Origin of the sequence: Streptomyces sp. NPDC127119 (assembly GCF_042677425.1) — a bacterium.
Classification (GTDB): domain Bacteria; phylum Actinomycetota; class Actinomycetes; order Streptomycetales; family Streptomycetaceae; genus Streptomyces.
Map to the genome: position 1 here is coordinate 1 of NZ_JBHXTO010000061.1, position 49,964 is coordinate 49,964.

The following is a 49,964-nucleotide window of genomic DNA, read 5'->3' on the forward strand; positions in this document are numbered from 1 at the left end:
GTTTTGGAACCCCCCCCCCTCCGCTCGTGGGTTGCCCCTCAAAACCAATCCCCCCGGGGCGGTTCCCTCACCCCCCCCCCCCCCCCCCCCGGCTCGTGACAGGGTGTTCACCCCCTGGAGGACTCCTCAGCCGCCTGCCCCGTCCTGCGGGGCATACGCAGCGAGCGAGTGTAGCTGCCACGCCAGTAGCCCAGCGGGAACCGCTCGGGCATCACCTCACCCCCGGTGATCCGGCCGATGACAATCACATGGTCGCCGGCCTCCCGCACCTCGTGGACCACACACTCGGCGTGCGCCACGACGTCGGCAAGCACCGGCATCCCGGTGACCTCGCCCGGCAGCCAGTCGACCACATCGAACTTGTCCGCGGTACGGCTCGCGAACAGGTCGGAGACGGTGTCCGCGCCGACGTCCAGGAAATTGACGACGAACCGATTCTTGTCCGTGATGGCGTCCAGCGTGGCGCTCGGTGTGTTGACACAGGCCAGGAGAAGCGGCGGGTCCGCGGAGACGCTGCACACCGCGGAGCAGGTCATGCCGACCGGGCTGTCGTCCGCGCGGCGACTGGTCAGGATGGACACGCCGCTCATGAAGGAGCCCATCAGCGAGCGGAAGCCGGCACGATCCACCGAGGGCAGTCCGTCCTCGTCGGTGCCCGGTACGCGCGGCGGGGCGGAAACAGTCGTCATCGTGCGCTCCCTTCGATGGCCGCGGCCATGGCCGCGCGGTCCTTCTTGCCGTTGGACGTGAGCGTCAGTGCGTCCACGATGTGCAGGGCGTCGACGATCATGTAGGTCGGCAGGCTCTCGGCGCACTGGCGTTTGAGGTCGACGAGCCGCACGGAGGCCCACGGAGCAGGTGTCACGACGGCGTGAAGTCGAGCGTCGAGGCCCTCGCCGACCACCACCACCGCGACATCGGTGACATGGGGATGCGCGCTGATCGCGGCCTCGATCTCGCCCAGCTCGATCCGGTGACCGCGCACTTTGACCATATGGTCGACCCGCCCGGCATAGAGCAGGTTGCCCTGCGTGTCGAGCTGCCCGATGTCGCCGGTGTGGTACGGGCCGGACTGCGGCTCGCGGCCCCAGTAGCCCAGCATCACCGTAGGACCGCTCACCACGATCTCGCCCTGTGGATCCGCCGGGTACAGGTGGACGACATCTCCGGAGCATGCCGTACCAATGGGCAGCGTTCCGGTGCGGCCGAGGTCCGCGTCGGTCACCTCGTAGGAGGTACAGACGTTGGTCTCGGTGGGCCCGTACCAGTTCAGCAGTCGTATCCCCGGCCACGCCTTGCGCAGCGCCTTGACCTGGTTGACGGGGAACGGTTCGCCGGCGAAGACACAGGCCCGCAGGGCGGCCGTCGGCTCGGCTGCGAGGAGGCCCCCCTCGCGCATCATCAGGCTCAGCGCGGACGGCACCGAGTACCAGATGCTGATGTCCTGTTCGCGCATGAAGCGTACGAGTTCGGCGGGCGCGTAGGCGAGTTCGGGGGGGATCAGGTGCACGGAGGCACCGGCCCTGAAGGCGGCGTAGAGATCGAAGACGGACAGGTCGAAATTCAACGGCGCGTGGTTGGACAGCCGGTCGGCGGGGTTCACATCCAGCAGGTCGACCGCCCAGTCGACGAATGCCAGCGCATTGCGGTGGCTGAGGCAGACGCCCTTGGGTTCGCCTGTGGACCCTGAGGTGTAGAGAATGTAGGCGGGGTCGTCGGGTCGGCCGGCATGCGGCGCGAACGCCCCCCGCATCGCGGTCTCGTCGAGCAGCGTGGTCGAGGTCACCACGGGGACGCCGATGACCTGACTCAACGCCGGGGCCCGCTCCGCCATATCGGCGTCGGCCACGATCAGCGCGGCGCCGCAGTCGGTGGCCACGCGGGCCACTCGCCTGACCGGGTTCGTGGAGGTGACCGGCGCGTAGATCACGCCGGCCCGCAGCGCGCCCTGCATGACGGCGACGGCGTGCACACTCTTCCCGGTCCACAGCACCACGCGATCGCCCGCTGAGAGACCCCGGGCGCGCAGCGCGTGGGCGTAGCGGTCGGCGAGCGTGTCCAACCGTCCGTAGTCGAGGATTCCGTCCGGCCCAGCGACGGCAAGTGCGTCGGGCGCCGCCCGGGCGGAGTCGATGACGAGTTCATGCAGCCTCATAGTCCCAACTCCCTTGCGATGATCACCCGTTGAATGTCAGAGGTACCGGAGAAGATGGTCGCGGGGACGGTGTCCCGCAGCAGGGTCTCGATTCCGGCGTCTCTCAGATAACCCCGCGCGCCGTAGATCCTGACCGTGTCCAGAGCGCCGGCGAGCGCCGCCTCGGAGACGGCCAGCTTGGACAGCGCGACGTTGAGTGGGGACTGCGCCCCGGCATCCATCTCCCAGCAGGCACGGTAGAGCAGTAGACGGGCGCTCTCCAGCCGCACCTTCATGTCCGCCAACGTGTGCGACACCGCCTGGTTGGCGCCGATCGGGGCGCCGAACTGACGTCGGGTTCGGGCGTGTTCGACGGCCCGCTCCTGCACGCGCTCCAGGAGGCCGAGGTAGCCGGCGAACAGACAGGCCCGCTCCCACCCCATGGAGTGCTGAAAGATCACACCGCCCTGCCCGGGTGCGCCCAGGACGTGCTCGTCGGGGACGAAGCAGTCCTCGAAGGTGACAGTGCCTGCCGGTACGGAGGTGAGACCCATCTTGACGAAGGGCTCCCCGACCCGCACGCCCTGGGACGTACGGGGCACCACAAAGCCGGTCACGCCCAGATGGCCGGCGTGCGGGTCGGTAGTCGCGTAGGTGACGTAGACGTCGGAGATCGGCCCGTTGGTGACGAAACTCTTGGTGCCGTTGAGGACGAAGCCGCCGGTCGTCGCAGTCGCGGTGACGGCCAGCCGGGAGACGTCGGAGCCCGCGTCCTCCTCGGTCATGGCGTTGCCGGCGATCAGCTCTCCGGAGGCCATTCCAGGCAGGAAGTGCCGCTTGGCCTGCTCGGTGGCGAACGTCACCAAGGGCATGGCGCAGGCGAAGAGGTGCGCGCTCGACGCGAAGACGATGCCGGTGTCCGCGCAGCCCCGGCCGAGCGCCTCCACCTGGTGGGCCGTGTCGAGGGCACCGAGACCGCCGCCGCCGTAGGCGACGGGGATACTCAGCCCCAGCAGGCCGAGGTCACCCAGGGTCCGCCATTCCTTCCGGTCGAAGTTGCGGTCGTGAATCGGTTCGGGGAACCGATCCCGCGCCGCGGCGAGTGTGTCGTCGTAGGCTGTCTGCTGCTCGTAGGACCACTCGAAGCGCACATGTCCTCCTTTGACGTTTCGACGTTTCGACGTTTCGACGTGCCGGGGTCGGCCCGCTCAGAGTTGGACGGGTTCTCTGTGATCTGCGGGAAATTACCGGCGTCGGCCTTCCCGGCTCGGCGGTCGGCGGGAGCGCTGTGGGGTCAGCGTGATCCGGTGGAGGGGGCGGCCGTCGCCGGTCGCGCCTTCTGCGACTCGGACACCGAGTTCGCGGTCGCGCGGCGGCGAAGGGTGTGGGACAGCAGCGGAGAGGTCATGGCGGTGGTGACCAGCGCCATCATCACCATCGCGCTGAAGAGTTCGGTGCCGAGCAGGCCGATACCGAGACCGACGTTCAGAATGACCAGTTCGGTCAGGCCACGGGTGTTCAACAGCAGGCCGAGTGTGTAGGACTCGTGCCAGCCCATGCCGTTGAGGCGGGAACAGAGCAACACGCCGCCCAGCTTTCCCACACAGGCCACCACGATGATCAGCACCATGTACATGGCACCGGTCGCGGTGAGCGAGGTCAGGTCCACGGAGAGCCCCGTGACCACGAAGAAGACGGGCAGCAGCAGCTTGCTGGCGTGCTCGATGGGGATCAGCGCGGACTGACGCAGCAGCTCCTGCTGATCGGAGCGGGGCATGACCAGGCCGAAGAAGAATGCTCCGAAAATGGCGTGCAGGCCGATGTTCGAGGTGACGTAGGCCGAGGTGAGGGCACCGGTGGCGGCCAGCATCGGGAGCACGGGTGCGGCGGCGGTGCCGGCCCGTGCCGCCAGGAAGGCCAGGACGGGGCGGACCATGCCCAGCATCACGACGATGTAGACGACGCCCCAGCCGATGACGGCAAGGAAGGTGCCCGCGCCGGACGCGGAGACCATGGCGACCACAACGGCCAGCAGGCACCAGGCGAGGATGTCGTCCAGCGCGGCGAGTGCGAGTGCGAAGTTCCCGATGCGGGAGTGGTACAGCTGCTTGTCCGTGATGATGCGCGCGAGGACCGGGAAGGCGGCGATCGATATGGCCGTGCCGATGAAGAGTCCGAAGTGCAGAAAGGCGATCTCCTCGCCGTTCACCGTTCGGTAGGAGCCGTACAGCACGGCGGCCAGGCCGAAACCGAGGGCCATCGGCAGCGCGGCGGCTCCCAGCCAGATGGTACCGGTGGCCCGCCCGCGACCCCGCAGGGTGGTCTGGTCGAAGTGCCACCCGATGGTGAACATGAAGAGGAGCAGGCCCACTTGGGCGACCACGTTCAGATAGGGCCGGACCTCCATGGGGAAGAAGTGCTCGGGCAGGTTGCCCGGCAGCACCCCCAGCAGACTCGGTCCGAGACAGATGCCGGCGGTGATCTCACCGATGACCGTCGGCTGGCGCAGGCGGCGCGCGAGGAGAGCGAAGGCCGCCCCGATCACGAGTACCAGAGCGATACCACCGAGGGTGGTGATGGTTGTCCACTCCGTGTGTTCAGCGCTCTTCATGCAGAATCTCCGCTGGGCAGGGGAACCGGAAGGAAACCGATATACGAACGACGGAGTGCTCCTGGACATGACCCATGCCGAGCCCCCGTGGGACGGACGATGTTCTTGAGCCGAGCGGGCTGCGGTGATCGCGGCGATCGGGATCCGCAGCCCGCCGTGCCTCAGACTTCGGTCTGGGCGCGTCCGGCGGTCACCGGTGGGGCGTCGTCCCGGCGGCCGGTGACGTTGTCCTGGGTCAGCAGGCGTCGGAAGTCGGCGGGCGCGACGGTCTTGGCCCACAGGAGCATGAGCATGCGGCGCCGGAGCGTGAACGTGTAGACGCGGTCGCGGGGTTCGGCGAAACGGTACAGCGGCGGCACGAACCGTTCCCCGCGCAGCCAGGAGAAGATGCCGCGGGCCGCTCCGACTGCGGTGCTACGGCCGGCGCGGACGGCGTCCATCTGGTCGAACAGATGGCGCAGCGCGCGCGGCAAGCCCTCCGGGGTACGGAACCACAGCTCGGAATCGAACCGCTCGACCGCGGACCAGGAGTCCTCCGGGACATGCTCGCAGTCCAGACGGGCCCGCTTCAGTGACAGGTCGGCGAGGATCTGCCACAGCAGCCAGATGCGCAGGTAGGCGTTGAGGAGTTGGAAGTGATTCCCGGCGGTGCGCAGCCCCATCTGGAGCCGATCGTTGAAGTCGATCAGGTGGTCCTGGAAGTCGGCGACACGGGTGAACTCCGCGTCCTCCTGCTCCGGGTCGACCACCACCCGCAGCAGCGCTGCGGCAGTGGAGTGCACCATCTCCATGCCGACCGTCACGTCTCTCGCCAGCACCTCCTCGGCGCGACAGGCGGCCCGGCCGATGGCGAGCCACCGAGGTCCGGTGGTCCGCTCGGCGCGCCACTGCCATTGCTTCTCGTGCGCCCAGGGGGTGGTGGTCCGCGCGGAGACGAACTGGCCGGCAATGCTGGGATAGCGACCGATGAGGGCACGGAAGGCGTCCTCGGGGTCCTCCGGCAGGTCGGCGAACTTCTCGGGGCACACGCTGACCGTCACGCTGCACAGGCCGTTCCTGGCTCCTTCGTGGTTGTCGAAGCTCACCACCTGGATCCAGCCGCCGTCGAAAACGTGGTGGAACGAGCCGTGCGACCACGCGGTGGCGCCCGGGTATCGGGCCAGCGGGAGCACCGACTCGAACGGCCGCACGCCGGTGAAGTGCGCGGACAACAGACGGGAGCGCAGCGGCGTGCGCACGGACTCGGCCGGCCCCACGCCGGCGGCGGCGAGCAGCGGCGAGCCCGGACCTGAAGCGTCCACCACGTATCGGGCGCTGAGCGTCCGGCCATTCTCAAGGACGAGCGCGGTCCGGTCCTCGGCCAGGTCGACCTTGGCGAGCGGCGAGCGGTCCTCGTCGATGTGCGCACCGTGGGTCGCCGCGATGCGGCACGCGTACGCGTCGGCCTCCGGCCGGTACAGGTGCCACTCCGTGTGCTCGCCCGGCACGTTGAACTGGATGGCCTTCCTTGCGTCCTGCTCCCGGCCCGGATCGTGGTGGAGGAAGCCCAGGCTCTTCTTGACGCCGCTGGCTCGGCGTACCTCCTCCGGCAGGTCGGTGAAGTGCGCGAACGTCGCGATCTCCGGCACCTCGAACCGCTCGGCGAGCAGCGAGAACACCTCGGAGGTGTAGGGCACGGTGCTCTCGCCGGCCGGCCGCGCCCGGTCCTCCGCGGTGTCGACGAGCACGGTCCGTACGCCCCGCCGGGCGATGATGGCGGCCAGCAGGCCTCCGGTGAGGTGGGCGCCGAGGACAGCGACGTCGTACTCGGCGGCCGCCGTCCGCTTCCGTAAGTTCTTGGGGGCTGTCTTTCTGGGCATCGCTGTCTCTCCGTCGTCGGTCCGTCGATGGCTCAGGAGCGTGCGCGCGCCGGCTCCGGCAGGTGGCCCGTGCGGGACAACCACCCCAGATAGGTGTCGAGCAGGCGATGGTCCAGCGGCGGACACGTGATTCCCGTGGCGGCCAGGGCCGCCTCCGCATTCTTGTCGTCGTAGTCGATGGCCTCCTCGCCGCCGACGATGAACTCCTCCACCACGTCCATCACGGTGTGCAGTTCGTTCTCGGCCACGCCGTAACCGGCGCGCAGCGCCTCCCACCACTCGGCCACCGGCACCAGGCGGACCTGCCAGCGGGCGCGGAGCACGTCGGCGAGCTCGGCGAAGCGCATCTTGTGCCGGTTGAGCAGGTGGTAATTGGTGCCGAAAGCGGTCTTGTCGGCGGCGATGGCGACCAAGGCCGAGGTGACGTAGTCGACCGGGGTCATCTCGATGTCGAGGTCCAGATCGGGCACCAGGCCGAGCTGGACGCAGCCCTTGATCACCTTGATGGTGAAGTGGGTGGCCAGCGCGGCGCCGGTACGGGAGTTCCCCAGCACTCGGCCCGGCCGGTAGAGATCGATGGGGATGCCTCGCTCGCGGCCCAGCTCGACCAGCCGCTCGGCCGCCCACTTGGTCTGCGCGTAGCCGGTGACCAGGCGTCCCGCGTCGGCGATCGGGTCGCTCTCGCCGATGACCGTGCGGCCGTCGTTCGGTATGCCCCAGATGCCGTACGTCGAGACGTGGTGCACCGGCGTGAGCCGGCCCCGGCAGGCCAGCCTCAGGATTTCCTCGGTGCCCACCAGGTTCGCGGGGCGCAACTGGTCGTAGGTGTAGCTGAAGTTGACCCGGGCTCCGTTGTTGTAAATGCCGTCGAGCAGCTCGCCCAGCGCGTCGAACGTCCGCTCCTCCAGGCCGAACAGCGGCTTCTCCAGGTCGCCGGGTACCAGCGTGACCCTCGTGTCGGCCTCCGCCGGCCACGTCAGGTAGCGCTCGTAGTTCGCCCTGATCCGGCGCAGGCCGTCTTCCGGGCCGGCGCACCGGACCAGGCAGTGCACCGTGGCCTCGGTGCGGCGCAGCAACTCGTCCAGCAGATGGGCGCCGAGGAAGCCGGTGGCGCCGGTGAGCAGAACGTGTCGCTGCCCGGCCCTCACCGCCGGCACCTCGGTGGGAGGCTGGATGGCCGGGTCCAGGCCGACGTCGCCGCGCAGCCAGGCCGGGTCGGTCGCATCGCCGCTCGCGACGGAGCCGCGATCCGCGTCCTTCGGGATACCGGAATCGGCGCCGATGTGCTCGCGGGAGAATTCGGAGTACAGGAGTTCACTCCAGTCGGCGAGCGTGCTGTGTTCGAACAGCTGACTGGCCTTGATACTGAGGCCGAGCCTGCGCTTGCACTGCCGCACCACGTCCATGACCATCAGCGAGTCCAGGCCGTACTCCAGCACGTCCTGATCGGCAGCGATGGCGCCCGGCTCGACGCCGGCGACCTCGGCGACAGTCTCCCGGATGTACGTGGCGAGGCGCGCCCTGCGTTCGTCGCGGGTACTCCCGGTCAGTTCCTCGACGAGGGAGTCCCTCCCCCCACTCCGAACGTCGCTCCCCTCGTCGGGCACGATGGTACGAAACAGGGGCCGCTCGATCCTGGCCTCCATGACGGACTTGTAGACGGACCAGTCCACCGCGCAGATCACCTGGTGGGCGCGGTCCGAGGCGAGCAGCCCGCCGAGCAGGTGCAGGCACTGCTCGCCGGAGAGCGGGTACAGGCCGGTGGAGGTGAGGAACGCCATCACCTCTTCGTCGAAGAGGCTGGAGTCCAGCTCCCACGGCCCCCAGGCCACGGTGAGCGCCGGCAGTCCCTCGGTCCTGCGCTGGTGAGCCAGGCCCTCCAGAAAGGCGTTGCCGGCCGCGTAACTCGCCAGATGCTGCGAACCCCAGGTGGCGGCGATGGAGGAGAACCCGAGGAAGAAGTCCAGCTCGGCGCCGCGCGAGAGCTGATGGAGCAACCAGCCGCCGATCACCTTCGGCCGCCAGACCTTGCGGTAGTCGGCCGTGTCCACGTCCTTGAGGAACTGGGGCAGTGAAACGCCGGCCGCATGCACGACGCCGCGCAGCGGCAGCGGGTGGCGCCCCAACTCCTGGAAGACCCCGAGCATGGCCGCCTCGTCGGCCACGTCGGCGGTGACCACCATGACCTCGGTGCCGAGCCGTTCCAGTTCCCGGACGGCCTTCACCCGGGCGCGTACGGAGGCCGGCAGGCGCGACGACCACTCGGAGCGGTCCGGCAGCGGGGTGCGTCCGAGCAGCACAAGCCGTCCGGCGCCGGCCCGCGCCAGCCACTCGGAGAGCGCCAGACCGATGGCACCGAAAGCACCTGTGATCAAGTACGTGCCGTCGGGGCGCACGCTGGGGGCGCGGCGCTGTTCGGACGAATCGGCCCGCTGAGGTACCAGCCGTGGCACGTGGACGTCGGCGCCACGCAGTGCCTGCTCGTCCTCCTGCGCGGTCCGTCCCATCGCCGCAATCAGCCGGTCGGCGTCCGCCGGGCTCTCCCACGGATCCAGGTCGATGGCACCGCCCCAGCGCTCGGGGCTCTCCAGGGCGATGACCCGGCCGAGCCCCCAGAGCGTGTGGGCCGCCGCGTTGTGCACCTCGCTGCCGGGGCCGACGGGCATGGCGCCACGGGTCACGACGGTCAGCCTGGTCCGGGCGCAGTCGTTCCGTTCGGCGAGTTCCTTGAGAAGCGCGACGGTGAGCAACTCGCCCCGCGCGGCATACTCCTCCAGGCGCCACGCGTCGGCGTGGTCGAGGCGGGGCGCGTCGAGGCCGGTCAACAAGACGATGCGGCCGGGACGCCGGACCGTGGCACACCAGTCGGCCAACGCCGCGCGCACGCCCTCCTCGTCGGGGACGCAGCCGTCGGCGACACCGCTCACCGGCGGTGCGGTGACGGCAACCTGGGCTCCAAGATCGCGCAGCGCGGCGGCGAACCGCTCGGCCAGGCCGCCGGCGCCGCCGTCGGAGACCAGCAGAAAGCCCTCGCCGGTCAGGCCCTCCTGGTCGATGCCGTCGGCGGGGACCGTGGTGTCCCAGGTGACGTCGTACGTCAGCTCGTTCGTGTCTCGCCAGGGCGCCGGCGCGGCGGCCGGCTCCACCGCGGCGAACCGTGCGCGGCCGCCGCCGAGATAGCCGCCGCCGGTGTCGAAAAGGTCGACGTCGGCGCGGTACCGGCCGACCGCGGTGCGCCGCACCTGAACCCGCAGGTGGCGGACCTCTTCCGGCGAGAAACACGTCAGGCCCTGCACGCGGCGCATCACGATTGCCTCGGTCGGGTTCTCGGACTCGGCCTGCACGGCCTGGCTGCCGACGGCGGCCAGCGTGTCGAGCAGGGTGATCCAGTCGGGCGCGTCGTCGAGCGTGGCCAGCACGCCGTCGACACCATGCCGAAGCTCGCGCGGGGCCCTGGGCGGCGTCTCCTGTCCGGCGCTCAGGACCGTGGGGTACGCCGCCGTGTCGAGCGTCGGCGCCGCGGTCAGCGTCCGCGTCAACCGGGCCGTGTCGAGCCTGCGGCGCAGGACGACTCGGGCATGCAGCCGCCAGCCGGCTCCCGCCCGCTCCTCGTGCGCGGAGATGCTGCGGTACTCGCAGCGGACGTGACCGTCGCCGCCCTCCGTGACAACGAGCTGCACGGTACGTTCCTCGTCCGGCGCCAACGGCTCGGTGAGTTCGGCCTCGGCGACGGTACTGAACCGACCGCCCAGGCAGTCTTCGGTGGCCGCGAGCGCTATGGCGACCAGAGTACCGAGCGGTAGGTGCGACAGGCCGTTGGCGTCCGCACGGGCCTCCGACGACCAGTGCTCGTCGGCGGTGGCGAGCTCGTAGGTGGGTACCGCACTCGCGATGCGGCGCAGACCGGGGAGGGGGCCGCTGATGGGTTCCGCCGCGCCGGCGACGGGGGACACCGACGCGACGGAGGTCTCGGGGGCTGCGTGTACCTCGTCGAACCAGTACGAGTCGCCCTGCCAGGGGGTGGTCGGCAACGGGACCCGACGGACGCGCGCCCCTTCGTGGAACGCTTCCCAGTCGACGTTCGCCCCGCGCAGCCGCAGCGTGCCGACCGCCTGCCGCACCCGCCGCCGGGCGTCGTCGCCGCGCCGCAGGATGGGCACGAACGTGGCGTCGTCGCCCAGGCAGCGGCGCCCCAGCGAGGTGAGGACGGGAGCGGGGCCGATCTCGCAGAACGTCTGGAAGCCGTCCTTGTGCAGGGCCGTGACCGTGTCGGCGAAGCGGACCGCGCCCAAGGCGTGCCGCACCCAGTACTCGGGGCCGACCTCGGCATCGGTCCAGTACTTCCCCGTGAGGTCGGACACCAGCGGCAGCTTCGGTTTGGCGTAGGAGAGCGACCGAAGCGTTTCGCGGAACCCCTCCACCATCGGAACGAGCAGCGGCGAGTGGAAGGCATGCGACACGGTGAGCCTGCGGCCCTTGACGCCTTGGCTCTCCAGCAGGGCGCACACGGCGCTCACGTCGGCGTCGGCACCGGAGAGCACCACCTCGTCGGGCGCGTTGACGGCGGCGACCGACACGGTGTCGGAGTAGGACCCGGCGGCGGCACGGGCGGTCGCCTCGTCACAGCGCAGGGCAACCATCACGCCGCCGGCCGGCAGCGCGGCCATCAGGCGTGCCCGCGTCACCACCAGCCGTGCGGCATCGGTGACGGAGAAGACGCCGGCAACGCAGGCCGCCGCGATCTCGCCCACGCTGTGCCCGGCGAGCGCGGCCGGCGCGGGACCCCAGGCCATCAGCAACTTGGCGAGCGCGTACTCCAGCGCGAACAGCGCCGGCTGGGTGTAGCGGGTGTCGTCGATGGAGGTGTCCTGGCCGTCGACGGGCCGGACGACATCGCGCAGCGGACGGTCCAGCCATGCGTCGAGCGCTCGCTCAGCCTCCTCATAGGCGGCGGCGAAGGCCGGCTCGGCCAGCAGTTCCTGTCCCATGCCGGCGTACTGGGCACCCTGGCCGGTGAACAGCCAGGCGGCCTTGCGGTGCTTGTACGGCGGGAGAGTGCCGGTCGCGAGGGCGGGGCTCGTGCGGCCCTGGGCGTAGACATCCAGCTGGTCGGCCAGCTCGTCGACCGAGCCGACGACGGCGGCGAGACCGTTGATCTGCCGCGCACGCCCGACGTGTGTGGTCCAGCACAGGTCGGCGAGGTTCAGGCTGGGTTCGCGGCGCAGGTGACGTACGTACCGAGAGGCGAGTTCGCGCAGTGCGGGCTCGGTGCGGGCCGATGCCAGGAACAGTCCGTACGGGGAGGTGTTCGCCGCGTCGCCGCCCGAATCGTCGTCGGTCCGGGGAGGCGGTGAGGTGACGACGGCGTGCGCGTTGGTGCCCGAGACCCCGAAACTGCTGACACCCCCGACGCGTGTCTCGCCGCGTTCCGGCCAGGCGCGCAGCTCCCCGGTGACCTCCACCTTGAGGCGGTCCCAGGCGATGTTGGGGTTGGGCTCGTTGAAGTGCAGGCTGGGCGGTATCTCGCCGTGCTGGAGAGCGAGCACCAGTTTGATCAGGCCCGCCACCCCGGCGGCAGGCTCCAAGTGGCCGATGTTCGTCTTGACCGTACCCACCAGAAGCGGCGCGTCGTCGGCCCGGCCCCGGCCGAGGACCGCGTCCAGGGCGCGCAGTTCGATCGGGTCGCCGAGCGAGGTGCCGGTGCCGTGCGCCTCCACGTAGTCCATCTGGTGCGGTTCGACGCCCGCCTGTGCCAGGGCGGCGCGCAGCATGTCCTGCTGGGCGGCGGGGTTGGGCACGGTCAGGCCGCTGGAGCGGCCGTCGTGGTTGACCGCCGTGCCCCGTACGACGCCGAGGACGTGGTCGCCGTCCACGAGCGCGTCCGCAAGACGGCGCAGGACCACCACGGCGGCGCCCTCGCCACGCGCGTACCCGTCCGCGTCCGCGGAGAAGCTCTTGCAGCGCCCGTCCGGGGACAGCGCACGGAACTTGCTCATCAGTACAAAGCCGTAGGGCGCCAGCATCAGATTCACACCGCCGGCCAGTGCCATGTCGCACTGCCGCAGCCGCAGCGCCTGGCACGCGTCATGCAGAGCGACCAGGGAGGAGGAGCAGGCCGTGTCGAGCACCTGGCTCGGTCCGCGCAGACCGAGCGCGTAGGAGATGCGTCCGGCCAGGAAGCTGGGTTCACCGACCAGTTGGTAGGCGTCGATGTCCTTGACGTCGCCGATCTGCTGGCGCAGCCGCACGTAGTCGGTGGTACTGATACCGAGGTAGACGCCGGTCCGGCTGCCGTCGAGGGCGTCCGGCGCGTAGCCGGCGCGCTCCAGTGCCTCCCAGGTCACCTCGAGCGCGATGCGGTGCTGTGGATCCATGCCGCGTGCCTCGCGGGGCGTGATGCCGAACACCTCGGGTTCGAAGCGGTCGACCCGGTCTATGAATCCGCCGCGGACCGTGTACGCCTTGCCCGGCGCATCGGGGTCGGCGTCGTAGACGGACTGCGCGTCCGCACGGTCGCCGGGAAACTCCGATGTCGCGTCCACGCCGTGGCGCAGCAGGTCCCAGAAGTCCTCGGGGGTGTTCGCGCCGCCGGGGAATCTGCAGCCCATGCCGACGAGCGCGACGGGCTCGTCGAGCCACGCGTCGCGGCTGGTGGCGAGACGCCGCTCCAGCCGCTCGATGGTGCGCACCGCGGTCACGAGATGCTTACGGTAATCGGGGTCCTTGGACTGGCCTTGCATCGTCATAACACCTCGTTCAGCAGAGCCTCGGAGCGGGCAATCCGGTCCAGCAAGCGGTTGGCGAGATCGTCGTCGGACAGCTCGGCAAGGCCGTCGTCCTGGTCCTCCTCCGGCTCGGTGAACGTCTCGGGCGGCACGGCAACGGGTTCCGCGGACGGTGCCCGAGGCGCGACAGCCGCCACCGGCTCGGTGTCCACCAGGTCCACGAGGTCGAGGAGATGGCCGGCGAGCGCACGGGAGGTGGGCTGCTCGAACGTGAGGGTGGGCTCCAACTCGACGGCCAGCAGCCGGCCCAGCTGTTCCATCAGTGCCACCGCCATCACCGAGTCCAGGCCCAGTTCGAAGAACCCTGTGTCGGGATCGACATCGGCGCCGGTCGGCTCGCCGAGCACCTCGGCAACGGCTGCCAGCACCCTGGTCAGCATCAGCTCCGGCCGCGACTCGACGGGCAGCGAGTGCACTTCGGCAGCAAGCGGCGCCACAAGACCGGCGGCCGGGCCGGTATCCGCGGCGGGCACCGGCCGCGGTTCGGCGGGAGCTGGACCGGGTGCCGGGGCCTTGCCGGCGGTTCGGTCGTCGTCGATCCAGTGCCGCCGCAGTTGCCAGGCGTAGGCCGGCAACGAGACGACCGGCCGACGGCCCCCGAGCAGCGCGGTGAAGTCGACGCGGCAGCCCCGTACATGGAGTTCGGCCATGTGGTGCGCCGGCAGTTCCTGGACCTCTCCGCCGGCCGCGGCGGCCTCCGCGGCGGAAGGGCCGACCGGCTCGGCGGTGGTCAACGCGGCCGCCGCCGAGCCGTCGAGAGCGACGCCGAGCACGGTTTCGATGCCGCGTTCACCGAGCGCTCGGGCAACTTCAGGCCGCCAGGCACCGCTGCGGCCGGCCGACGGCGGGGTCCAGACGGCCGGCGTCGCCGATGAGTCGTCGGCGGCCACGGAGTCGAGGTGTACGGCGCAGCCGGGTGTCCCGGTCAGCCGCACGTCCGAGCGGCCGGCGACGGCCCGCACGGCGGCGCGCTCGTCGAGCAGGCCGCCCGCGCAGGCCGCGCCGATCTCGCCGATGCCGCGACCGACGACGGCGGTCGGGCGCACGCCATGGGCCCGCCACAGCGCGGTGAGCGCGAGGTGTGCAGCGAGCACCCCGAGCGGGTCGGTGATCGGGCCGGCGCCCGTGCCTTCGTACAGCGCCGCCCGTGCCGAGCGGCCGAGGAGCGCCCGTGCCTCGACATCCACCGTGTCCAACGCGGCGGCGAAGGCCGGTTCCGTGGCCCCCCAGTACCGCCACGGCAGCGCGGGCACGTCCTCGGTGTAGACCAGCGCGAACGGCCGGTCCTCCCCCGGCACCGTGCTCCCCTCGTGCACGTGGGGCGCCAGGACGGCTGGGCTGTCCGCAGCGCGGTCAGCGTACGCGGCCAGCGCGGCGCCCAGTTCGGCAGCCGTGTGGCCGACGAGCGCCAGACGGTGCTCCAGGTGGCTGCGGCGGGCCCCCGCCGTGTGACACACGTCGGCCACGGTCGCGGCATCCGCGCCGCTGAGGCGGGCGCGCATCCGGCCGGCTGCGACGCGCAACGCGGGCTCGGCAGCGGCGGAGAGCGCGAGCACCAACGGGCGGTGCCCGTCCGGCGGTGCCGGGGCGGCCACGGAACCGGCGCTTTCGAGCACGACGTGGGCGTTGGTGCCGGTGAAGCCGAAGGCACTGACGCCTGCGAGCCGAGGACCTTCCGGCCAGTCCCGGCGCCGCGTGGTGACCTGTACGGGCAGCGTCGACCAGTCCACCTGCCGGTTCGGTTCGCTGAGGTGAAGGTGGGCCGGGATGGCGCCATGGTGCAGGGCGAGCGCGGTCTTGATCAGGCCGGCAATGCCGGCCGCCGCCTCCAAGTGCCCGATGTTGGTCTTGACCGAGCCGGTGAGCAGTGGCTTGTCGGCGGGTCGACCGGCGCCCAAGGCGCCTGCCAGCGCGCCGAGTTCGATACCGTCGCCGAGCCGGGTGCCGGTTCCGTGGGCCTCCACGTACGCCACGTCCGCGGGCTCGACGCCGGACCGGGCCAGCGCGTCGGTGATCACCTCTTCCTGGGCCTCGCCGCTGGGGACGGTCAGGCCGCCACTGGCGCCGTTGTGGTTGACGGCGCTGCCGCGCAGCACCGCGTACACGCGGTCGCCGTCCGCCCGGGCCTGAGCGAGGGTCTTCAACACGACGGCGCCCGCGCCCTCGCCGCGCCCGTATCCGTCGGCGTCGGCGGAGAACGTCTTGCAGCGCCCGTCCGGGGACAGTGCGCCGGCCGCCGACATCGCCAGGTAGACACTGGGGTTGGTGATGACGTTGGAGCCGCCGGCGACGGCCAGTCGTGCCTCACCGGCGCGCAGTGCCTGGCAGGCCAGGTGTACGGCGGTCAACGAGGACGCGCACGCGGTGTCCACCGCGATGCTCGGGCCTCGTACACCGAGGAAGTAGGAAAGCCGGCCCGCAGTACCGGAGAAGGAGTTGCCGGTGCCGTAGTAGGTGTCGATGTTCTCGTTCTCGCGCGTGACCAACTGCATGTAGTCGGTGGTGTTGAGCCCGACGTACAGGCCGACACGTGAGCCGGACAGCTCGTCGACGCGCACGCCCGCGTCGTCCAGGGCTTCGTACGCGACCTGGAGGAACAACCTCTGCTGCGGGTCCATGCTGCGGGCCTCGCGGGCCGAGACGTGGAAGAAGGCGTTGTCGAAACCGTCGATCCGGTCCAGGAACGAGCCGCGCCGGGTGGCGATCCTGCCGGGGGTGACCGGGCCTTCGGCGAGCATGGCCTCCGCGTCGAAACGGTCGCTCGGGACGTCCGAACTGGCATCCACACCGTCGGTGAGCAGCCGCCAGAACGCGTCCGGGCTGTCCGCGCCCGGCAGTCGGCAGCCGAGCCCGACGACGGCGATCGGCTCAGCGGCCGCATGACGGGGCGCAGCCGTTTCGACGCGAGACCCGGCGGACCGAGCGGCCTCCGACGGGGACATCGCGGTGGGCGCGGTGACGGGCGCCGGTTCGGGCCGCGGTTCGGCCGCCGGCCCGGGTTCCGGGCCGGCTTGCGGAACGTGGGCCGGTTCGTCGTCGCCGATCAGTGTCGCTATGTGGTCGGCGAGCTGGGTGATGGTGGGGTACCGGAGTCCGGCCGCTTCATCAAGGGTGATGTCGAACTTCCGCTCGACGGCCCGTATGAAATCGTTGAGCGAGAACGAGTCCATACCAAGCTCGAAGAAGCCCCGCCGGCGCGGCACCCGGTGCTCGGAGCCCTGCCCGATGGCAGCGGTGTACAGGCGGCTGATCTCCACGGCGATCCGCTCGTGCCGGCCGGCTGCGGCACCCTGGCGGTCGGCTCCGGCCGGCTCCGGGGCCGCGGTCTGAGCCACCGGATCCGGCGCAGCGGTCGGAGCCGGTAAGGGAAGCTCGGCCCGCGCCTCGGCGGGTACCGGAACCGACGACACCGCCACCGCGCGGCCGACCGGGGACGCCGGCGTCGGCGATGCGGCCGACACGGGGGTGGTGTGCGCCGCGGGAGGCACGGAGGCCGTGGTGAGCGTGGTCACCGCCCTGCCGGCCGCGTCGTACAGGCGGACTTCGGCCGTAAGTCCTCCGTGCTCGGGCGATGTGCCGCCCTGCGCGCCACGGGCGACACCGGGGAGCCAGTACGAGTCCCCTGCCAGTGGCAGCGGCGGCAGCGGGAGGTAGCGCCGCCGCCCGATCACGCGCGGCCACTCCACGGGGACTCCCGCGACATGCAGGCCGGCCAGCGCACGGGCAAGGCTGTGGTCGGCAGATTCGCCGCGACGCAGTGAGGACACGACGGGGCCACCACGCCGTCGGTGCCGCAGCGCGGCCCGAAGTTGCCGATCGAGCACGGGGTCCGCGCTGATCTCGATGAACGCCGCATCGCACTCGGCGAGCAGGCGGTCCACGGCCGGCCAGAGCTGGACACGGTCGTACAGACCGCGCGCCCAGTACGCGGCGTCGGTGACCGGCGCGTCGAGCTCCGGGGCCACGCTGGACAGCAGGGTGATCTTCGAGGCGCGCGGGGCGAGGTGACCCAGCCGGCGCGCCAGGTTCTCGGCACGGGGGCGCATGGCCGGGGTATGGACAGCGTGCTCGCCGGACAGTGGCGTGCAGCGAACGCCGCGCGTCTCCAGCGCGGCGGTGACCCGGCGAACCGGCTCGGCCGGTCCCGAAACGACCACTGCGGAAGGTCCGTTGACCGCGGCGAGGAAGACCTCTCCCCCACGTTCGTCCAGGAACGGCCGCACCTCTGCTGCCGGGAGCTCGACGGCGACCGCCCGCGCGGAGCCCGTGGCGCCGAGCAGCAGGCGGCCACGGTGTACGACCAGTTCCGCGGCGTCGGGCAGGGTGAGCGTGCCCGCGACGACCGCGGCGCAGATCTCACCGGCGCCGTATCCGACCACGGCGTCCGGTGCGAGACCGTACGAGGACCACAGCCGCGACAGCCCCAGTTGAACGGCGAAGGCGATCGGCTGAGCGACGTCGAGGCCCGCCGATCCGCGGTCTTCGGCACGCCGCAGCTCGGTCATCAGCGACCAGTCCGCGTGTGCGGCGAAGAGCGCGTCGCACTCGTCGAGTGTCTCGGCGAAAACCGGATGGGCGTCGTACAGGTACGCGTCGAGACCGACGCCGGACGGCACCTGTGCACCGCTGTCCGGAAAAGCGTGCACGATCGCCCGGGCACCGCCGTCGATGGCGTCGCCCGTGATGACCGACGGCGCTTCCCGCCCGGCCAAGTGGGCGTCGAGCGCGTCGGCCAGTTCCGCACCCGTACGGCCGATGACGGCGACGCGGTGTTCGTGATGGCTACGGCGGGCGGCAGCGGTGTGCACCAGGTGCGGCAGCTCGGCCGTAGGCATCGTGCGGAGCCGGTCACGGTAGGCGGCGGCCTGGCTCCGTAGTGACACCTCCGTATGCCCGGAGACCGTGAGGATCGGCAGCGGACGGCCCTCCGGGGCCGACGGCCCCGCACCGGCGTACGGCGCTGCGGCTCGCGTGAGCGGGGGGCCCAGCAGAACGTGCGCGTTGGTGCCGGACAGACCGAAGGCGCTGACTCCGACCAGCGGTCGGTCACCCAGCGGGCGCAGCGGCGTGAGTTCCGTGGCGACCGCGAGACCGGACGCGGCCCAGTCGATCTGCGACGTGGGCCGGTCCAGGTTGATCTGCGGCGGGACGATGCCTCTGCGAGCCACCAGGACCGCCTTGAGCAGCCCGGCGATGCCGGCGGCCGAGTCCATGTGTCCGAAGTTGGCTTTGTGCGAGCCGACGAACAGCGGTCGTCCCGCCGGCCGCTCCGCGCCGATGACGGCGGCGAGCGCGCCCAGTTCCAACGGGTCACCCAGGGGAGTTCCCGTGCCGTGTGCCTCCACGTAGTCGACTTCGGCCGGCGTGCGGCCCGCGTCGCGCAGAGCGGTGCGCAACAGCTCCTGCTGCGCACCGGCGTTGGGCGCCGTGATGCCGGCGCTCCGGCCGTCGTGGTTGAGGGCACTGCCGTGGATGACGGCCCACACACGGTCGCCGTCCGCGACGGCGTCCGCGTAGCGCTTGAGCACCACGACGCCGCAGCCCTCACTCCGTGTCACACCGTCGGCCGAGGCGTCGAAAGGACGGCAGACACCGGTGGGCGACAGGGCCGAGACCTTGCTCATGAAGACGCCGAGTTCCGGAGTCAGCATCAGGTTGACGCCGCCGGCGAGCGCAGCGTCGCACTCGCCGCCTCGCAGCGCGCGGGTCGCCAGGTGTACGGCCGTCAGTGAGGAGGAACAGGCGGTGTTGAGCATCAGGGTCGGGCCGTGCAATCCGAAGGTGTAGGAGATGCGGCCGGAGCCGAAGCTGAACTCCTTGCCGCTGGCGTAGTAAGGACTGATCGCGTCCGTACCCGACGTCTTGGTGTGCAGAACGGTGTAGTCCATGGCGAGGATGCCCATGTAGACACCGGTGCGGCTGCCCTCCCAGCGCTCGCGCGGGATGCCTGAGTCCTCCATGGCCGCCCAGGACGCTTCGAGCAGCAGGCGCTGCTGCGGGTCGATCTCATGGGCCTCGCGTGGTGAGATGCCGAAGAAATCGGCGTCGAACCGGTCGATGCCAGGCAGGAAGGATCCCCGGGCGCAGTAACTGGTGCCCGGGTTGTGGGGATCGGGGTCGTGGAAGCGGTCGCCCCAGCGATCCTCGGGCACCTCGGTGACCGTGGTGCGGCTGCCCGAGATCAGAGTCCAGTAACCGTCCAGGTCCACCACTCCACCGGGGAACCGGCATCCCACCCCGACGATTGCGATGTCGGTCGGGGAGTCCTCGTGTCCGTGGCGCACCGGTGCTCCTCTCGCTGGGACCAGCTAGCGGACGGGCGGTTCAGCACGGTGAATTAATTCATCGGCGAATGAAGTCTACAGTCGATGAGTTCACTGTCAAGGCGCGACCAGGAGCCGTACACCGACGTGACGGGGCATGAGAGGCGGGCACCGCCGGGCCACCGAGGTGGCATCAATGAGCGACAACAGGCCGCTTGACAGCGGGAGTTGACCAGCCGATCCCGCTGCGGAGCTGCCGCGACAGAAAGACGCGGGGAACCCACCGACGCCGACGAGGACACCTTGCCGACCCGATCGGCTCGACAATTCAGCCTTCGGTTCCGCCGGGAATCACAGCAATGGGAATTAACTGACCCACCAGTTGGTACCCGTCAACGGAGTATGACCACCAGCATTTCCACAGAGTCGGCATACACGGGAGGGGATGTTCACAAGTCGTTCGCATATGTCCGCGCCTGGATGCGCTCAACAGGCTCCCACCCCATCACGCCGCCGCCCTCACTATCGGCGAACCGTGGTGCACTCACCAGCCCAGCAGGCTACTTGACGGTAGGTCCTGGACGCCCGATGAAGCGGGCTGACAGCGCGGGCTTTCCCTCTTCCATGCCGGGCGAACCGCGGCAAGTGCGACCGTGGCGTGAACCGCATCGCTTGTGAGATGCTCGCGATATATCGATTGCAGGACACACGAAATCGCACATTTCCAAGCGCGAATTGCTGGCCTGTCGGGGGTTCACCAGTGAAGTTAACCAACCGGATAACGTGCATCCGTTATGTACCTGGCGCGGGATTGATCGCCGGCGACGTAGCGGGCTGCCTGCATCTGCTCGACGACGACTTACAACCGCAAAAGTCCTCTCCGATGATCCACGAGGGTCGCCCGATCCGCAAGGTCATCGTACTGAACGACTACGCAGTGGGCATGGACGGGCGAGGCGATCTCGTGCAGTGGTCGCTCGACACCCTGGATATGACCAGCTACCTCGACCTGCGCGCCCTGGGTGCCGGACTCGGCCGCCCCGCGAGGGCCGACGCCATCGGCCTCACGACCTCCCCCGGCACCCCGTGGATGTCCCCGTGGGGCGGGCGGGTCTACACCGGCGACACGGTGGGCAACTTACTGGCCCTGGACGGCGCGTCCCTTTCATTGGAGGAGGTGCTTCCCCCGACCGGCGAGGGACCCGTCACCTCCCTGTGCTCGGACCATCCGAGCGTGCACGCGCTCGCCCACGGCACCAACGAGGTGTTCCTCGGCTCGTTGGCCACCATGGAGTTCTCCCGTGTTCCGGCCCTGGAACACGGCCGCGTCCGAAGCATCCACCACGACGCCCGCCACGACCGGTTCTGGGTGGTGGCAAATGACGAGACCGCCCCGTTCGGACAGCGCGATGCAGTGGTGCTGCTCACGATGGACGGCTCGGTGGAGTACACGATGCCGTTCTTCCGCTACGGCGTCGAGTTCCTGGAGTTCTCCCCGGACGGGGCCACCGTCTACGTGGGAAGCGCCGAAGGGGAACTGCAGGTCATCGGGAACAGCCGGAACCGTCTCAGATTGCGGGAGACCGTGACCGGCTTCCCTCACCAGCTGACGGACGCAACCGTCGGCGCGGACGGCAGTGTCTTCGTGCTCACGCTCTCCGGCGAACTCGTGCGCATAGACCCGGATCTGGACTGCGTTCAGTCGCGGGCACCGGTGCTGCGCCAGAGCGCCTACGACCTGTCGCTCGCGCCGGGCGAGGAAGACCGGTTGTACTGCGCCACCGACGACGGGGTCGCGTTACTTCGTCTTCTCCCCTCGGACCCGGGCAGAAGCCGGGTGACGGGCGCCAATGGCGGCGCGCCCAGGCTGAGCGAGACGGAACACCACGCCACCCGCTTCGGTGCGACCCGACGGGTCGTCGGGGTACCGAGCGGCTATGTCGGGATCGGCCAGAAGGGCGTGGTCTTCCGCTCGGACTGCACCGGCAAGTTGCTGTGGCACGTGGACCTCGACGACTTCGGCTTCTACCTGGCCGCCTCCACCGACCATCAGCGGCTGCTCGTGGCGACCGGCATCGGCGGTGTGGAACTGGACTCCGACACCGGCACCGAGATCGCGCGGCTCTCGCTGGACGGGGTGCCGCTGACCGCCTGCTCGTACGGCCCGACGGGCGAGCGAATCCTGGCCAACCAGAACGGCACGGTGTGCGCCTTCGCCGCCGACTCCGCCGACGAGCTGTGGTGGATCGAGACCAGTGAGCACATCCACCGCATCTCGTCGCAGGCAGACACCGTCTACGTCTGCGGTACCGGAGGACTCCTCGCGTTCCATCCTGGCGAGGGACGGCTCACGGGCTCCTGGGAGTGTGCCCCGTGCGTCCCCATCGCCGCGACCGTCACCATCAGCCGAGTGCACCTGGTCTGCGACAACGGCGAGTTGCACACCTACGACCTCGACGGCCGCCCGGTCGGTGTGGTGGGCCAGCTCATGGACCTGCCCCACGTCCTGGCCTCGCTCCCGAGCACAGGTGACGCCGCCTACCTGGTGGCCGGCGGAAGCGGCGGCTACCTGTCCACCTTCGCGGAGTCCCAGGTCGGTCCGCCGGTCCGACTGCGCGACACCTATCTCGCCCGCCGGTCCGGCCAGTCGTTCCAGCTCCATCTCAACTAGGCACTGAGCGTCCAGGGGCTGTGCGTCACGCCGTCGCCCACCGTCCCGCCCCGTCGGCCGGGTGCCCCAGGCAGGGCGGGACCGTGACGGTTTCATCGCCGCCGTAGCAAACAGGTCAATGACAGACATGAACGCAGAGGCTGAGGTCTGCGCCGTGATTCCACGCGGTACGGTCACACTCGTATACTTCCAGGGCTCTTGGGGGGTCCACGGTGCCGAACACATCACATGAGACGAGCCCGCCGTCTCCACGTCGTGCGACGGTGCGCGGCACGTCGAGCCCAGGCCGCGCCGGACGGCGCCCGGGCGAAACGCAGAGCCGTCAGGCGATTCTCCAGTCCGCCCGTGACCTCTTCGCCGAGCAGGGGTACGCGGGCACCACGGTACGTGCCATTGCCCGCAACGCCCGCGTCGACCCCGCCCTGGTCCACTACTTCTTCGCAAACAAAGAGGGCGTGTACGAGGCGGTGGTCCAGGACGCCGTCGGCCTCATGGACGTACTGGAGACGTTCATCCCCGGCAGCCGGGAGAAGCTGGCCAAGCGGCTGGTCCCGGCCTACCTGGAGCTGTGGGAGGGCGAGAACGGCGACTCGCTCGCGGCCATCTACCGCACCGCCATGGCCCGCGGCGTGAGCGACGGCCCCCTGGCCGCCGCCTTCAACCCGGATGAACTCATCGCCCAACTGGCCGATACACTGGGCGGGTTCGGGGCCCAGCTGCGCGCCGCCCTGATCCTGTCCCAGCTGCACGGCGTCGTGGTGCAGCGGCACATCCTGAAGGTCGACCCGCTCGCCTCCGCCAGTCTCAGGCAGCTGACGAACTGGCTGACCCCTTCGATCGACTCCCTGGCCAATCCCTGACGGAGCGTCAGAGAACGCCGTCCGTGCGCTACTGGCAGTGCAGCCGGAAGGCCTGACCACTGCCCCGGCGCAGATACGTGTCACGCACCCGGGTGGGCGGACCGTCCGACCCCACCCGGTGGTTCGACAGATAGCCTCCCCGGCCGCCGATCACCAGATGCGGCTCGCCGGACGCCGACCGGGCGGACACCAAGGTCCTCGGCACGTCCGGCAGGTTGTCCACCACACCTAGCCGCGTGCCCGTAGCCCGGTCGTACGTGTACATCTCACCGTCCGCGGTGGCCACATGGACCTGGCCGTCGGCGACGAGCGCCACGGTCGCGTTGCGGAGGTCGCCGCCCCAACTACGGTTTATCTCACTGCAGTCGGCCGACATCTCCAGCAAGCGCTCGGCGGTGAGCACGTAGACGGTCCCGTCCTGGGGCCAGATGTGCCGGGGGGCGGACGCCACGTCCAACCGCCACAACTCGGTCCCGGTGTCCGGGGCACAGGCGCACAGCACTCCCTCGTTGTTGGCGAGGATCCGTTCATCGCCAAGGCCGTAGGCGGCCGCCGAGAGCGGCACCCCGTCGAGCGAGAGCTGGTGGAGTCGCCTGCCCGTCTCGACACACAGTTCCAGTGCGCCGACCCCGGTGGCGACCAGGACTCGACCAGAGTCGCCCGAGACGGCGAGCCCGACGCCGAAGTCGTCGAGCGGGGTCTGCCAGAGGAGTTCACCGTGGTCATCAGCGCGGAAGACCACCTCCCTCTGGCCGAGGCCCACATAGCCACCCGGCACCGCCGCGAGGTCGCGGATCATTCCGAAGTTGAGGTCGTGATGGTCCATCTGGACGAGTGCGAATCCACCACGGGGCGCCTCACGGGGCTCGATGACAGCGACTCCGTCGTCCGTGCCGCAGTACGACCGGTCCTGACGATTCATCGCGGGCGTCATGGTCCAGGCACCCTGGCGCAGTACCGGAGCCCGCGACTGAACGCACTGGACATCCGGGTCGACCTTTACCAGCTCGCCGGAGAGAGACAGCACGAAGAGGCTGCCGTCCGTCCCGACGGTGAGGTCCGTGAGCTGGTGAGGGAAACCACCGACGGTCCTGGCGAGAGTGGGTCTCTCCTCGGTGTTCTCCAGAATGTGGAGTACTCCCTCACGTCCGCCGGCGTAGGCGACAGAGAAATCCGGGGAGAACTCCAGGAAGTCCACCTGGTAGCGGGAGAAGGGAAAACTGTAGTCGAGTGAGCCCTGCGGAGACACGAGGGCGACGCCCACCGGAAGGCCCGGCCATGCGTCGGAATTCCGTCCAACGGCCCAGAACCGGTCATGGCGGCCGTCGTAATGGACGTGCTGGACGTCTGCGGCGGTGACAGCGGAGAGATCGTTTCCGGCGGGCAGCGGCAAGGTCAGCGCCCTTTGGACGGAGAAGGACTCGATGCCCACGACGAGCTGACGCCCGGCCCTGTCATGCGTGTAGAGACGCCCGTGGCACACAGTCAGCTCATGGTTGCCGACGAGTCCCGGCCACTGCTCGGCGGGGGCGTCGAAGAGAGTCTCGTCGACCCGCACGGGCAGGGAGTCGACGAGGTCCAGCGTGCGCGCCGCCCACCTGGTGAGGTTTCCCAGCCGATCCCTGCCCACGACCCAGCCGTGGATCGAGACGAGACAACGGATCGGCTGACCGCCGCCGACCGCCGTGGACGACTGCTGTATCCGCAGGTCGTCATCCAGCAGATGCACTCTTCCCGAGATGTCACCGGCCAACAACCCGAGTCCATCCACGTAGTGGACACACGTGATGCGGTTGGTCAATCTCACTGGTAATCCACCTCGGCCTACGCACGTGCTATGACGGCGTCCCCATGGGCCACCCCGACGGACACCGCGGGTGGCCGCACGCCCGGCCGGCGGTCCTCCACCGGACCGGACGAGCGACGCAGCGGTGGTGGTGATGCTGTTCTTCCGACCTGGACCTAGTGCAGCTTCACCGGCAGCGACTCCAGTCGTTGGAGGAAGTTCAGCGGACGGTGGCACACCTGCTCCAGCGGAACGGCCGGCTCCAGGTTGGGGAAGCGCCGCAGCAGGGTGGCGAAGGCCACCTCTCCCTCGAGGCGGGCCAGCCGGGCACCCAGACAGTAGTGGACTCCCCCGCCGAAGGCCATGTGCGGGTTGTCCTCGCGGGTCACGTCGAGCTTCTCGGGGCAGCTGAACCTACCGCTGTCCCGGTTGCCCGCCGCCAGATTCAGAATGACCAGTGCCCCCTTGGGAATCGTCGTACCGTCGACCGTCACGTCCCTGGTGACATGCCGGAAAATACCAGGAACCGGCGGTGGGTCGAACCGCAGCAACTCATCGATGGCGGGCGCCACCAGATCCGGGTTCTCACGGAGCTTGGCAAGCTGCTCCGGGTTCTCCAGTAGACGCAGCATGCCGCCGCTGATCATGTAGATGCTGGTCTCATGGCCCGCAGTGAGCAGTTGCAGGCCCATGGCCGGCAGTTCGGGCTCGCTCAGCATCCCCTCGTCCGCCGCCTGCACCATGGCGGTGAACACGTCGTCCCCGGGGTTGGCCCGCTTGTCCGCGAGTTTCGCGATGATGAAGCCCTTCAACGCCTCAATGGCGTCCTTGCCCTCCTGAGGGCTCTGAGCACCCGTCAGCTTGGTCACCAGAGCGCCGTAGTACGGGATGTCCTCGTGCGGCACTCCGAGCAGTTCACAGATCACGCCGACCGGGAGGGGGAAGGCGTAGTCCTCGACCAGATCCACCGAGGGCCGCTTCTCGAGGTCGTCGAGCAGTTCGTCGGCGAGCTGCTGGATCCGCGGACGCAGACTGTCGATCCGGCTGGCGCTGAATGCGCGAACCACCAGCTTGCGCATCCGACTGTGGTCGGGAGGGTCCCGGTTGATCATGGTGTGCTTCAGCATCACATCCTTGCGGATGAGTGCCTGGCTGTTCTGGATGTTCTCGTCCTGCACCGCATTGTGCACCTGGCTGCTGAAGGTCTCCCAGTCGCTCAGCGCCGCCTCGATGTCGTCGTACCCGGTGATCCACCAGGACACGGTTCCGTCAGGCAGCCTGATCTGGTGGACGGAGCCCTCGGCACGCAGCTCCTCGAAGAAGGGGTAGGGGTCGTTGGCGAAGCTGGGTGGGATACTTCGCGCGCCCTCTGCGTGAGGACACTTCTTTTGGGCCTCAGACGTCATGTCGCTCCATTCCCGCAATCCTTGACGGAGTCGTTCACTTGGCCTTCGCACGCCGGCGGGCCTTGAAGATCTCGCTGACGGGGTTGAAATTGCCCGGGGCGAATCGGCGGCCCAGGAAGTACGTGAGGCCCTCGTGGACCAGTCGGCCGACCTCAGGAGGTGCGTCGGACTTGGCCCACTTGAGCATGCTGACGACCTTGTTCGGGGTCACATGAATGCAGCGGTTGAGCGGTTCGCCCGCGCCCAGGGCCGGTGGCAGGAAATCGGCTGTGCGCAGCGATTCCATGATCGACTGGGCGGCGATCCTCGGCGCCAGTGTGCCGTTGTGCACCTGGCGGAGTTGTTCGCTGGCATTCGCGAAAAGCTGGCGGGCAGGCTGGTACTCGGCCAGCGTCCCGCGCACGGCGTGGCGTTCGTAGTCCTCCAGGATGAACCGGTCGCCCGTCTCCAAGTATCGGCCGAAAGCCCGGTTTATCTCGAAGTTGGACAGCCGCTGATTGACGGACCACACCCGGAACCAGGCATCCCACAAGTCGTAGTGCTTCCAGGACGTGTACGCGTTGGCGACCAGGTCGTCATTGAAGTCGAGGAGGCCCTGCTCCAGTTCCTCGACCAGTTTGAAGCGCTCCACTGCGAAGTCGTCCTCGCGAACGGCCTCGATCAGCCGCCAGCCCAACGCGTTGATGATCTCGAAGGTGTTCGCGAGACCGCGCGAGAACAGCGCGTCGATGAAGCCGGAGGCATGAGCGGTCAGACACCAGCGGTATCCGACGGTCTGCTTGGAGGAGTACTGGAAGCGTCCGGTGGACACCCACTCCCTGACCGACCGCGCGCCCTCGAACTGCGGCGCGATGTCCGGGAACTTGGCGATGAACTGCCGGAACTCCTCCTCCGGCGTCATGTCCTGCGGCTTGGGGTGGGTCCGCGGATCGAGGCTCAGCCCGACACTCACCAGCGGATTCCGCGCCTTCGCGTGGTTGTTGAACGGAATGACCCAGATCCAGCCGCCGTCGAAGATGTGGTGAAGCGTGCCCTGGCTCCACGGCATCACATTCGCGTGGGTACCGTGCGGGACAAGGGACTCGTACGGCTTGACATTGATCATGTGGGTGAAGAGCGTCCTGGCGTTGTGGCGCAGACGTGAGGGCTGCTCCCGCAGGTCCATCTTGTCGGCCAGCGGCGAGCGGAAACCACTGGCGTCCACCACGAAGCGGGTCCGCCAGGTCTCACCGGCCGCCGAGGTCAGGGTCGCACCGTTGTCGTCGATGTCGACGTCGGTGACACTGACCCGCTGGCGGACGGTGGCTCCGTAGCGGACCGCCACGGAGAGCATCCAGGCGTCGACGTCCTGCCGGAAGAAGTGGTTCTCCGTGTTGATGATTCCCGGCAAGGGCAGTTCGTTGGCCTCCGCCGGCTCCTGCGACCGGCCTTCCCGGTGGTAGAGAAAGCCGAAATTCCGCTTGATTCCGCTGGCCGGGGACACCCGGCGCTGCACTCCCTCGAAGGAGGCCAGCTCCTCGATCTCCGGCACGTCGTACCGCTTGGCCACCATGTGCATGAGCATCGAGGTGTGAGGGATCGTCGACTCGCCCACCGCGAACCGGGGGTGCGTCCCGGCGTCGAGCAGGAGAACGTCGAGTCCGGCCCGGGACAGGATCGAGGCGAGGACCGTACCGGCGATGCCGGAACCGATGATCGTCACGTCCGACGTCGGTTGTTCGTGTGCGTGCGACGCAGCTTCTTCCATGAAGTCCCTGCTTTCTCCGGTTGACTTGGGTGGTGTCGCACCTGCTGCGAGGTACGGCCGACCCAACTGTCATCGGGTGGCCTCGGGCTTTGCATGAGCCCAGCGACAACACCGTGCGGACGCCTCCGCGCGGGCACGTGATTCAGGGCCTGCGCGAACGTCCCGGCAGGATCTGATCCTTGAGGAGGCCATGTAATTAATCGCTCGCTTGATTTCTCGTCGAGCCTAGCCCTGAGAGTTAATCAGGTCAATAATTCACGGTGGCACCATGGAGCCAACCTGAGGAAGGAGGTCCGATGACGACTGCGGAGAACAACCAAGTGGTGATCGTCGGAGCTGGTCCCGGTGGTCTGCTGCTGGCCTGCGAACTGGCCCTCGCCGGCGTCCACTGCACCGTGCTCGAACGTCGGGACGGCAGGTCCGTCACATCCCGCGCCACCGGACTGCAGCCCCGCACACTGGAGTTACTAGCGATGCGTGGCCTGGTCGGTGAGTTCCTCAAGCAGGGGAACCCACGTGACCACTATCGACTGACGGTGGGGCGAGCCCGCATCGACCTGACCCATCTCGACACCGCCTATCAGCAGTTGGGTATCTGCCGACAGAGCGTCACGGAGGGAATCCTGGAGGAACGCGCACTCTCGCTCGGTGTCATCGTCCACCGCGGCGTCAAGGTCGTGGACGTCCGCCAGTCCGCCGACTCGGTGCTGGTCAGGGCGGACGAGCACGGCACGCCACGGGAGTTCGGTGCCTCATGGCTGGTGGGGTTCGACGGCGTACGAAGCACCGTACGCGAGGCCGCCGGCATCGACTTCCCCGGCAAGACCTACCCGTACAACGTGATGGCCGGCGACATGCGGCTCACCCGTATCCCCGAGGACGGCATGCTGGTCAAGGTCGCCCGAGAGGGCATGGTCGTCGCCATCGACTTCGGCGACGGTACCTGGCGCATGGGAGCCGTCGATCGCAGGCCGCCGCGACCGGTCGACGAACCCGCCGATCTGGAAGAGCTGCGAGACATGCTCACCCGGATCTTCGGCTACGACCTGCATCCCTACGACGCCACGTACACCGCCCGATTCCGCTTTCACAACCGTCACGCGGCCCGCTACCGCCAGGGGCGGATCCTCATCGGCGGCGACGCCGCCCACACCCACGCCCCCCTGGGCGCCCAGGGTCTCAACATCAGCTGCCAGGACGCAGTCAACCTCGGGTGGAAACTCGCCTCCGTGATCCGGCACAACGCCCCCGAGTCACTGCTCGACACCTACGAGCAGGAGCGCCGCCCCATCGCCAACCGGGTACTCAAGGCCACCGACCGGGGCATGCACGCCATGATGTCACCGGCCCTGCCCGTCCGTGCCATCCGGCGTGTGATGGTGCCGACCGTCACCACCCTGCCGTTCACCCACCGCCTGCTCGCCGGCCAGATCTCCAATCTGGCGTTCTCCTATCCGCCGAAGGACGGCGGCGAGCACGCCGACCTCGTCGGCAAGCGGCTCCCCGACACCCCTGTCGCGCACGAGGACGGCTCGCTCCGACCGCTGTTCGACCTCTTCCGCTCCGGCCGCTTCGTGCTCCTGGACCAGACGCGAGGCTCGGCCAAGCCTGTGCACGAACAGTGGCAGGACCAGGTCATGGCCGTCGCCGTACGACTGGAGGGCCCCCCGGAGGTCGCCTCGCACGACCTCATCCTCAGCCGTCCGGACGGTTATTGCGCCTGGGCGGGCAGCCGTTCCGACACGGAGGGGCTGCGCGCCGCACTGCAGCGCTGGTGCGGACCGGCCCCGGTGACCGCCGGGACCTGATCGTACGTAGGGCCGGTCCTGCCCGGCGACGCTCACGGAGGTATGCGCCTCCTCTCCGCCGCCCCGGCCACCAGATCGGGCTACGGCTCCAGGAAGAGGTTCTCCATGATGCCGGGCAGCTTCCGGTCCCGGCCGGGGAAGCTTTGGCCCGCGGTCTTGTACGGTCCCCGGAGTTCCTCGATGTCAGCGGTGAGGTAGCGCTGGATCGTCGGGGCGAAGATGTCGATCATCTGCTGGTTGTCCATGGAGGCCAGCGGCTCCAGCTTGATGATGTACCGGATGACGGCGATGCCGACGAACTGGCTGCCGATGAGTGTCGCCCGCAGCTCCGGCTGAGCCGTGTCGATGCCGCCCACCACCGGCCGGATCACGTTCTCCCGGATGAAGCTCGCCATGAGATGCCCGGCCTCGTCGTTGGACACTGCCGAGCGCACCACCATCAGCATCTGCTCCCGAGTGACCGGGTCCTGCCACAGGCTCATGTAGCCGCTCAGGAAGCGCATGCCCAACTCGTCCCTGGGCCCCGGCAGTACGACCTGGTCCAGGACACTGGAGACCCGGTAGACGTCCTGGATGGCGGCCAGGAACACGCCTTCCTTGTTCTCGAAGAAGTGGTGGATCAACGCTGTGTTGACCTCAGCCTCACCGGCGATGTCGCGCATCTTGGCCGTACTGTAGCTGCGTTCGGAAAAAACCCGGCGTGCCGCCCTCAGAATGGCTTCTCGGGTTCCGCTGTTTCCCGGACGGCGTCCCGTTCGACCGCTGACGCCTGCGCGTGCGTGTACACCCGAGGAGTGCTGCGGCTCCTCCCGGTCGTTCGCGGCGAGTGAATCCACTGGCGCTGACTCCCTCCACTCACGGGTCGGGGGGATGGGCCCTGCTGACCAGATCAGGACTACCCCAAGTAGTACCCGGCCCGGTGGCCCGGTTGCGCCGTTCGGGGCACATGAGCACGGTCACCGGACGCACGGAGAACGAGTCCCCGCCAGGTGCCGACACGGCCCAGACCGGGGAACCTCCTGGTGCCACACGAGCGTGCGCACACCGAACCAGCGCGACTGGGACAGCCCTGTACCGTCATCCGGCCAAAACCGGATGACGCCAAGCAGAAAGAATAGACGAGCCCGCCGGAGAACGATCCGGCGGGGTCTCCTCTTAATCGTCAGCCGGCCGTCTCACGCGAGAGTTCGACCTCCTTCACGGGAGCTGGTTCCCCGTCGCCCACCGGCTCTGCAGCGGACCCCCGGGCGCCGAACAGCAGGCCGGTGACACCGAGACCGGCCCACACCAGCAGTACGGCCAGCGGTACGCCGACAGCCGCACCGTCGAAGAAGGCTGTGCCTCGCAGCAGGTTGCCGCCTGCGCCCGGGGGCAGCATCTGCCCGATCCAGCCCGCCGGCTCGGGCAGCATCTCCGGGGCCGACGAGACGCCCGCGAAGGGATTGCCCATGAACACCATGAGCAACGAGACGGCCACCATGCCGCTTCGGCCGACCACCGCGGCGGATCCGGCCGACATCACCGAGATGACGAAGACCGTCAGGCCCATCACCGACGCGTTGGCCACCCAGTTGCCACCCACGATACCGAGCCAGGACTGAACGATCAGGCCGGCGCACACGCCCGACAGCGCTGCGGCGCCGATCAGGCTTCCCAGCTGAAGCAGGCCCGGCTTGCTGAGCATGACGATCAGGATCGCGCTGAGCACGCCGGTGAGGACCAGCGGCAGCACCGAAGAGGAGAAGCCCGTAGCCAGCGGGTCCTGGGGGTCAGCCGCCACCACGTCGACGGTCCGCGCCGTGGCGTCCTTGCCTCCGATCTTCTTTGCGAGCCCGTTGCCGACCTCGATGACGACCCGTGAAACGGGCACGCTGGCCGCCGTGGCGGTGAGCGTGGTGACTCCCTGCGGAGACACCACGAACGCGCCGTAGACGTCCCGGTCACGGATCGCCTCTCGCGCCGCGTCCTCACTGTCGTAGCTGTGCACGTCGAAGGCGTCACCCCTTTGGAGACCGCTTGTCAGTTTGTCCGCCCCCGGCATGGACGCCACCACTGCGACCGGGAGGTCGCGAGGTGCCAGCCGGGAGGAGGACCACGCGAACGCGGACAGGGCCATGGTCACGATGACGGGGACAAGCACCACACCCACCATCAGGCGCCGCAAGGACGCCGAATCCGGAGAGGCCATTACAACTCCTAGAAAAACGAACGCTCGATTACGTGACGGTGAGTGTGCACCCGTGCGTGAGCCGTCGTCAACCCGGGAGGAGGGGGCGCACTCGCCGAGGGTCCCGATTCCGGACACGGCGCCCCGGCGCCCGAAATTCGCGGGCACTCCGACCGCTCGGCCCACCATGAACAGGCCTGCTCCCGGCAGCCCGTGATCGCGTCGGTGCCGCACACCCACACACCCACGGAGTCGAGCGAGACCCGCCACTCCGGCTTGACGGTGCCTCACGCACAGGTACACACTCGTCTTCTAATCGAGCGTTCGTTTTTCTTGAAGTCAGGCGCGGTCAGCCGTGCACACCGGGACGTATCGAGCACACGCTGACTGCCATTCAGGAACCTTTCGTCCGGAAAGGGTTGCCATGACCACAGCGTCCGCTCAGGACGAACTCGCCGCCCGCCGCTCCCAACCCGTCCGCCGCGACGCGGACGCGTCACCTGCCCGAGGACCACAAACGTCCCGCGCCGGTTCTCAGCGGCACCCATCCACACAGGTGAAGCCATAACCGACTTCGCCGTGACCGTCACCCTCTGCCTGATGTCCGCCGTCACGTACGCGGGCGGCGCGGTGCTCCAGGAACGGGTCGCGGCAGCAGTCGAAGTTCACGCCTACGCCCCGCTGCGCCGCCCTCTGTGGTGGGCGGCCGTCGCCCTCAACGGCCTGGGCGCCGCCCTGCACGTGGTCGCGCTCGCCTTCGGACCACTGAGCCTGGTACAGCCGCTGGGGGCGCTGACCATTGTCTTCGCGCTGCCGATGGCGGCCGCCTTGGTGGGTGGGCAGATCGGGGCCACGGCCTGGTACGGCGCGGTCATGGCATCGGTGGGACTTGCCGGGTTGCTCGCACTGACGGGGACGGATTCGTCCAAGCAGGCTTTGAGCGGAAGCGAAAGCCTTTTGGTGGGCCTTGTGGCGAGCGGCACCGTGGCCGCGCTGACGGCCGCGGCGCTTCTCGTGCGCCGGTATCCCGTGGCCCGGGCCGTCCTCCTGGCGGGGGCGGCAGGGGTGGCCTCCGGGATCGCGTCGGTGTTCGTGAAGACGATCGCAGTGGACTTCACCCGAGCGGGCTTGTGGGCACAGCTGCCCAACCTCCTGACAATCGCGGTGTTCGCCGTGGCGGGGCTGCTACTGTCTCAGGCCTCCTTTCGCGGGGTAGGGTTGGCCGCCCCGCTGGCTACGGTGACCGTGATGAATTCCGTGGCGGCGGCGACTGTGGGGGTCACTCTGTTCGAGGAGAGCTTCCGGTACGGAGCCACCGGGACGGCGGCGGCTCTGGGGTGCGGGGTGATCGCCGCCGGCGGAGTGATCCTGCTGACCACCCAGCGGTTCCGGCATGCCTCCGGCACAGCGGCAGTCTGCTGAAGACGAGCCGAGTGGAGCACGAGCTGGCAGAGAGTAACGGCCGGCTCTGTCGAAAACGCTCCCAGTGAGACATCGAGGAGTTCTCCGCCCGAGGCGACTCGCGACCGCACAGTCCGGACACGCCATCCTCGACTCGCGGGTGGCGATGCCATGACCCTGTTGGTGATCTTGTCGGGGTGGCGGGGGCGGCGCGGGTGGCGTGTCCGAGGGCAGCCGGGCGGATCAGTTGCTGCAGGTGATGCTGGACCGCTTGGTGGCGGCCGTGCCGCTCAAGGGGGGTGGGGTCGACAGCGTACTGAGGCCACTCATGTCCTGGCCGCGGTGCCGCGGTTGAGTCGGTTGGAGCTGGTGGGCGAGAGTGTGCGGGCTGCGCTGGAGGAGATCACCGAGGCGATCCCCGCTGGTTGCTGCCGTTGATCGAGCCCGCGTGGGCCACCGTGCCGCAGGTCGGCCGACTCATCAGCGCGGCCACCTCGCCAGCACTGCCAACTCTGGGAAGAATCTGGGGAGAACGAGCGCGGTGCTGGTCAGAAGCGCGGACGGCCGTATAGACGCAGGTCAGTGCCTCTGGGCAACTTCATTCCGAAGGTGCCCTGGAGCGTGGGTCGGGTCGTGAACACGGGGAACTCCTCACTGCGGGACGGGCCTGCGGCCTGCGGATCGCGAACTGCGGATCGCGGACTGCGGATCGCGGACTGCGGACTGCGGGGCAGGTTCCGGACCGCGGGCCAGGACGTCCGGCGATGGTACGCAGACTGCCGTTACGGGCGGTCCGAGGGCTGCCAGGCCGTCGTCCCGAGGACGTTCTCCGGGCCGATGTCGAGCGGGTACGGCGGCCGTACGGTCACCGTGTCGTCGCCCTTCTTCGGGGCCACGCGGAGGTACACGCCGCTGGTGTTGTTCATCCGCCAGTACAGGGCCGCGTGTGCGGACTGCCCGGGGGCGAGCGTCAGCGGCCGGGGGCCGGGATCCTCCGGAGCCATGGACACCTGGTCCGTGCCCTCGACGGTCCGCACGCCCGGGAAGGGATCACCCGACGAGTCCAGGACGGTGATGGCCGGATAGCCGTTCAACTTGCGCGGTTCGTCGGCGCAGTTGGTGACGTCGAGGCCCATCGCGCGCAGCCCCATCACCGCGTCGCCCTGATCGGCCGCGAAGCGCAGACCGGACTCGGGGCAGCCCTCCGTCTGCTGACCGGGGACGGTCGGGGAGGGGGTCGGGGAGGGTTCGGAGGTCACGGGCCCGGGTGTGGGTGAGGGCGGTACCACCGCGAGGGACGGCGTCGGCGTGGGCGTGCGTTCGGGGTTCCTCTCCCGGTCCAGTTCGGCGGAGAGCCCGCACCCGCTCGCCCCCAGCACCGGTGCCACCGCCAACAGGCAGACGAGGGCGGCACTGCGGAACGGCCTGGCTCGTGTCGCGATCACCCGCCGATCATCACACGAGCCCCCGGCAAAGGCCCTCACTCCGCCCGTCCTCGTGCGGCGACCAGCCCCGACTCGTAGGCGAACACGACCAGTTGGGCGCGGTCGCGGGCGCCCAGTTTGGTCATCGCGCGGCTGATGTGGGTCTTGGCGGTGAAGGGGCTGATGACCATGTGGGCGGCGATCTCCTCGTTGGTGAGGCCGCGGGCGGCGAGCGCGGTGACCTCCCGCTCCCGGCGGGTCAGGCACTCCAGGCCCGGCGCCTTCGCCCGGTCCGGCGGCCGGGACACGAACTCCCCGATCAGCGTGCGGGTGACGGACGGCGACAGCAGGGCCTCGCCGCGCGTGACGACCTCGATGGCCTGGAGCAGATCCGCGGGCTCGGTGTCCTTGAGCAGGAAGCCGCTGGCCCCGGCCCGCAGCGCCTCGAAGACGTACTCGTCGAGGCCGTAGTTGGTCAGCATCACCACGCGCACGCTTGAGAGCCGTGGGTCGGCGGCGATGCGGCGGGTCGCCTCGATGCCCGTCATCACCGGCATCTGCACGTCGACGAGGGCGATGTCCGGCACATGCTCGCGCACCAGCGCCACGCCCTGCTCGCCGTCGGCCGCCTCACCGACCACCTCGATGCCGTCCTCGGCGTCCAGGAGGGCCCGGAACCCGGCCCGCATGAGCGCCTGGTCGTCGATGAGCGCGACCCGGATCACGCGTGCTCCAGCGGCAGGCCGGCCCGTACCGAGAAGCCGCCCTCTTCGCGCGGGGCGGCACGCAGGGTGCCGCCGAGCGCCGTGACGCGTTCGCGCATGCCGGTGAGCCCGATGCCCTCGGCGGGCGGACAGGACGGTTCGGCGGTTCCGTCGTCGTCGACGCGTATCGTCAACTCACCTTCTCCATAGTCGAGTCGCACGGCGATCCTGGCGGGTCCCGCGTGTCTTGCGGCGTTCGTGAGGGCTTCCTGGACGATGCGGTACGCGGCACGGTCCACGGTCGCCGCCAGCGGGCGCTCGCGGCCCGTCACGGTCAGATCGACGGCGAGACCGGCCGCGCGGGCCCGCTCCACGAGCAGCGCGGGCGTGCCGGTCGGCTCGTCGGTGCGCAGGATGTCCAGCGTGGCCCGCAGTTCGCGCATGGCCTCCCCGCCGGCCTCCTGGATGGCGAGCAGGGCAGGAGGTATCTCCTCGCCGCGCTTGCGCGCGAGATGGACGGCGACGCCCGCCTGGAGCTTGACGATGGAGATGCTGTGGGTCAGGGAGTCGTGCAACTCCCTCGCTATGCGCAGGCGTTCCTCCCCCGCACGGCGCAGGGCCGCCTCCTCGCGGGTGCGCTCGGCCTCCAGGGCGCGCTGTTCGGTCTGGCGCAGATACGCCTGCCAGTTGCGGCCCGCGAGGCCGCTGACCACGGCGCACAGGAACCAGCCCGCGAGCAGCGCGGTCCGTTCGACGGTGCTGTGCGTGACCGGGCCCGCCGCGAGATACGCGCCGAGGAACACGGCGCCCGCGACCGCGCCGACGGCCCGGTGTCCCGCCTGCGCCGCGAGGTGGACGGCGGTCACCACGGGCAGGGCGGCCACCGGCCCCGGCCGCGCGTGCAGCGCGTGGGCGCTGAGGGCCGCGGTGGTCAGGGCGAGCACCACCTGGGGTGCCTTGCGGTACGCGGCCAGGGCGAGCGAGCCGGCCACGATCAGCGCGAGGTCGAGCGCGGTGGTGTCCTGGTCGAGGGCCGCCGAGGACACGGTGACGGCGCCGATCACGACGGCGATTGCCACGTCGGCGAGCCGCTTGAGGAGTGCCTGGTCCGCGCTCATGTCCGTACCGTAGACCGCCGGACGGACAGCGGCGTCAGCCCTGTGGACAACTCCGGCACTACTCCCCCCGCAGTAGTGGGAGGTGCCGGGCGGTCGGGCCGGCGCACCGCCAACTGCCTCCGGCCGTACGACGCGTGGGGGTGTCCCGGCGAGCCAGGGTTCTCCCCATGACCGCAGCCTTCCTGACCGCGCCGTTCACGACCGCGCCGTTCCGTCACACCGAACCCCTGCCGCCCAGGTCCGCCACCGGCCGCACCGCGGAGGTGTACCGGCAGCTCGCGGAGGACTTCGGCATCGAGAGCGCCTCCACCTTCGTCGTGCTGTCCTCCTCGCCCGGACTGATGGCCGCCGCCTGGGCGCTGATGCGGGAGTCGCTGCTCGCGGGCGAGGGCAGCCGCACCGGAAAGGAGCTGGCCGCGTTCGGGGTGTCCCGGGCCAACAAGTGCCCGTTCTGCGTGGACGCGCACACGCTCCTGCTGCACGCCACCGGCGACCACGCCCTCGCGGAGCGCCTGGCCCGCGGGAAGGCCCCGGAGAGGGAGATCCAGGCGCGCATGGTCGCCTGGGGCGAGGCGACCCGGGTCCCGGGCAGCGCGGAACTCACCCCGCTGCCCTTCTTCGTCCGGCACACCGCCGCGTACGTGGGCACCGCCCTGGCCTTCCACTTCATCAACCGGATCGTCTCGGCCCTGCTGACCGAGAACCTGCTGCCGGGCAACGTCCAGCGGTTCAGGTCGGTCCGCAGCCTCGTCGGGCGTTCCGTGGCGAAGACCGTGCGCCGCCGCCTCGTCCCGGGCACGAGCCTCGCCCTCCTCGACGGCGCCGCGGGCGCCGGCCCGGCCTGGGCGGCCGGAACGACGGTCGGTCCGGCCTACGCGGCACTGCGGGCCGCGGCCATGGCGGGCTCCTCGCTGCTGACCGAGGCCGACCAGAACCTCGTACGGGACACGGTCGCGGTCTGGGACGGCACGCATCAGCCGGTGGTCTGGGACGCCCTGCCCGCACGCGCGGACCGGCCCGGGGCGCGGCTGGCGCTGCTGGCCGCGCTGGCTCCGTACCGGATCACCGACGAGGACGTGGCCGCCTGGAAGAAGCCGCCGTTCACGGACCACTGCCTGGTCGAGCTGATCGCGTACGGGGCGTTCACCGCCGTGGACCGTATCGAGCGCGCGCTGCCCCTCCAGGCCGCCGTAGGCGACTCGGCACGTGACTCGGCACGTCGAGTGACCCGGTAAGTACTGTCACCGCCCGGACACGGGCAGGCACGGAGCGAGTTCGCACTTCCGCCCCACAGCCACGCGTGTGACACTGGCGTCCCGTCCGCAGTGCGGACCCCTCCGCACCGTCCCCCACGAAATGTGCGCCGTGCGATCTCTTCCTCTCGCTCTCACCGCGCGTCTGGCGCCGGTCGTCGTGCTCGCCACGGCGGGCTGGGCGCTGTCGTCCGGGCCGCTCGCCGCGACTCCGGCAACGGAGAAGAAGGCCGCCCCCGACGGCGAGAGATCCCCGTCGGCGCCCGCGACCGCCGCGGCGGTCCGCACCTACCGCGACTCCCCCGCGCCCTGCGAGGGCATCACGAAGAAGACGGTGACCGCGCTGGTGCCGGGCGCCAAGACGGCCGGCAAGGAGATCCCGTCGACCGACGAGTCGCTGCGCCGCACCTGTTCCTGGAACGCGCTCAAGTCGTTCGACTACCGCTGGCTGGACATCTCGTACGAAATCAAGAAATCGGACGAGACCGCTCTCGCCGCGTACAAGCAGCGCACCACGGAGAAGAGCGGCGGCGGTGAGGTCCCCGGCGTCGGCGACGAGGCCTACTCGGTGGTGAACCTCACCACCGACGACAAGCAGCAGACACGCGAGGGCATGGTGATCGTCCGCGCGTCCAACGCCCTGGTGGTCGTCACGTACAACGGCAGCGACTTCGAGTCGAAGAAGGCGCCCGGTACGGACGAGATCAACAAGGGCGCGATCAAGGCCGCCAAGGAGGGGATGGCCGCGCTGGAGGCCGCCCAGTAGCGGGCGGCTCCCGGCGCGGCCGGACCGCCGTCAGGCGGCCTTGTGCAGGGACTGCTCCCGTTCGGCCCGTGCCACGGGTGCCATCAGGGCGACGTACAGGACGAGCGACGAGGCGACGCCGACCGCCCATCCGTAGTCCGCGAGCGGCTTGAGGAACGGGATGAGTCCGTCGACGGGGAACGGGCCGAGCTTCACGCCCTTCGCGTCGACGGTCGAGTACGAGCCGCCGACAGCCAGGACACCGCCGACCACGAAGGCCAGCACCGCCCGCCAGTTCCAGCCGTTCGTGTACCAGTAGCGTCCGCCGGGCGTGTAGAGGTCCGCGAGGTGCAGGACCGTACGGCGGACGATCCAGTAGTCGGCGATCAGGATGCCCGCGACCGTACCGAGCAGCCCGCCGACCACCCCGAGCCAGGTGAAGATGTAGAACTCCGGGGTGGAGATCAGCTTCCAGGGGAAGATCAGGATGCCGATGACACCCGTGATGAGCGCTCCGGTACGGAAGTTGATGAACTTCGGCGCCAGGTTGGACAGGTCGTACGCCGGTGAGACCACGTTCGCCGCGATGTTCACGGAGATCGTGGCGATCAGCACGATGAAGAGCGCGAAGAGCAGTCCGAAGGCGCTGTCCGTCTTCGCGGCGAGGGCGACCGGGTCCCAGATGGCCTCTCCGTAGACGGCCTCCGAGCCGGAGGTGACGAGCACGGCGAGGATCGCGAAGAGCGTCATCGTCGTCGGCAATCCGAGGCTCTGCCCCCAGGTCTGCGCCTTCTGGCTGGCGCCGAAGCGGGTGAAGTCGGGGATGTTGAGGGACAGCGTCGCCCAGAAGCCGATCATGCCCATCAGGGCCGGGAAGAAGACCGTCCAGAAGTCGGGGCCCCAGCCGAGCTTCGAGGGCTGGTCGAGCAGCGCGCCGAAGCCGTCGGCCTTGACGGCGATCCAGATCAACAGCACGAACGCGCCGACGATCACGACGGGCGCGGCCCAGTTCTCGAAGCGCCGCAGGAAGTCCATACCGCGGTAGATGATCGCGATCTGCACGGCCCAGAACAGCAGGAAGCACAGCCACAGCGGCCAGGGGTTGCCGGCGATCTGTCCGGCCTTCTCCCACTCCCCGCCGGTCAGCTTGGAGCCGAGGGCGAAGATGCCGCTGCCGCCGATCCAGGTCTGGATGCCGAACCAGCCGCAGGCCACGGCCGCCCGGATCAGCGCCGGGATGTTGGCCCCGCGCAGCCCGAAGGAGGCACGGGCCAGCACGGGGAAGGGGATGCCGTACTTGGGTCCGGCGTGTCCGGTGGCCAGCATCGGCAGCAGCACGATGACGTTGGCGAGCGCGATCGTGAAGACGGCCTGCTTCCAGTCCATCCCGAGGGCGACCAGGCCGGAGGCCAGGGTCCAGCTGGGAATGCAGTGCGCCATGGAGATCCACAGCGCCGCGAAGTTGTACGTCGTCCACTTGCGTTCGGCGACCGGGACGGGACGCAGGTCCTCGTTGGCGAAGGGACTGCTCTCGGGGAAGGCTCCGGGGCGGAGTTCGATCCGCCCCTCGGTGTCGGTGAACTGGGTTATCGGTGGCCCTGTGGGGACGGTTTCGGTCATGAGCAGGCCAATCAATGAGGCGGGACGGGAAAGGCCGTGCGGGTGGAGTTCTCAGGGCGCAGTCAACAGTTGACGGCGGAGGGTGACCGTCAACGGTTGACTGCGGGAATGACCGTCGATCCGTACGCTTCGATGACCTCCTCCTGCGCGTCGTGCATGTCGTACAGGGCGAACTGGTCGACGCCCAGCTCCCGCAGGGCGTTCAGCTTCGCGATGTGCTGCTCGGCCGTGCCGATCAGACAGAACCGGTCGACGATCTCGTCCGGCACGAACTGGGTGTCGGGGTTTCCGCTGCGCCCGTGGTGGGAGTAGTCGTAGCCCTCGCGGGACTTGATGTAGTCGGTGAGTTCGTCGGGGACGGCGGCGGAGTGCTCGCCGTACTTGGAGACGAGGTCGGCGACGTGGTTGCCGACCATGCCGCCGAACCAGCGGCACTGCTCCCGCGCGTGGGCGAGCGCCTCGGGCGAGTCGTCCTCGGTGACGTAGGCGGGCGCGGCCACACAGATCCTGACGTCGGCCGGGTCGCGTCCGGCCTCGGCCGCCGCCGTTCTCACCGCCTTGACCATGTACTCGGTGAGATACAGGTCGGCGAGCTGGAGGATGAAACCGTCCGCCTCCTCGCCGGTCATCTTCAGGGCCTTGGGCCCGTACGCGGCCATCCAGACGGGGAGTTCGGCGCCCGGCTTGATCCACGGGAACCTGATCACCGTGCCGCCGAGGTCGGCCTCGTCGCCGCGCCCCAGCGCCCGGATGACCTTCATGGCCTCACTGATCCGAGCGAGGGTGTTGGGCTTGCGGCCGGCCACGCGCATGGCCGAGTCGCCGCGTCCGATACCGCAGACCGTGCGGTTGCCGAACATGTCGTTGAGCGTGGCGAAGGTCGAGGCGGTGACCTCCCAGGTGCGGGTGCCCGGGTTCGTCACCATCGGGCCGACCTTGAGCTTCGTGGTGTGGGACAGGATCTGGCTGTAGATCACGAACGGCTCCTGCCAGAGCACGGCGGAGTCGAAGGTCCAGCCGTACGTGAAGCCGTTGCGCTCGGCCCGCTTCATCAGGCTGATGACGCGGGAGGCAGGTGGGTCTGTCTGCAGGACGAGTCCGAAGTCCATGGCGCCACTCCTGGTCGCTCGGAGAAGGGTTCAGAGGAGGTACTGACAGGTGGAGCGGGGGGTGTAACTGCCGTGCCCGGCGCGGCCGGTGAACTTCCGCTCGGTGATGACGTCCTCGCCGCGCGACAGGACCGTCTCGACGCGGCCGGTGGTGCGCCTGCCCTCGTACGCCGAGTAGTCGACGTTCATGTGATGGGTCTCGGCGGACATGATCTGCTCGGCGTGCGGGTCGTAGATGACGACGTCCGCGTCGGCGCCCGGCGCGATCGTCCCCTTCTTCGGGTACAGGCCGAACATCCGGGCCGGGGTCGCGCAGGCGATCTCGATCCAGCGGCGGCGCGAGATGTGCCCGTCGACCACGGCCTGGTGCAGCAGGTCCATCCGGTTCTCGACGCCCGGCAGACCGTTGGGGATCTTCGAGAAGTCGCCCCGGCCCAGCTCCTTCTGGCCCACGAAGCAGAAGGGGCAGTGGTCGGTGGAGACGACCTGGAGGTCGTTGGTGCGCAGGCCGCGCCACAGGGCGGCCTGGTGCTCCTTGGGCCGCAGCGGTGTCGAGCACACGTACTTCGCGCCCTCGAAGTCCGGCTCCGCGAGGTTGTCCGTCGACAGGAACAGGTACTGCGGACAGGTCTCGCCGAAGACGTTCAGGCCCTCGTCGCGGGCCCGCGCCAGCTCGGCGACGGCCTCCGTGGCCGAGACGTGCACGACGTACAGCGGGGCGCCGGCCACCTGGGCGAGCTTGATGGCGCGATGGGTCGCCTCGGCTTCGAGGAGGGCCTTGCGGACCTCGCCGTGGTAGCGGGGGTCGGTCTCGCCCCGGGCCAGCGCCTGCTCCACGAGCACGTCGATCGCGATGCCGTTCTCGGCGTGCATCATGATCAGGCCGCCGTTCTCGGCGGAGCGCTGCATGGCGCGCAGGATCTGGCCGTCGTCGCTGTAGAAGACGCCGGGGTAGGCCATGAACTGCTTGAAGGAGGTGACACCCTCCTCGACCAGCAGGTCCATCTCCTTGAGGGTGTCCTGGTTGACGTCAGAGACGATCATGTGGAAGCCGTAGTCGATGGCGCACTGGCCGTCGGCCTTGGCGTTCCAGGCGTCCAGGCCCTCGCGCAGGGAGCGTCCGACGCTCTGGACGGCGAAGTCGATGATCGTCGTCGTGCCGCCCCAGGCGGCGGCGCGGGTGCCGGTCTCGAAGGTGTCGGAGGCGAAGGTGCCGCCGAAGGGCAGTTCCATGTGGGTGTGGGCGTCGACGCCGCCCGGGATCACGTACTTGCCGGTGGCGTCGATGGTCCGCTCGGCGGTCCAGGCCTCGGCTGCGGGGGTGCCGGTCGCGGCGATCGCGGCGATGCGGGTGTCCTCGATGAGGACGTCCGCGTGCAGTTCGTCTGATGCGGTGATCACCAGGCCGCCGCGGATGACTGTACGAGTACTCATGTGTTCCTCTCCTGTCTGTCCCGACGGGGACCCCCGGGGTGGGGCAGTCGACACAGTGCGGGTCGCGTGTGGCTGGTCGCGCAGTTCCCCGCGCCCCTTACGGGGCCCCGGCCGGGGAGACCTTCACGGGGCCGTCAGGGGGCCGTACGCGTCCGGGCGGCGGTCCCGGTAGAACTGCCAGCGGTCCCGGACCGTGCGGAGTTTCTCCATGTCCAGGTCGCGGACGACGAGTTCGGGCTCCTTGTCGCTCGCCACCTCTCCGACGAACTGTGCTTCCGGGTCCACGAAGTACGAGGTCCCGTAGAAGTCGTTGGAGCCCAGTTCCTCCACGCCCACGCGGTTGATGGCGCCCACGAAGTACTCGTTGGCGACGGCCGCCGCAGGCTGCTCCAACTGCCAGAGGTAGGCGGACAGTCCGCGCGAGGTGGCCGACGGGTTGAACACGATCTCGGCCCCGGCCAGCCCGAGGGCACGCCAGCCCTCCGGGAAGTGCCGGTCGTAGCAGATGTAGACGCCGACCTTGCCGACCGCGGTGTCGAAGACCGGCCAACCGCTGTTGCCGGGACGGAAGTAGAACTTCTCCCAGAAGCCCTCGACCTGGGGGATGTGGTGCTTGCGGTACTTGCCGAGGTACGAGCCGTCGGCGTCGATCACCGCCGAGGTGTTGTAGAGGACGCCGGGCTGCTCCTCCTCGTACATCGGCAGGACGAGGACGATGCCCGACTCCGCTGCCAGGGACTGGAACCGGCGGACGATCGGGCCCTCGGGGATCTGCTCGGCGTACTCGTAGAACGCCTTGTCCTGGACCTGGCAGAAGTACGGGCCGTAGAACAGCTCCTGGAAGCACAGGACTTGGGCGCCCTGAGCGGCCGCGTCCCGGACCGCCTGCTCGTGGACCTGGATCATCGACTCCTTGTCGCCCGTCCATGCGGTCTGGAAGACGGCGGCGCGGATCACTCTGCTCATCGGGACCTCCGGTCGCTGGGTGTGCCGCGAGCCTAGGAAGCCTTGACGGGGACTTTGAGTTGCAGCGTGTCACGTCTGCGGGCGTGTGGCGTTCCACGGTGTCACCCTTGCGAAGGCTCATGTTTCACCACCGTTTTCCCAGGTCGTTCCATGTTTCAGCGTTGTTGCGCGTCGTGCGCGAGGAGGGCGATGTGGATGGAGGCGGCCTGTTCGAAGTCGTCGAGGTCGACCCCGAGCCGCGCCTCTATGGACTCAAGCCGCCGGTACAGCGCGGGCCGCGAGACATGGTGGAGCTGTGCGGTACGCGACTTGTTGCGGCCGGTGGCCAGATACGTCCGCAGCACCGGCAGCAGCTCCGCCTCCGCGTCGGCGCCGCACAGCAGCCCGTCCAACTCCCGTTCCGCGAAGGACTGGACGTGCGGGTCATCGCGCAACAGCCGTACCAGCCCGCGCAGATGCACGTCCCTCAGCCGCACCACGGCCGGCAGGTCCCGGTCGGCCGGGCTCTCGGCCACCGAGTCGGCCACGTGCCGGGCCTCGCGCAGCCCCGCGGGCACGTCGTCCCACCCGGTCCGCGCGTCCGCTGCGGCGACGACGGCCGCGGACGCCCGCTCCCGTGGGACGCCGCCGTCCGGTTCCGTACGCAGCCGGGTGGCGAAGTGTGCGGCGAGGGCTTCGGCGTCCTGGTCCCTGGCGAGGCTCAGCAGGACGGCGGTGACCCCGTCGGCCAGTTCGGCGACGAGTCCGGGGAGCCCCAACAGCCGCAGTACGCGAGCGAGTTGAGTCGCGCCGACACCTCGTACGGCCAGCGGTACGAACGTCCGCCGGTTGACCGGCAGTCCGGCCGCGCGGGCCCGGGGCAGCAGATGCCGGGCCGGTACGGCTCCGGAGACGAGGTCGGTGAGCAGGCTCTGCGCGGACTGCTCCTCCCAGGAGTGCGCGGGGCCGCCGAGCATCCGGTGCAGGACGAGGGCCTCGGCGGCGCGGTCGGCGAGGAGCCGGCCGGTGGCGGTGTCGCCGCGGTAGCCGCAGAGCACGATGCGGCCCCAGCGCTCCCCGCGTCCGCCCAGTTCGGCGCGGACCCAGCCGTCGCCCTCGCTGCCGCCCGCCTGCCGCGCGATGCGCTCCCAGTCGCGCAGCACGTCGTCGACGGCGGACCGCTCCCCCGCCGTGGCGAGGACCCGGTGGGCGAGGTTGGTGACGACCACCGGGCAGGCGCTGTGGCCGGCGATCTCGTCGAGCAGCCGTTGCAGCGGGGCGCCCGTCGTGATGAGCCCGGTCAGCGCGGTCCGTACGGCCTCCGAGAGGCTGACGGCCGCGAACTTCCTTCGTACGAGACGGGACTGGACCTCTTCGGTGAGTTCGGCGAAGGGGAACGGGCGGTGCAGGACCACCATCGGCAGCCCGCACCGCTCGGCGGCCCGCCGCATCACCTCTGGCGGCGCGGGAAAGGCCCGGCCGAGTCCGAGGACGACGGCCGAGGCCTCCGCGCGGTGCAGGGAGCGGATGTACTCGGCCTGCGCCTCCCGGTCGCCCGCGAGCAGCACGCCGGTGGTGAGGACCATCTCGCCGCCGCTGAGCATCACCCCGACGTCGGCGGCCTCGGCGACATGCACCCAGCGCACGGGCCGGTCGAGCTGGCCCGCGCCCGCCACCACCTCGGGCTCTCCGGCGAGCACCCGTTCCAGGGCGAGGATCTGCCGGACCGACAGGGCGGGTTCCGAGGCGGTCGTCATCAGGGCGAACCTTCAATCTCGCGGTGCCGAACACTCCTCGGGGCCGGCTCCTGGTCTGAGTCGACTCCCGGTCGGAGCTGATTGCCGCTGCGAGTCGCCCGCAGCTCGGAGCCCGCTGCCGTCGCTCAGTGCCGCAGACCGCTCCGCAGGGCGCGCTCCAGCATCGCGGCGCCCTCCTCGGCCTCTGCGACGGTGAGGGACAGGGGCGGGGCGATCCGCAGGACGCTGGTGCTGTGCCCACCGCCCTTGCCGATGAGCAGGCCTTCCTCGCGGGCCGCTTCGAGCACGGCCGCCGCCGCGTCCGGATCGGCCTCGTCGGTGCCGGGTTTCACCAGTTCGACGCCGATCATGAGCCCGCGGCCCCGGACCTCCCGTACGCCCGGAAGCTGCTCGGCGACGGCCCGCAGCCGCTCGATGAGCAGTCCGCCGACCCTGCGGGCGTTGCCCTGGAGGTCGTGCTCCAGGAGGTACGTGAGGTTGGCGAGGCCCGCGGCCATGGTGACCTGGGTGCCGCCGAAGGTGGAGATGGAGTTGGAGTCGAGGCAGTTCATGATCTCGGCGCGGGCGACGACCCCGCCGATGGACATGCCGTTGCCGATGCCCTTGGCGAAGGTGAGGATGTCGGGCGGGCCGTGCTGCCCGTGGGCCTGCCAGCCCCAGAAGTGGTCGCCGGTCCGGCCCCAGCCGGTCTGCACCTCGTCGGCGATCCACAGGATGCCGCGCTCGGCGAGGACCTCGCGGAAGGCCGCGTACAGGCCGTCGGGCGGTGAGGTGAAGCCGCCGACGCCCTGGACGGGTTCGGCGATCAGTGCGGCGGGCGCGCGGACATGGCCGAGCAGGTCCTCCAGGTCGGCGACGCAGGCCGCGACGAAGCCGGCGTCGTCGAGATCCGCGTACGGGCCGCGGGTGCGGACGCCGCCGTGCACGTACAGGGTCTGGAGGGGTGACAGGCTGGTCGGTGACCAGCCCTTGTTGCCGGTGATGCCGACCGCGCTGAACGAACGCCCGTGGTAGCTGTTGCGCATCGCCAGGATCTGGTTGCTGCGGCGGTACGCGGTGGCCAGGAGCAGCGCCGTGTCGTTGGCCTCGGTGCCCGAGGTGGTGAAGAAGACGCGCGCGTCCGGGATGCCCGACAGCGTGGCGATCCGCTCGGCCAGGTCGACCATCGGCCGGTTGAGGTAGAGCGTGGAGGAGTGGTTGATGCGCCCGGCCTGCTCGCTGACGGCCTTCGTGACCTCGGGCAGGGCGTGGGCGGTCATCGTGGTGAGGATGCCGCCGAAGAAGTCGAGGTACTTGGTGCCCGCCGCGTCCCAGACGTGGCGGCCCTCGCCGTGGGTGATCTCCATCGGGTTCGCGTAGTAGAGGGCGAGCCAGTCGGGCAGAACGGCCCGGTGACGGCCCAGCAGGTCCTCGGTCACGGCTGCACCAGTCCTTCGTACGCGTCGGGGCGGCGGTCCCGGTAGAACGCCCACTGCTGCCGGACCTCGTCGATCAGGTCGAGGTCGAGGTCGCGGACGACGAGTTCCTCGCTCTTGTCGCTCGCGGGCTCGCCGACGAACTGGCCGCGCGGGTCGACGAAGTACGACGTCCCGTAGAAGTCGTTGTCCCCGTACTCCTCCTCGCCGACCCGGTTGATCGCGGCGATGAAGTACTCGTTGGCGACGGCGGCGGCCGGCTGTTCCAGCTGCCACAGGTGGGCGGACAGGCCGCGGGAGGTCGCCGACGGGTTGTAGACGAGCTGGGCGCCGTTCAGGCCGAGCTGGCGCCAGCCCTCCGGGAAGTGGCGGTCGTAGCAGATGTAGACGCCGACCTTGCCGACCGCGGTGTCGAAGACGGGCCAGCCGAGGTTGCCCGGTTTGAAGTAGTACTTCTCCCAGAAGCCCTTGACCTGGGGGATGTGGTGCTTGCGGTACTTGCCGAGGTACGTGCCGTCGGCGTCGACGACCGCGGCGGTGTTGAAGTAGAAGCCGGACTGTTCGACCTCGAAGACCGGGACCACGACGACCATGCCGGTCTCGCGGGCGAGTTCCCGCATCCGGGTGACGGTCGGGCCGTCCGGTACGGGTTCCGCCCAGCGGTAGTGCTCGGGCTCCTGGACCTGGCAGAAGTAGGGGGCGTTGAAGACTTCCTGGAATCCGATGATCCTCGCACCCTGACGGGCCGCCTCGCGGGCGTGCTCCTCGTGCTTGGCGACCATGGATGCGGTGTCGCCGGTCCAGGTGGCCTGGACCAGAGCGGCGCGTACGACGTTGGCCATGAGCTGCTCCTTCGACGTGACGTCAGAGAGCTTCTACGCCCGTAGACACGGGGCGTAGAGCCCTGAAAGTAAGCCTCGGCGCTGCCCTGGGCAAGACCATCGCCGTTAACCGGCGGAGTCGATCATGTTTCACACCCCTGTGGGTGAGCGGGACGGCGTGTCCCGCCTCAGGCCGTGTAGCCGGCCACGCGCAGGGCGTGGATCAGATCCCAGTAGCGCTGCTCCGAGACCTCGCGGGCCGCCTCCAGGAGGAGCGGGGCGAGGAACTGCGGGTCGGCGTCGATGCTGCGGGCGGCTTCCTCCGGGGTGCGGACGCGGACGTACGCGTCCAGCAGGGCGCGGACCTCGCGGTGCCGCCCCTCCTCGACGAGGCCCAGGACCGCCTCGCCTATCTCGGGGGCGGGGCGTGCGACGCCCTGCCGCAGCATCTGCCGGCCGTCCGCGGTGCGTCCGGCCGCCACCAGCGCGTCGGCCGCGGCGACCAGTCGGTCGGCGGGCAGTGAGACGGCCTCCCAGAGGAGGGAGGCCCAGTCCGCGTCGAGTCCGGCGCGGTGCAGTTCGGCGGCGAGGAGCGGGAAGCGGGCGGCGGGCCAGTGCGCGGCCTCGACCAGCACGGCGTGCGCCTCGCCGGTACGGCCTTCGCCCCGCAGCCGCACGAGCGTGGCGACGGTCTCGACGGTGGTCCGCCGCGCGTCGTCGTCCAGCGCCTCGCGCCGCGGCGCCCGCTGCCCACCGCCCGCCTCGGCACCGCCCGCGAACCGGGCACCCCGGGGGGTACGGTCCGCGCGCTGCGGCGCGGGCGGAACGGGAGTCACGGGGTTGCTCGCGTCCCCGGCCGGGCCGGTACCCGAGCCTGCGCCCGGGCCCGTGTTCGCGTCCGGGTCGCCGTCCGTGTTCGCGTCCGCCATGCCGGCGAAGCGGGCGCTGCCCCGGGCGCCTCCCCGCAGGCGGCGCTTGGAGCGCTGCTTGGGCGCGGGGGCCTCGGGAGGGACGGGGTGCTCGGCGGCTCCGTACACTTCGGGAGCTTCATGCGCTTCATACGCCTCATGCGCGTCGGGGGCTTCGTGCGCGTCCGGGTGGGCCGCCGCCTCCGGGTGGGCCGCCGCGTCCTGACGGGCGGCCCGGTCCGCGGAGGCGTCGCGCCAGAGGCCGGGCCAGTCGTCCTCGTCCGGCGCCGGACGCTGTACGCCCAGGCGCGGGGCGGCTGCCTGGGCGGCCGTTCGGCCGGGATCACGGCCGTCGTTCCCGCTCCGGGCGTGTCCGTCCATCGCCCGCCGGTCCAACTCGTCTATGCGGGACCGGATTTCGGTGCAACGGGCGGTCGCGCGGTCGTGGTCGTCGCGGGCCCAGGCGAGATCGAGGCGGAGGGAGTCGCTCTCCTCCTGGGTGGTGGCCGCGGGTAGTGAACGCCCCAGCTCCGAGAGGCGTTCGGCGGCGTAACGCTGTTCGCGCAGCATCACGTCGAGCCGGTCGCCGAGGGCGTCACGACCACCGGGCCGTGCGTCGTACGCGGCGAGGGAGGCGGTGTGCAGGGCCCTGGCCCGCTCGGTCTCCCGAGCCGCGGCCCGGTCGCCGTACTCGGCGCCCAGATCCTGGAGGATGGCCTCCACGACGTCCCAGGGCGGCACTTCCCACCCGTCCAGGCAGGCCCGCATCCCTTCGGGGTCGCGCTGCCAGAACACACCGCACCAGCCGCCGCCCTGGTCGAGCCGGGACAGCAGGCCGTTGAGGTAGTACGCGAACTCCCGCACCTGGTCCGGAAGTTGTTCCACTGTCATGCCGTTCACCCCACCACCCCACGCCGGACCGGAGCACTCCAATATGGCAGAAAACACCAGTCGTGTTACGAAAGCGCTACGACGAGTTTTCGACCTGGACGCAGAGTGCGGTTACCACCCCGGAACGTGAGGTGAGAATGGGGTGCCGTCGAGGCGGACAATCGGGGCACGCCGTAAATCGAGCGCGGCGCACCCCGTCCCGGACGAACACCCGCGTTGCGGGCGGCCCCTAGGTCCTGTCGTCAAATTCCCGGCGTCCGCCCGGAGGGCGGGCCGGGCGGCGTCTGGTGCGTGCTCTCGGTGTGCCGGGCGGAAGTCCGCG

General features: G+C 69.8%; 29 protein-coding genes. 6 read left to right on the top strand and 23 right to left on the bottom strand.

All coding sequences use genetic code 11. The features are described from left to right. Positions 1-107: 107 nt before the first annotated feature. The 7 genes from ACFVH5_RS24295 to ACFVH5_RS24325 form a co-directional block, all read right to left on the bottom strand. Entirely contained in the window at positions 108-689 is a 582-nt protein-coding gene (locus ACFVH5_RS24295) for a flavin reductase family protein (RefSeq protein WP_385835807.1), read from the bottom strand. After that, positions 686-2,155 carry an AMP-binding protein gene (locus tag ACFVH5_RS24300; RefSeq protein ID WP_385835808.1) on the bottom strand — a complete coding sequence of 490 codons (1,470 nt, stop codon included), beginning with the start codon at positions 2,153-2,155 and terminating at the stop codon, positions 686-688. Before ACFVH5_RS24300 ends, ACFVH5_RS24295 begins: the two co-directional genes overlap by 4 nt. Further along, a complete protein-coding gene (locus ACFVH5_RS24305) occupies positions 2,152-3,285 on the bottom strand; it encodes an acyl-CoA dehydrogenase family protein (protein ID WP_385835810.1) in 1,134 nt (377 codons plus the stop codon). The genes ACFVH5_RS24300 and ACFVH5_RS24305 overlap by 4 nt, the downstream gene beginning before the upstream one ends. Before the next feature lie 143 nt (positions 3,286-3,428). Further along, positions 3,429-4,745 (bottom strand): cation:proton antiporter, encoded by a 1,317-nt coding sequence (locus tag ACFVH5_RS24310; protein WP_385835811.1) that lies wholly within the window; start codon positions 4,743-4,745, stop codon positions 3,429-3,431. A 161-nt stretch (positions 4,746-4,906) separates the two neighbouring features. Next, complete coding sequence (locus ACFVH5_RS24315; RefSeq protein WP_385835813.1) at positions 4,907-6,604, bottom strand: NAD(P)/FAD-dependent oxidoreductase; 1,698 nt, start codon at positions 6,602-6,604, stop codon at positions 4,907-4,909. Positions 6,605-6,636: 32 nt separating this feature from the next. Further along, positions 6,637-13,350, bottom strand: a complete 6,714-nt coding sequence (locus ACFVH5_RS24320; protein WP_385835815.1) for a thioester reductase domain-containing protein — start codon at positions 13,348-13,350, stop codon at positions 6,637-6,639. After that, the gene (locus ACFVH5_RS24325) at positions 13,347-19,673 is read right to left on the bottom strand and encodes a type I polyketide synthase (RefSeq protein WP_385835816.1); all 6,327 of its coding nucleotides are present in this window, start codon (positions 19,671-19,673) and stop codon (positions 13,347-13,349) included. Before ACFVH5_RS24325 ends, ACFVH5_RS24320 begins: the two co-directional genes overlap by 4 nt. An 862-nt stretch (positions 19,674-20,535) precedes the next feature. Between ACFVH5_RS24325 and ACFVH5_RS24330 the strand changes: the two genes are divergently transcribed. Together ACFVH5_RS24330 and ACFVH5_RS24335 are read left to right on the top strand one after the other, a co-directional pair. Next, complete coding sequence (locus ACFVH5_RS24330) at positions 20,536-22,323, top strand: PQQ-binding-like beta-propeller repeat protein (RefSeq protein WP_385835818.1); 1,788 nt, start codon at positions 20,536-20,538, stop codon at positions 22,321-22,323. A 263-nt stretch (positions 22,324-22,586) separates the two neighbouring features. Further along, on the top strand, positions 22,587-23,183 hold the full coding sequence (locus tag ACFVH5_RS24335) for a TetR family transcriptional regulator (protein WP_385835821.1): 597 nt from the start codon (positions 22,587-22,589) through the stop codon (positions 23,181-23,183). Positions 23,184-23,211: 28 nt separating this feature from the next. On the opposite strand, the gene ACFVH5_RS24340 is transcribed toward ACFVH5_RS24335, so the two are convergent. From ACFVH5_RS24340 to ACFVH5_RS24350, 3 genes are all read right to left on the bottom strand, one after another. Next, positions 23,212-24,912, bottom strand: a complete 1,701-nt coding sequence (locus ACFVH5_RS24340; protein ID WP_385835822.1) for a PQQ-binding-like beta-propeller repeat protein — start codon at positions 24,910-24,912, stop codon at positions 23,212-23,214. A 233-nt stretch (positions 24,913-25,145) separates the two neighbouring features. After that, entirely contained in the window at positions 25,146-26,375 is a 1,230-nt protein-coding gene (locus tag ACFVH5_RS24345) for a cytochrome P450 (RefSeq protein WP_385835824.1), read from the bottom strand. Positions 26,376-26,409: 34 nt separating this feature from the next. Continuing rightward, a complete protein-coding gene (locus ACFVH5_RS24350; RefSeq protein ID WP_385835825.1) occupies positions 26,410-28,122 on the bottom strand; it encodes an NAD(P)/FAD-dependent oxidoreductase in 1,713 nt (570 codons plus the stop codon). 296 nt (positions 28,123-28,418) lie between these two features. On the opposite strand from ACFVH5_RS24350, the gene ACFVH5_RS24355 reads away from it, so the two are divergent. Further along, entirely contained in the window at positions 28,419-29,930 is a 1,512-nt protein-coding gene (locus ACFVH5_RS24355) for an FAD-dependent monooxygenase (RefSeq protein ID WP_385835826.1), read from the top strand. A gap of 80 nt (positions 29,931-30,010) precedes the next feature. On the opposite strand, the gene ACFVH5_RS24360 is transcribed toward ACFVH5_RS24355, so the two are convergent. Next, positions 30,011-30,766 carry a TetR family transcriptional regulator gene (locus tag ACFVH5_RS24360; RefSeq protein ID WP_385835828.1) on the bottom strand — a complete coding sequence of 252 codons (756 nt, stop codon included), beginning with the start codon at positions 30,764-30,766 and terminating at the stop codon, positions 30,011-30,013. A gap of 326 nt (positions 30,767-31,092) precedes the next feature. Beyond that, positions 31,093-32,118, bottom strand: a complete 1,026-nt coding sequence (locus tag ACFVH5_RS24365) for an ABC transporter permease (RefSeq protein ID WP_385835830.1) — start codon at positions 32,116-32,118, stop codon at positions 31,093-31,095. A gap of 558 nt (positions 32,119-32,676) precedes the next feature. Here ACFVH5_RS24365 and ACFVH5_RS24370 point away from each other — a divergent pair. Then, on the top strand, positions 32,677-33,519 hold the full coding sequence (locus tag ACFVH5_RS24370; protein WP_385835832.1) for a DMT family transporter: 843 nt from the start codon (positions 32,677-32,679) through the stop codon (positions 33,517-33,519). 761 nt (positions 33,520-34,280) lie between these two features. Here the strand turns inward: ACFVH5_RS24370 and ACFVH5_RS24375 are convergent. Genes ACFVH5_RS24375 through ACFVH5_RS24385 form a run of 3 tightly spaced genes read right to left on the bottom strand, consistent with a single transcriptional unit; the run spans position 34,281 to position 36,744 of the window. After that, positions 34,281-34,943, bottom strand: coding sequence for a DUF4232 domain-containing protein (locus tag ACFVH5_RS24375; protein WP_385835833.1), 663 nt, complete (start codon positions 34,941-34,943; stop codon positions 34,281-34,283). Between the two features lie 35 nt (positions 34,944-34,978). Continuing rightward, a complete protein-coding gene (locus tag ACFVH5_RS24380) occupies positions 34,979-35,647 on the bottom strand; it encodes a response regulator (RefSeq protein WP_385835835.1) in 669 nt (222 codons plus the stop codon). Then, positions 35,644-36,744, bottom strand: a complete 1,101-nt coding sequence (locus ACFVH5_RS24385; protein ID WP_385835836.1) for a sensor histidine kinase — start codon at positions 36,742-36,744, stop codon at positions 35,644-35,646. Before ACFVH5_RS24385 ends, ACFVH5_RS24380 begins: the two co-directional genes overlap by 4 nt. A 167-nt stretch (positions 36,745-36,911) precedes the next feature. Here ACFVH5_RS24385 and ACFVH5_RS24390 point away from each other — a divergent pair, with 167 nt between their 5' ends. Then, positions 36,912-37,979 (top strand): carboxymuconolactone decarboxylase family protein, encoded by a 1,068-nt coding sequence (locus ACFVH5_RS24390; RefSeq protein WP_385835837.1) that lies wholly within the window; start codon positions 36,912-36,914, stop codon positions 37,977-37,979. 121 nt (positions 37,980-38,100) lie between these two features. Then, positions 38,101-38,763 (top strand): hypothetical protein, encoded by a 663-nt coding sequence (locus ACFVH5_RS24395; RefSeq protein WP_385835838.1) that lies wholly within the window; start codon positions 38,101-38,103, stop codon positions 38,761-38,763. 30 nt (positions 38,764-38,793) lie between these two features. Here the strand turns inward: ACFVH5_RS24395 and ACFVH5_RS24400 are convergent, their stop codons facing one another. From ACFVH5_RS24400 to ACFVH5_RS24435, 8 genes are all read right to left on the bottom strand, one after another. Next, complete coding sequence (locus ACFVH5_RS24400; protein ID WP_385835839.1) at positions 38,794-40,362, bottom strand: NCS1 family nucleobase:cation symporter-1; 1,569 nt, start codon at positions 40,360-40,362, stop codon at positions 38,794-38,796. A gap of 89 nt (positions 40,363-40,451) precedes the next feature. Further along, positions 40,452-41,471 carry a TIGR03842 family LLM class F420-dependent oxidoreductase gene (locus ACFVH5_RS24405; RefSeq protein WP_385835842.1) on the bottom strand — a complete coding sequence of 340 codons (1,020 nt, stop codon included), beginning with the start codon at positions 41,469-41,471 and terminating at the stop codon, positions 40,452-40,454. Positions 41,472-41,501: 30 nt separating this feature from the next. Next, on the bottom strand, positions 41,502-42,905 hold the full coding sequence (hydA, locus tag ACFVH5_RS24410; RefSeq protein ID WP_385835843.1) for a dihydropyrimidinase: 1,404 nt from the start codon (positions 42,903-42,905) through the stop codon (positions 41,502-41,504). 123 nt (positions 42,906-43,028) lie between these two features. Further along, positions 43,029-43,871, bottom strand: a complete 843-nt coding sequence (locus ACFVH5_RS24415; protein ID WP_385835844.1) for a nitrilase-related carbon-nitrogen hydrolase — start codon at positions 43,869-43,871, stop codon at positions 43,029-43,031. Between the two features lie 155 nt (positions 43,872-44,026). Further along, positions 44,027-45,607 (bottom strand): PucR family transcriptional regulator, encoded by a 1,581-nt coding sequence (locus tag ACFVH5_RS24420; RefSeq protein WP_385835846.1) that lies wholly within the window; start codon positions 45,605-45,607, stop codon positions 44,027-44,029. Positions 45,608-45,732: 125 nt separating this feature from the next. Beyond that, positions 45,733-47,025 (bottom strand): aspartate aminotransferase family protein, encoded by a 1,293-nt coding sequence (locus tag ACFVH5_RS24425; protein WP_385835847.1) that lies wholly within the window; start codon positions 47,023-47,025, stop codon positions 45,733-45,735. After that, the gene (locus ACFVH5_RS24430) at positions 47,022-47,864 is read right to left on the bottom strand and encodes a nitrilase-related carbon-nitrogen hydrolase (RefSeq protein WP_385835848.1); all 843 of its coding nucleotides are present in this window, start codon (positions 47,862-47,864) and stop codon (positions 47,022-47,024) included. The genes ACFVH5_RS24425 and ACFVH5_RS24430 overlap by 4 nt, the downstream gene beginning before the upstream one ends. Positions 47,865-48,031: 167 nt before the next feature. Then, on the bottom strand, positions 48,032-49,642 hold the full coding sequence (locus ACFVH5_RS24435) for a hypothetical protein (RefSeq protein WP_385835849.1): 1,611 nt from the start codon (positions 49,640-49,642) through the stop codon (positions 48,032-48,034). Positions 49,643-49,964 lie beyond the last annotated feature (322 nt).

What these genes read in the sequence shown, in the direction of transcription:
- ACFVH5_RS24330 (WP_385835818.1), top strand. Translation starts at nt 20,536, where the DNA reads ATGATCCACGAGGGTCGCCCGATCCGCAAGGTCATCGTACTGAACGAC.
- ACFVH5_RS24350 (WP_385835825.1), bottom strand. Translation starts at nt 28,122, where the DNA reads ATGGAAGAAGCTGCGTCGCACGCACACGAACAACCGACGTCGGACGTG.
- ACFVH5_RS24430 (WP_385835848.1), bottom strand. Translation starts at nt 47,864, where the DNA reads ATGGCCAACGTCGTACGCGCCGCTCTGGTCCAGGCCACCTGGACCGGC.
- ACFVH5_RS24390 (WP_385835837.1), top strand. Translation starts at nt 36,912, where the DNA reads ATGACCGCAGCCTTCCTGACCGCGCCGTTCACGACCGCGCCGTTCCGT.
- ACFVH5_RS24395 (WP_385835838.1), top strand. Translation starts at nt 38,101, where the DNA reads ATGTGCGCCGTGCGATCTCTTCCTCTCGCTCTCACCGCGCGTCTGGCG.
- ACFVH5_RS24385 (WP_385835836.1), bottom strand. Translation starts at nt 36,744, where the DNA reads ATGAGCGCGGACCAGGCACTCCTCAAGCGGCTCGCCGACGTGGCAATC.
- ACFVH5_RS24300 (WP_385835808.1), bottom strand. Translation starts at nt 2,155, where the DNA reads ATGAGGCTGCATGAACTCGTCATCGACTCCGCCCGGGCGGCGCCCGAC.
- ACFVH5_RS24320 (WP_385835815.1), bottom strand. Translation starts at nt 13,350, where the DNA reads ATGACGATGCAAGGCCAGTCCAAGGACCCCGATTACCGTAAGCATCTC.
- ACFVH5_RS24345 (WP_385835824.1), bottom strand. Translation starts at nt 26,375, where the DNA reads ATGACGTCTGAGGCCCAAAAGAAGTGTCCTCACGCAGAGGGCGCGCGA.
- ACFVH5_RS24420 (WP_385835846.1), bottom strand. Translation starts at nt 45,607, where the DNA reads ATGACGACCGCCTCGGAACCCGCCCTGTCGGTCCGGCAGATCCTCGCC.
- ACFVH5_RS24400 (WP_385835839.1), bottom strand. Translation starts at nt 40,362, where the DNA reads ATGACCGAAACCGTCCCCACAGGGCCACCGATAACCCAGTTCACCGAC.
- ACFVH5_RS24415 (WP_385835844.1), bottom strand. Translation starts at nt 43,871, where the DNA reads ATGAGCAGAGTGATCCGCGCCGCCGTCTTCCAGACCGCATGGACGGGC.
- ACFVH5_RS24310 (WP_385835811.1), bottom strand. Translation starts at nt 4,745, where the DNA reads ATGAAGAGCGCTGAACACACGGAGTGGACAACCATCACCACCCTCGGT.
- ACFVH5_RS24355 (WP_385835826.1), top strand. Translation starts at nt 28,419, where the DNA reads ATGACGACTGCGGAGAACAACCAAGTGGTGATCGTCGGAGCTGGTCCC.
- ACFVH5_RS24405 (WP_385835842.1), bottom strand. Translation starts at nt 41,471, where the DNA reads ATGGACTTCGGACTCGTCCTGCAGACAGACCCACCTGCCTCCCGCGTC.
- ACFVH5_RS24295 (WP_385835807.1), bottom strand. Translation starts at nt 689, where the DNA reads ATGACGACTGTTTCCGCCCCGCCGCGCGTACCGGGCACCGACGAGGAC.
- ACFVH5_RS24435 (WP_385835849.1), bottom strand. Translation starts at nt 49,642, where the DNA reads ATGACAGTGGAACAACTTCCGGACCAGGTGCGGGAGTTCGCGTACTAC.
- ACFVH5_RS24365 (WP_385835830.1), bottom strand. Translation starts at nt 32,118, where the DNA reads ATGGCCTCTCCGGATTCGGCGTCCTTGCGGCGCCTGATGGTGGGTGTG.
- ACFVH5_RS24315 (WP_385835813.1), bottom strand. Translation starts at nt 6,604, where the DNA reads ATGCCCAGAAAGACAGCCCCCAAGAACTTACGGAAGCGGACGGCGGCC.
- hydA (WP_385835843.1), bottom strand. Translation starts at nt 42,905, where the DNA reads ATGAGTACTCGTACAGTCATCCGCGGCGGCCTGGTGATCACCGCATCA.